The 55,513-nt window shown below is 75.0% G+C and carries 51 protein-coding genes and 1 pseudogene (1 of these 52 only partly in view); 20 read left to right on the top strand and 32 right to left on the bottom strand.

Annotated elements, in window-relative coordinates; genetic code table 11:
- Both phoU and MCM47_RS23170 read left to right on the top strand, forming a co-directional pair.
- Positions 1-604, top strand: partial view of a phosphate signaling complex protein PhoU gene (gene phoU, locus MCM47_RS23175; RefSeq protein ID WP_238863611.1) — the 3' portion only. 83 nt of this gene lie to the left of the window's left edge; the window shows 604 of its 687 coding nt (coding positions 84-687); its start codon lies beyond the left edge, outside the window; its stop codon occupies positions 602-604.
- A 304-nt stretch (positions 605-908) separates the two neighbouring features.
- Entirely contained in the window at positions 909-1,085 is a 177-nt protein-coding gene (locus tag MCM47_RS23170) for a hypothetical protein (RefSeq protein ID WP_238863610.1), read from the top strand.
- A 138-nt stretch (positions 1,086-1,223) separates the two neighbouring features.
- Here MCM47_RS23170 and MCM47_RS23165 read toward each other — a convergent pair whose 3' ends face one another.
- Together MCM47_RS23165 and MCM47_RS23160 are read right to left on the bottom strand one after the other, a co-directional pair.
- Positions 1,224-1,811 (bottom strand): lytic polysaccharide monooxygenase, encoded by a 588-nt coding sequence (locus MCM47_RS23165; RefSeq protein ID WP_238863609.1) that lies wholly within the window; start codon positions 1,809-1,811, stop codon positions 1,224-1,226.
- A gap of 261 nt (positions 1,812-2,072) precedes the next feature.
- Positions 2,073-2,831: a phosphoglyceromutase gene (locus tag MCM47_RS23160; protein WP_238863608.1), complete on the bottom strand. Its 759-nt coding sequence runs from the start codon at positions 2,829-2,831 to the stop codon at positions 2,073-2,075.
- A 146-nt stretch (positions 2,832-2,977) separates the two neighbouring features.
- Here MCM47_RS23160 and MCM47_RS23155 point away from each other — a divergent pair, with 146 nt between their 5' ends.
- Entirely contained in the window at positions 2,978-4,303 is a 1,326-nt protein-coding gene (locus MCM47_RS23155) for an MFS transporter (protein WP_238863607.1), read from the top strand.
- Between the two features lie 34 nt (positions 4,304-4,337).
- Here MCM47_RS23155 and MCM47_RS23150 read toward each other — a convergent pair whose 3' ends face one another.
- Both MCM47_RS23150 and mshA read right to left on the bottom strand, forming a co-directional pair.
- A complete protein-coding gene (locus MCM47_RS23150; RefSeq protein WP_238863606.1) occupies positions 4,338-4,892 on the bottom strand; it encodes a YbjN domain-containing protein in 555 nt (184 codons plus the stop codon).
- A 188-nt stretch (positions 4,893-5,080) separates the two neighbouring features.
- Positions 5,081-6,406, bottom strand: coding sequence for a D-inositol-3-phosphate glycosyltransferase (gene mshA / locus MCM47_RS23145; protein WP_238863800.1), 1,326 nt, complete (start codon positions 6,404-6,406; stop codon positions 5,081-5,083).
- A gap of 434 nt (positions 6,407-6,840) precedes the next feature.
- On the opposite strand from mshA, the gene MCM47_RS23140 reads away from it, so the two are divergent.
- A complete protein-coding gene (locus MCM47_RS23140) occupies positions 6,841-7,671 on the top strand; it encodes a class I SAM-dependent methyltransferase (RefSeq protein WP_238863605.1) in 831 nt (276 codons plus the stop codon).
- A 218-nt stretch (positions 7,672-7,889) separates the two neighbouring features.
- Here MCM47_RS23140 and MCM47_RS23135 read toward each other — a convergent pair whose 3' ends face one another.
- The gene (locus MCM47_RS23135; RefSeq protein ID WP_238863604.1) at positions 7,890-8,456 is read right to left on the bottom strand and encodes an O-acetyl-ADP-ribose deacetylase; all 567 of its coding nucleotides are present in this window, start codon (positions 8,454-8,456) and stop codon (positions 7,890-7,892) included.
- A 238-nt stretch (positions 8,457-8,694) separates the two neighbouring features.
- On the opposite strand from MCM47_RS23135, the gene MCM47_RS23130 reads away from it, so the two are divergent.
- On the top strand, positions 8,695-10,170 hold the full coding sequence (locus MCM47_RS23130; protein ID WP_238863603.1) for a PP2C family protein-serine/threonine phosphatase: 1,476 nt from the start codon (positions 8,695-8,697) through the stop codon (positions 10,168-10,170).
- 131 nt (positions 10,171-10,301) lie between these two features.
- Here the strand turns inward: MCM47_RS23130 and MCM47_RS23125 are convergent, their stop codons facing one another.
- From MCM47_RS23125 to MCM47_RS23115, 3 genes are all read right to left on the bottom strand, one after another.
- Positions 10,302-10,637 carry a DUF2516 family protein gene (locus MCM47_RS23125; RefSeq protein WP_238863602.1) on the bottom strand — a complete coding sequence of 112 codons (336 nt, stop codon included), beginning with the start codon at positions 10,635-10,637 and terminating at the stop codon, positions 10,302-10,304.
- Between the two features lie 168 nt (positions 10,638-10,805).
- Complete coding sequence (locus tag MCM47_RS23120; RefSeq protein ID WP_238863601.1) at positions 10,806-11,363, bottom strand: hypothetical protein; 558 nt, start codon at positions 11,361-11,363, stop codon at positions 10,806-10,808.
- A gap of 17 nt (positions 11,364-11,380) precedes the next feature.
- Positions 11,381-11,797: a helix-turn-helix domain-containing protein gene (locus MCM47_RS23115; protein ID WP_238863600.1), complete on the bottom strand. Its 417-nt coding sequence runs from the start codon at positions 11,795-11,797 to the stop codon at positions 11,381-11,383.
- 127 nt (positions 11,798-11,924) lie between these two features.
- Here MCM47_RS23115 and MCM47_RS23110 point away from each other — a divergent pair, with 127 nt between their 5' ends.
- Positions 11,925-12,278 (top strand): hypothetical protein, encoded by a 354-nt coding sequence (locus MCM47_RS23110; RefSeq protein WP_238863599.1) that lies wholly within the window; start codon positions 11,925-11,927, stop codon positions 12,276-12,278.
- A gap of 154 nt (positions 12,279-12,432) precedes the next feature.
- On the opposite strand, the gene MCM47_RS23105 is transcribed toward MCM47_RS23110, so the two are convergent.
- The gene (locus MCM47_RS23105; protein ID WP_238863598.1) at positions 12,433-13,542 is read right to left on the bottom strand and encodes a MerR family transcriptional regulator; all 1,110 of its coding nucleotides are present in this window, start codon (positions 13,540-13,542) and stop codon (positions 12,433-12,435) included.
- 199 nt (positions 13,543-13,741) lie between these two features.
- On the opposite strand from MCM47_RS23105, the gene MCM47_RS23100 reads away from it, so the two are divergent.
- Positions 13,742-14,353, top strand: a complete 612-nt coding sequence (locus MCM47_RS23100) for a YceI family protein (protein ID WP_238863597.1) — start codon at positions 13,742-13,744, stop codon at positions 14,351-14,353.
- 255 nt (positions 14,354-14,608) lie between these two features.
- On the opposite strand, the gene MCM47_RS23095 is transcribed toward MCM47_RS23100, so the two are convergent.
- Positions 14,609-15,574: a LysR family transcriptional regulator gene (locus MCM47_RS23095; RefSeq protein ID WP_238863596.1), complete on the bottom strand. Its 966-nt coding sequence runs from the start codon at positions 15,572-15,574 to the stop codon at positions 14,609-14,611.
- 113 nt (positions 15,575-15,687) lie between these two features.
- Between MCM47_RS23095 and MCM47_RS23090 the strand changes: the two genes are divergently transcribed.
- Both MCM47_RS23090 and MCM47_RS23085 read left to right on the top strand, forming a co-directional pair.
- Entirely contained in the window at positions 15,688-16,965 is a 1,278-nt protein-coding gene (locus tag MCM47_RS23090) for an MFS transporter (protein ID WP_238863595.1), read from the top strand.
- 10 nt (positions 16,966-16,975) lie between these two features.
- Positions 16,976-17,460, top strand: a pseudogene (locus MCM47_RS23085) (Appr-1-p processing protein).
- Here MCM47_RS23085 and MCM47_RS23080 read toward each other — a convergent pair.
- Positions 17,445-17,984 (bottom strand): GNAT family N-acetyltransferase, encoded by a 540-nt coding sequence (locus tag MCM47_RS23080; protein WP_238863594.1) that lies wholly within the window; start codon positions 17,982-17,984, stop codon positions 17,445-17,447. The pseudogene MCM47_RS23085 and the gene MCM47_RS23080 sit on opposite strands and share 16 nt — an antisense overlap.
- A 182-nt stretch (positions 17,985-18,166) precedes the next feature.
- On the opposite strand from MCM47_RS23080, the gene MCM47_RS23075 reads away from it, so the two are divergent.
- The gene (locus MCM47_RS23075; protein ID WP_238863593.1) at positions 18,167-19,078 is read left to right on the top strand and encodes a TetR/AcrR family transcriptional regulator; all 912 of its coding nucleotides are present in this window, start codon (positions 18,167-18,169) and stop codon (positions 19,076-19,078) included.
- A gap of 141 nt (positions 19,079-19,219) precedes the next feature.
- On the opposite strand, the gene MCM47_RS23070 is transcribed toward MCM47_RS23075, so the two are convergent.
- From MCM47_RS23070 to MCM47_RS23045, 6 genes are all read right to left on the bottom strand, one after another.
- A complete protein-coding gene (locus MCM47_RS23070) occupies positions 19,220-20,524 on the bottom strand; it encodes a GNAT family N-acetyltransferase (RefSeq protein ID WP_238863592.1) in 1,305 nt (434 codons plus the stop codon).
- A gap of 153 nt (positions 20,525-20,677) precedes the next feature.
- Positions 20,678-22,027 carry a C40 family peptidase gene (locus MCM47_RS23065; protein WP_238863591.1) on the bottom strand — a complete coding sequence of 450 codons (1,350 nt, stop codon included), beginning with the start codon at positions 22,025-22,027 and terminating at the stop codon, positions 20,678-20,680.
- Between the two features lie 425 nt (positions 22,028-22,452).
- On the bottom strand, positions 22,453-23,553 hold the full coding sequence (locus tag MCM47_RS23060) for a hypothetical protein (RefSeq protein WP_238863590.1): 1,101 nt from the start codon (positions 23,551-23,553) through the stop codon (positions 22,453-22,455).
- Positions 23,554-23,650: 97 nt separating this feature from the next.
- Positions 23,651-25,648, bottom strand: a complete 1,998-nt coding sequence (locus tag MCM47_RS23055; RefSeq protein WP_238863589.1) for a threonine/serine exporter ThrE family protein — start codon at positions 25,646-25,648, stop codon at positions 23,651-23,653.
- Between the two features lie 348 nt (positions 25,649-25,996).
- Positions 25,997-28,354, bottom strand: a complete 2,358-nt coding sequence (locus tag MCM47_RS23050) for a hypothetical protein (protein WP_238863588.1) — start codon at positions 28,352-28,354, stop codon at positions 25,997-25,999.
- 103 nt (positions 28,355-28,457) lie between these two features.
- Positions 28,458-30,431, bottom strand: a complete 1,974-nt coding sequence (locus MCM47_RS23045) for an ATP-binding protein (RefSeq protein ID WP_238863587.1) — start codon at positions 30,429-30,431, stop codon at positions 28,458-28,460.
- A 343-nt stretch (positions 30,432-30,774) separates the two neighbouring features.
- Here MCM47_RS23045 and MCM47_RS23040 point away from each other — a divergent pair, with 343 nt between their 5' ends.
- A complete protein-coding gene (locus MCM47_RS23040) occupies positions 30,775-31,089 on the top strand; it encodes a hypothetical protein (RefSeq protein WP_238863586.1) in 315 nt (104 codons plus the stop codon).
- Positions 31,090-31,239: 150 nt separating this feature from the next.
- Here the strand turns inward: MCM47_RS23040 and MCM47_RS23035 are convergent, their stop codons facing one another.
- Complete coding sequence (locus tag MCM47_RS23035) at positions 31,240-32,400, bottom strand: TetR/AcrR family transcriptional regulator (protein ID WP_238863585.1); 1,161 nt, start codon at positions 32,398-32,400, stop codon at positions 31,240-31,242.
- A gap of 294 nt (positions 32,401-32,694) precedes the next feature.
- Between MCM47_RS23035 and MCM47_RS23030 the strand changes: the two genes are divergently transcribed.
- On the top strand, positions 32,695-33,852 hold the full coding sequence (locus MCM47_RS23030) for an acyl-CoA dehydrogenase family protein (protein ID WP_238863584.1): 1,158 nt from the start codon (positions 32,695-32,697) through the stop codon (positions 33,850-33,852).
- Positions 33,853-34,015: 163 nt separating this feature from the next.
- Here the strand turns inward: MCM47_RS23030 and MCM47_RS23025 are convergent, their stop codons facing one another.
- The gene (locus MCM47_RS23025; protein WP_238863583.1) at positions 34,016-34,285 is read right to left on the bottom strand and encodes a hypothetical protein; all 270 of its coding nucleotides are present in this window, start codon (positions 34,283-34,285) and stop codon (positions 34,016-34,018) included.
- 126 nt (positions 34,286-34,411) lie between these two features.
- Here MCM47_RS23025 and MCM47_RS23020 point away from each other — a divergent pair, with 126 nt between their 5' ends.
- The gene (locus MCM47_RS23020) at positions 34,412-34,729 is read left to right on the top strand and encodes a cupin (protein WP_238863582.1); all 318 of its coding nucleotides are present in this window, start codon (positions 34,412-34,414) and stop codon (positions 34,727-34,729) included.
- Here the strand turns inward: MCM47_RS23020 and MCM47_RS23015 are convergent.
- Positions 34,719-35,309, bottom strand: a complete 591-nt coding sequence (locus tag MCM47_RS23015; protein WP_238863581.1) for a TetR/AcrR family transcriptional regulator — start codon at positions 35,307-35,309, stop codon at positions 34,719-34,721. The two genes, MCM47_RS23020 and MCM47_RS23015, sit on opposite strands and share 11 nt — an antisense overlap.
- A 109-nt stretch (positions 35,310-35,418) precedes the next feature.
- Between MCM47_RS23015 and MCM47_RS23010 the strand changes: the two genes are divergently transcribed.
- Positions 35,419-36,987 (top strand): MFS transporter, encoded by a 1,569-nt coding sequence (locus MCM47_RS23010; protein ID WP_238863580.1) that lies wholly within the window; start codon positions 35,419-35,421, stop codon positions 36,985-36,987.
- 145 nt (positions 36,988-37,132) lie between these two features.
- Positions 37,133-37,771, top strand: coding sequence for a class I SAM-dependent methyltransferase (locus MCM47_RS23005; protein WP_238863579.1), 639 nt, complete (start codon positions 37,133-37,135; stop codon positions 37,769-37,771).
- On the opposite strand, the gene MCM47_RS23000 is transcribed toward MCM47_RS23005, so the two are convergent.
- Entirely contained in the window at positions 37,772-38,626 is an 855-nt protein-coding gene (locus MCM47_RS23000; RefSeq protein ID WP_238863578.1) for a DUF3626 domain-containing protein, read from the bottom strand.
- A 272-nt stretch (positions 38,627-38,898) separates the two neighbouring features.
- Between MCM47_RS23000 and tatA the strand changes: the two genes are divergently transcribed.
- Positions 38,899-39,198 carry a Sec-independent protein translocase subunit TatA gene (tatA, locus tag MCM47_RS22995; protein ID WP_238863577.1) on the top strand — a complete coding sequence of 100 codons (300 nt, stop codon included), beginning with the start codon at positions 38,899-38,901 and terminating at the stop codon, positions 39,196-39,198.
- A 199-nt stretch (positions 39,199-39,397) separates the two neighbouring features.
- Positions 39,398-39,943, top strand: a complete 546-nt coding sequence (locus MCM47_RS22990; protein WP_238863576.1) for a potassium channel family protein — start codon at positions 39,398-39,400, stop codon at positions 39,941-39,943.
- Positions 39,944-40,029: 86 nt separating this feature from the next.
- On the opposite strand, the gene MCM47_RS22985 is transcribed toward MCM47_RS22990, so the two are convergent.
- From MCM47_RS22985 to MCM47_RS22965, 5 genes are all read right to left on the bottom strand, one after another.
- Positions 40,030-41,622: a protein kinase gene (locus tag MCM47_RS22985; protein WP_238863575.1), complete on the bottom strand. Its 1,593-nt coding sequence runs from the start codon at positions 41,620-41,622 to the stop codon at positions 40,030-40,032.
- A gap of 14 nt (positions 41,623-41,636) precedes the next feature.
- Positions 41,637-43,937, bottom strand: a complete 2,301-nt coding sequence (locus MCM47_RS22980) for a bifunctional polysaccharide deacetylase/glycosyltransferase family 2 protein (protein WP_238863574.1) — start codon at positions 43,935-43,937, stop codon at positions 41,637-41,639.
- A gap of 102 nt (positions 43,938-44,039) precedes the next feature.
- A complete protein-coding gene (locus tag MCM47_RS22975) occupies positions 44,040-44,636 on the bottom strand; it encodes a hypothetical protein (protein WP_238863573.1) in 597 nt (198 codons plus the stop codon).
- 309 nt (positions 44,637-44,945) lie between these two features.
- A complete protein-coding gene (locus tag MCM47_RS22970; protein WP_238863822.1) occupies positions 44,946-46,055 on the bottom strand; it encodes a hypothetical protein in 1,110 nt (369 codons plus the stop codon).
- Entirely contained in the window at positions 46,052-46,963 is a 912-nt protein-coding gene (locus MCM47_RS22965; RefSeq protein WP_238863572.1) for an RNA polymerase sigma factor, read from the bottom strand. The genes MCM47_RS22970 and MCM47_RS22965 overlap by 4 nt, the downstream gene beginning before the upstream one ends.
- Before the next feature lie 607 nt (positions 46,964-47,570).
- On the opposite strand from MCM47_RS22965, the gene MCM47_RS22960 reads away from it, so the two are divergent.
- From MCM47_RS22960 to MCM47_RS22950, 3 genes are all read left to right on the top strand, one after another.
- Positions 47,571-48,320: a VC0807 family protein gene (locus MCM47_RS22960; protein WP_238863571.1), complete on the top strand. Its 750-nt coding sequence runs from the start codon at positions 47,571-47,573 to the stop codon at positions 48,318-48,320.
- Between the two features lie 202 nt (positions 48,321-48,522).
- Positions 48,523-49,260: a tyrosine-protein phosphatase gene (locus MCM47_RS22955; RefSeq protein ID WP_238863570.1), complete on the top strand. Its 738-nt coding sequence runs from the start codon at positions 48,523-48,525 to the stop codon at positions 49,258-49,260.
- Positions 49,261-49,353: 93 nt separating this feature from the next.
- Entirely contained in the window at positions 49,354-50,118 is a 765-nt protein-coding gene (locus MCM47_RS22950; protein WP_238863569.1) for a Clp protease N-terminal domain-containing protein, read from the top strand.
- 106 nt (positions 50,119-50,224) lie between these two features.
- Here MCM47_RS22950 and MCM47_RS22945 read toward each other — a convergent pair whose 3' ends face one another.
- From MCM47_RS22945 to MCM47_RS22920, 6 genes are all read right to left on the bottom strand, one after another.
- Positions 50,225-50,716, bottom strand: a complete 492-nt coding sequence (locus MCM47_RS22945; RefSeq protein WP_238863568.1) for an NUDIX hydrolase — start codon at positions 50,714-50,716, stop codon at positions 50,225-50,227.
- Positions 50,717-50,943: 227 nt separating this feature from the next.
- Complete coding sequence (locus tag MCM47_RS22940) at positions 50,944-51,402, bottom strand: hypothetical protein (RefSeq protein WP_238863567.1); 459 nt, start codon at positions 51,400-51,402, stop codon at positions 50,944-50,946.
- An 88-nt stretch (positions 51,403-51,490) separates the two neighbouring features.
- Complete coding sequence (locus tag MCM47_RS22935; protein ID WP_238863566.1) at positions 51,491-52,000, bottom strand: MarR family winged helix-turn-helix transcriptional regulator; 510 nt, start codon at positions 51,998-52,000, stop codon at positions 51,491-51,493.
- 146 nt (positions 52,001-52,146) lie between these two features.
- Positions 52,147-52,584: an SRPBCC domain-containing protein gene (locus MCM47_RS22930; RefSeq protein WP_238863565.1), complete on the bottom strand. Its 438-nt coding sequence runs from the start codon at positions 52,582-52,584 to the stop codon at positions 52,147-52,149.
- Positions 52,585-53,154: 570 nt separating this feature from the next.
- On the bottom strand, positions 53,155-54,138 hold the full coding sequence (locus MCM47_RS22925) for a sigma-70 family RNA polymerase sigma factor (RefSeq protein WP_238863564.1): 984 nt from the start codon (positions 54,136-54,138) through the stop codon (positions 53,155-53,157).
- An 85-nt stretch (positions 54,139-54,223) separates the two neighbouring features.
- The gene (locus MCM47_RS22920) at positions 54,224-55,450 is read right to left on the bottom strand and encodes a serine hydrolase (RefSeq protein ID WP_238863563.1); all 1,227 of its coding nucleotides are present in this window, start codon (positions 55,448-55,450) and stop codon (positions 54,224-54,226) included.
- Positions 55,451-55,513: the final 63 nt, after the last annotated feature.

Raw genomic sequence — 55,513 nt, 5'->3', positions numbered from 1 at the left:
CCGGGCCACCACCGCGCTCCTCGACGCGGACCTGGCGCTGGCGGAGAGCGTCATCGCCTCCGACGAGAAGATCAACGACCTGCACCACGAGCTGGAGAACCGGGCGATCGACCTGCTCGCCCGCCAGCAGCCGGTCGCCACCGACCTGCGCATCGTCGTCACCTCGCTGCGGATGAGCGCCGACCTGGAGCGCTGCGGCGACCTCGCCCGGCACGTGGCGAAGGTCGCGCGGCTGCGCTACCCCGAGTCCGCGGTCCCGCGCGACCTGCACGCGACCCTCCTGGAGATGGGCCAGCTCGCCCAGCGCCTGGTGGCCAAGGCCGCCCTGGTGATCGCCACCAAGGACGTCGACAAGGCGCTGGAACTGGAGCAGGACGACGACGCGATCGACGCGCTGCACCGGGAGCTCTTCTCCCACCTGATCGACGAGCGGTGGCACCACGGCATCGAGACGGCCGTGGACGTCACCCTGGTCGGCCGCTACTACGAGCGCTTCGCCGACCACGCGGTCTCGGTGGCCAAGCGCGTGGTGTACCTGGTGACCGGCGAGCACGTCGCCGAGTTCGTGGCCGCCACCGAGGCGGCCGACTCCGTCCGCGACTGACCGCGTACGGCTGCGGGGCGGGCGCCGTGCACGGCGTCCGCCCCGCAGCCCCCTCTCGCAGTTCGCTCCCGCGGCTCGTGCCCGGGCTCGTGCTCAGCCCCGTGCAGGGCCTCGGTCCCGCGCCTGGCTCCTGCGGGTAGGCGCTCACCCCGAGGGGTGAGTAAACCTCGCGCCGGGGTGGTAGGGGCGCACGCCAGCCCCGAGACCCCACCACTGCGCGCCCGTTGACGCTCCCTCCGATCGGCGGCTTCACTCGATGGCGTGGGCGCCGACGTGTGCCCGTCACAAGGGAGGGTCCAGCGCGATGAAGGCAAACCCGACTCGACCGGCACCGGCCACCGACACCGTCGAGCCGACCGCCCCGAAGCTGCTGCCCGTCCTCGCCGCCGGCTGCGGCTGTGGTCCGGGCTGCGGCTGCGGCTGCCAGTCCGGCGCACCGTGCCAGTGCGGCGGCGCCGACGGCGGCTGCTGCGGGCACTGAGGCCCGGTACCCGACGGAGCTCCGTGGTGCGCGGCCGCCGTGGGAGACGGTCGTGCACCCCGGTATGCCCCGTCGGCCGGACCGGCACCGCTCGATGCGTGGGCCGGCCGGCCGGACACCTCCGGTGCAGGGGCCTGCTCAGAACCGGACGTCGGTGCAGGAGTAGAAGGCGTTTCCGGTGTCCGCGATCTCCCAGACCGCGACGACCACCTGGTGCCCGGTCCGGCCGCCGGGGACGGTCGCCGTGTGGCTGAGCGTGCTCGGCACCTGGGCGCCGTTGTAGGGGACGGTCAGGAACGGCGTGAGCTCCAGGCCGGCCCGGGTGACCTTCTGGGTGGCGTCGTAACCGGGCTTGGTCAGGTAGTACTTGAAGTTCGTGGTCGCGTGCCGGGCGGTGAACTTCCAGGTGAAGGTCAGCCGCTGGCCGGCCGACACCTTGGTGGTGGGCCAGCCGCCGCCGCGCGGGTCGTCCAGCTCGGCAAACCGGCCGTTGCCGCCGGCGCAGATGGTGCCGTCGGCCGGCCCTCTGCCCGGGAACCCCTTAGGCCCCTCGACGCTCTGCGGCTCCCAGCGGATCTCACCGCAGTCGGCGACCGTGCCGGCGGCGCAGAGCGCGGCCCGGCTGGGCGGGGTCGAGATGTAGCCGTGGGACTGCGCCGGCAGGGCGAGCGTGAGCGGGACGGCGACCGCCGCCACCACCGCTCCGACGATATGACGTGTGCGCATGGTGCTCCTCCGTGGGGGTGGATGGAGAGTGCGCCGGGCGCAGACGCGCGCGCGTGGGGGTGCGGCGGCCGGTTCGATCCGAGGTGAGACCGTTGGCGTGCCTGCGCCGGGTCGTGCTCACACGGTAGGAGCCGGCACCGCCGGCCGTCAATGGTCTGAACCACTCCTGCGAGCGCGAACCGCCTTGCCCCCTAACGGAGTTGAACGACGAAGGCCCCACTCCCCGCCCGTGCGGGGAGTGGGGCCGTCTCGCCTTCGGGCCTACTTCTTGCCCTGGTTCCTGACCGCCTCGATGGCGGCCGCGGCGGCCTCCGGGTCGAGGTAGCGGCCGCCCGCGGCGACCGGCTTGAAGTCGGCGTCCAGCTCGTAGAGCAGCGGGATGCCGGTCGGGATGTTGAGGCCGGCGATGGCCTCGTCGGAGATGCCGTCGAGGTGCTTGACCAGCGCGCGCAGGCTGTTGCCGTGGGCGGTGACCAGGACGGTCCGGCCGGCGGCGAGATCCGGGACGATGGCGTCGTACCAGTACGGGAGCATCCGCTCGACGACGTCCTTCAGGCACTCGGTGCGCGGGCGCAGCTCGCTCGGGATGTCCGCGTAGCGGGCGTCACCGGCCTGCGAGTACTCGGCGTCGTCGGCCAGCACCGGCGGCGGGGTGTCGTAGGAGCGGCGCCAGAGCTGGAACTGCTCCTCGCCGAACTCGGCCAGGGTCTGGGCCTTGTCCTTGCCCTGCAGAGCGCCGTAGTGCCGCTCGTTCAGACGCCAGCTGCGGCTGACCGGGATCCAGTGACGGTCGGCCTTGTCCAGGGCGATCTGCGAGGTGCGGATGGCGCGGCGCAGCAGCGACGTGTGCACGACGTCGGGGAACAGGCCCTCGGCGGCGAGGAGCTCACCGCCACGGGCGGCCTCCTTCTCGCCCTTCTCGTTGAGGTCGACGTCGACCCAACCGGTGAACAGGTTCTTCTGGTTCCACTGGCTCTCGCCGTGGCGGAGCAGGATGAGTCGGTACGTCGTGTCAGCCATGGCCCCCAGCTTAATGGAGCCCCGAAAACGGCTGGTGGGCCCCCACCTGGCTGTGTAATGTACGCATCGCCGCTTCACCACTTACCCCACCGCTGGCCGGACGCGGCCCGCCGTCCAGCGGACACCTGCTGCCCTGGGAGCCCCACATGCCCGTGCTGCCCGTCCCCGCCGGTGCCCGGAGAGCAGTGGTCGAGGCCGTGAGCGGGCTGCCGCGCCAGTTCTGGTGGCTCTGGACGTCGACGCTCATCAACCGCCTGGGCGGGTTCGTCGTCACCTTCCTCGCGCTCTACCTGACCGCCGACCGCGGGTACTCGGCCTCGTACGCGGGCCTGGTCGCCTCGCTGTTCGGCCTCGGCTCGGCGATCGCGGCGGTCGGCGCCGGGGTGCTGACCGACCGGATCGGGCGGCGGCCGACCCTGGTCACGGCCCAGCTGGGCACGGCGCTCTTCACCGCGGTGCTCGGCTTCGCCGACGGCCCGGTGGCGATCGCCGTGGTGGCCTTCCTGGTCGGCCTCTGCAACAACGCGACCCGGCCGGCCACCTCGGCGATCATCGCGGACATCGTGCCGGCGGCGGACCGGGTCCGCGCCTACTCGCTGAACTACTGGGCGATCAACATCGGGTTCGGGCTCTCGGCGGCCGTCGCCGGACTGATCGCCACCCGGGGCTACCTCACGCTCTTCCTGCTGGACGCGCTCTCCACGCTCGTCTGCGCGGTGGTGATCTTCGTCCGGATCCCCGAGACCAAGCCCGACGCCCCGGCCGCCCGGGCCGGGGAGCCGTCGACCGGCCTCGGCACGGTGTTCGCCGACGCCCGCTTCATGGCGGTGGTGGGGCTCAACCTGCTGCTCGCCCTGGTCGCCCAGCAGGGCAGCACGACGCTCGCCGTGGACATGGGCCGGGCGGGGATCGGCTCCACCGAGTACGGCCTGGTGATCGGCCTCAACGGCCTGCTGATCGTGGTGCTGCAGATCCCGCTCACCCGGTGGATGGAGGGCCGCAGCCGGACGGCGCTGTTGATCGCCAGCGCGCTGTTCATCGGCTGGGGATTCGGGCTGACCGCGCTGGCCGGTTCCTCGGCGTGGTTCTTCGCCTTCACCGTCGTGGTCTGGACGATCGGCGAGATCCTGAACGCGCCGACCATGATGGGCCTGGTCGCCGAGCTGTCGCCGACCCACGCCCGCGGCCGCTACCAGGGCGTCTACTCACTCTCGTGGTCGCTCGCCTCGTTCGTCGGCCCGGCCGTCGGCGGGGTCCTGCTGGAGCGGGCCGGCGGGGCGGTGACGTGGGGCGCGTGCGCGGTCTGCGGCAGCGTGGCGGCGGCCGGGTACGCGCTGCTCGGCCGGCGGGCCGGCTCGGCGACGGAGGCCGCGGGGGCGGTGCCGGTGGCGGTGGCGGAGGCGGTGCCGGAGGCGGTCGTCGGCGCGGAGCCGGCGGACGCCGGGCCGGAGCGGGCCCCGGCCCGGTCCTGACCGGGCACTGCCCCGGCCCCGCGGCGGCGCGCCGTTACTCGGCGGCCGGAGCCCCGGAGTCGGCGGCCGGAGCCCCGGCCGCGTCGCCCGGAGCGGCCAGGTGGGAGAAGACGGACAGGTTGCGGGTGGACTCGCCGCGCTTGGTCCGCCACTCCCACTCACGGCGGATGGCGGACGCGAAGCCCAGCTCCAGTAGGGTGTTGAACGGCTCGTCGGCGTTGTCCAGCACCGTCCCGAGCAGCCGGTCGACGGCGTCCGGGGTGAGCGCCTCCAGCGGCAGCCGGCCGGCCAGGTAGACGTCACCGAGCTTGTCGACGGCGTAGGCGACGCCGTACAGCCGGGTGTTGCGCTCCAGCAGCCAGCGGTAGACCGCCTCGTGGTTCTCGTCGGGGCGGCGGATCACGAAAGCGTTCACCGACAGCGTGTGGTCGCCGACCCGCAGGGCGCAGGTGGTGCTCAGCTTGCGGGTGCCCGGAAGGGTCGCCACCAGCGTGTGCGGGTCGGCGGTGGCCGGCTCCCAGGCCACCCCGGCGTCGTCCAGGGCGGTGCGCAGGAGGGCCAGGCCCTCGTCCTTGGTGCGGATTGCCATGGGGGTGACGTTACTCGGCGGTACCGGCGGCGCGCAGCAGCGGACCCGGACCGGGCGCGGGCGCGTCCGCCGGGCACCGGACGCAGGGGCACCGGACGCAGCGGCACCGGAAGCAGCGGCACCGGAAGCAGGAGGCACCGGACGCCGGACCCGGCGCGGTCCCGCGACCGGCCGGGCCCCGGTGCCGGTCAGACCAGGCGGCGGAGCGAACCGGTGCGCAGTCCGGCTGGGCGGGCGAGGCTGCCCGCGTACACTTCGGCGGTGGTCGCCGCGGCGGTGTCCCAGCCGAAGGCCGCCGCGTGCCGGGCCGCCGCCGCACCCCGCTCGGCGACCAGACCCGGATCCGTGACGTAGGGCTCCAGCGCGAGGGACCAGGCCACCGGGTCGTGGCCGTGCACCAGCGTGCCGGTCACGCCGTCCCGGACCGCGACCGGCAGCCCGCCGACCGCGGCCGCCACCACCGGGGTGCCGCAGGCCTGCGCCTCCAGCGCGACCAGTCCGAAGGACTCGCTGTACGAGGGCATCACCAGCGCCGTCGCCGCGCGGTACCAGTCGGCCAGCCGGGCCTGGCCCACCGGCGGGTGGAACCGGACCACGTCGCAGATGCCCAGCTGGGCGGCGAGCTTGTGCAGGCTCTCCGGCTTCGCCAGGCCGGTGCCGGACGGGCCGCCGACCACCGGCACCACCAGCCGTTCGCGCAGCTCGGGCCGGCGTTCGAGCAGCACCGCGACGGCGCGCAGCAGCACGTCCGGCGCCTTCAGCGGCTGGATCCGGCCGGCGAACAGCAGCACCGCGGCGTCCGCCGGCAGGTCGAGCGCCGCCCGGGCCGCGGCGCGTGCGGCGGGGGCGGCCGGGCGGAAGACGTCCAGGTTGACGCCGGGGTGGACGACGGCCAGCTGGTCCGGCCGGGCCGCGTAGTGGCGGGCCAGCTCGGCGGCCTCCTCGGTGGTGTTGGCGATCAACCGGTCGGCGGCCTCGACCACCTGCGTCTCGCCGATCACCCGGGCGGCCGGCTCGGGGGTGTCGCCCTCGGCCAGCGCGGCGTTCTTGACCTTCGCCATGGTGTGCATGGTGTGCACCAGCGGCACGCCCCAGCGCTGGGCGGCCAGCCAGCCGACCTGGCCGGACAGCCAGTAGTGCGAGTGCACCAGGTCGTAGTGGCCGGGCCGGTGGCCGGCCTCGGTGCGCAGCACGCCGTGGGTGAAGGCGCACAGCTGGGCCGGGAGGTCCTCCTTGACCAGCCCCTCGTAGGGGCCGGCCGTCACGTGGCGGACCAGGACGCCGGGGGCCAGCTCGACGGCGGGCGCGTCGTCCGAGCAGATCGCGCGGGTGAAGATCTCGACCTCGATGTCGAGCGCGGCCAGGCGCTTGGCCAGCTCGACGATGTAGACGTTCATGCCGCCCGCGTCACCGGTGCCGGGCTGGTGCAGGGGGGATGTGTGGACGCTGAGCATGGCTATCCGGCGCGGCCTGCGCTGGCGGCCCGCCACCAGCGACTGGAGCCGACCGCGCACGGGCGCGGCCGGCTGGGCACGGCGTACCGAACGGACGGGGTGCTGGATCACCTGGCTGAAGCCTCCTCTGTGCTGCCCGTCTCTGCAGCGCTGCCTGCTGCCCTGCTGCCTGCTGTCCTGCTGCGCTGCCTGCTGTCCGGTGTGTCGCTGCCCGCCCACGCCGCACCGCGGTGTCCGCACGCCCCGTCCGGGCGCACATCACCACCAGTGTGCCAACCACGCGGTCGTCGACCGGCATTCCCGTCCCGGGACATGAGATGGCCCACGGCGGTGGCCGGCCGCGCCCCGGCGTCGGTCGGGCGGCGCACCCCGGGGCCGGCCGGGCGGCGCAGGGCCGGGCGGCCCGACCGCGCGAGGCCGGGCGGCACAGGGTCGGGGCGGCCGAGCGGGAACGGCCACCGGGTGGGGCCGCGCGGCCGCGTACGCTTCTGGGCATGGCCGCCACCTTCGACTCCTCGACCGCGCCTGCCCGCGGGCGGGCGGGCCGACCGGTGGGCACCGTGACCCGCGGCACCACCAACACCAACCGGCTGCGCCGGATGGACCGCTGGATCGCCCACACGCTCGGCCCGGTGCTGCGCTCGGCCGACCGGCCGCCGGTGGCCGTCGACCTCGGCTACGGCGCCGCACCCTGGACGGCGGTCGAGCTGGCCGGGCGGCTGCGGTCGGTGCGACCGGACGTCCGGGTGGTGGGGATCGAGATCGAGCCCGAGCGGGTCGCCGCCGCCGTGCCGTACGCCGATCCGCCGCTGCTCTCGTTCCGGCGCGGCGGCTTCGAGGTACCGCTGGACGGCGGCGCGCCGGCCCAGTTGATCCGGGCCGCCAATGTGCTGCGGCAGTACGAGGAGAGCGCGGTGGCGGGGGTCTGGGAGCGGCTCTGCGACCGGCTCGCGCCGGACGGCCTGCTGGTCGAGGGGACCTGCGACGAGATCGGGCGCCGGCACGTCTGGGTCGCGCTCGGCCCCGAGGGCCCGCGGACGGTCACCTTCGCGGCCCGCCTCGGCGGTCTCGGGCAACCCTCCGACCTGGCCGAACGGCTGCCCAAGGCGCTGATCCACCACAACGTGCCGGGCCGGCCGGTGCACGCGTTCCTCGCCGACTTCGACCGGGCCTGGGCCGCGGCCGCCCCCTACGGGGCGTTCGGCGCCCGGCAGCGCTGGGTCGCGGCCTGCACCGCGCTGGCGGGCTCCTGGCCGCTGGTGGACGCGCGCGGCCGGTGGCGGCAGGGCGAGGTCACCGTTCCCTGGACGGCGCTCGCCCCGTAGGACCGCGCGAACGGGCGCGCCGCTCCGTCGGGCCGGGACGTCCGGCCCTCGCGGCCGTCCCGGCCGTCCCGGCCCGGCAAGCCGAGCGGCCCTCGCGCACGCCCCCGCCTTCGCAGGCCAGGTGAGCGATCCCAGGGATTCACTCGAACGAGTTATCGAATATCTCTGGCGTGTTGACGCCTCGTCACGCCACCATGGGGGCGTCCCGATCCGCGCCCTCACTCCTGCCCCTGCCGCTCCTCCCCTTCGACCCCCATCTCCCGCCACACCTGCTCGAACGTCCCGTACGCCGCCGTACCGAACAGCACGAACCGCACCTCCGTCAGGTCTCGGGCCGGCCCGGCGACCGTCGCCGCGACGGTGCCGAGCGCGATCCGGGCCGCGTCCTCGAGCGGCCACCCGTACACCCCGGCCGACACGGCCGGGAAGGCCACCGTGCGCGCGCCCAGCTCCGCCGCCACCCGGAGCGACTCGCGGTAGCACGAGGCCAACTGCCCCGCCCTGTCCTCGTACTCGTCCTCCCAGTAGACCGGCCCCACGGTGTGCACCACCCAGCGGGCCGGAAGCCGCCCGGCCGTGGTCGACACCGCCTGTCCGGTGGGCAGACCACTCCCCCAGTGCGAGGCCCGGAGCCTGCGGCACTCCTCCAGGATCTGCGGGCCGCCCTTGCGGTGGATCGCACCGTCCACACCACCGCCGCCCAGAAGGGAGGAGTTGGCGGCGTTCACCACCACGTCCACCTGCTGTTCCGTGATGTCACCCTCGACCAGGGTGATCCGAGTCACCACCGCGTCCGCCCTTCCCTCCGGTCCGGACCCCGCCCGTGCCGGGCTCCGACCGCCGTTCCCGTCCCGTCCGCCACACCACCCGCCGGCGTGGCAATAGCCACAACGCCGCCGGTCGGCCAGAGAAATCCCCGGAGATCACGTTATGGTCGCGAGAAGTTCCCCGACGCAGGGTGCCAGGCGGGCACTGCGGACGATCGCCGACCGTTACGCATGCGGGGAAAGGGAGGATCAGCCGATGCCCGCAACGGGAGACGGGCGGGCACCTGGTGCCGCAGACCTGCCGGGCGCCGTCGACGGTGCCCTCACCGAACGTGCCCGCACCTGGTCCACCACCGACCGGTCCGCCGCTCCGGCCACGGCGCCCGCCCCGATACCCCACCCCCGGACCGACGCCTCGGCCACCGCCGGCGCCTCCCGCACCACCCCCACCACCGCACCGCTCAAGCTGTTGGTGATCGAGGACGACGCCTCCGACGCCCAACTCCTCAAGGCGGCGGTGGCCGACAGCGGCGCACCCATCGAGATCCACTGGGCCCGCGGCCTGGAGCAGGCCTCCGAACTGCTCGCGCCCGCCTCCGCCGCGGCCCGACGCGGCCGGCCGCGCAGCACCGACTTCAGCTGCGTCCTGCTCGACCTCGCGGCCCCGGCCGACCTGCCGCACCCCTCCGACGCCTCCGACGGTCTCGAGGGCCTGCACGAACTGCTCCGCCGTGCGCCGCACACCGCCGTCGTGGTGCTCACCGACGCCGCCGGGGCCGAGCTGGGCGCCGCCGCGGTGGCCGCCGGAGCCCAGGACTTCCTGATCAAGCACGAGACGGACGGCCCGCTGCTGGCCCGCGCCCTGCGCTACGCGGTCGAGCGCAAGCGCGCCGACGAGTCCCAGCGCCGGCTGGTCGAGGCCGAGCTCCGCGGCCAGGAGAACGCCCGCCTGCAGCGCCACCTGCTGCCCACCCCGCTGCTGGACGGCGCCGGACTCTCCTTCACCCGGCGCTACCGCCCCGGCCGGCGGCGCGCCCTGCTCGGCGGCGACTTCTACGACGCCGTGCGCACCGACGACGGCACCGTCCACGTCGTGATCGGCGACGTCTGCGGCCACGGCCCGGACGAGGCCGCGCTCGGGGTGGCGCTCCGGATAGCGTGGCGCACCCTGGTCTTCGCCGGGCTCACCGGCGAGGCCCTGCTCACCACCCTCCAGCACGTCCTGGAGCACGAGCGGCGCAGCGACGAGATCTTCGCGACGCTCTGCATGCTGGTCATCGAGCCCCGCGAGACCACCGGTCGGCTGGACGAGCTGGGCGCCGTCGAGACCGCCCGGCTCTACCTCGCGGGCCATCCCGCACCCCTGCTGCTCGGCTCGGACCACAAGCCGGTCATGCTGCCGGCCGACCTGGCCGGCCCGGCGCTCGGGCTGCTCCCCTGCGACGACTGCGACGCCGTCTGGCCGGCGCACCGGCTCGAACTGCACCCCGGCTGGCGGCTGCTGCTCTACACCGACGGTCTGATCGAGGGCCGCGTCGGCGCCGGATCGCGCAGGCTCGGCCAGGACGGACTGGCGGACCTCATCGGCGACCACCTGGCCGCCGGGCTGACCAGGGGTCGGCTCGTGGACAGTGCGATCGCGGAGGTCGAGGAGCTGAACGGCGGCGCGCTGGCGGACGACGTCGCCGTGCTGCTGCTGGAGCGCAACCCGGTCCAGCTGATCCTGGGCTGACGCGGGCGGCGGAAGGGGTGAGCCCCGGTGCTCGCGGATCGGTCCCGCGAGCACCGGGGCTCACCCCTTCGATCATGTCCGGTGCGCATCGACCCCGCACCGATCGTCCGGCGCGGGTCGACCCGGCTGGTCTACCAGGGGCCGTACGGGCCCATGTTCCGGTCGTTCCGGCCGCCCCGGCTGGTCAGCGCCCGGATCGCCGGGCGCACGTCCACCATGTAGACGATGGCCGCGACCAGACCCGCCAGCGTCAGGAAGCCCAAGCCGAACAGCAGGTCCAGGCCGAACGCGATCCCGAGGAGGGCCAGCCAGAACCCCTTGGTCTTCTTGTCCGCCGCGCGGTAGGCGTCCTCGCGGCGGGTGGCCGCGTCGACCAGCGCGAACAGCTTGAACCCCAGCATGGCCACGGCCAGCCACCAGAACGGGTTCAAGTAGTCCAGGACCAGGACCTGGCCCACTCCGCCCATCGCGGCCTCCTCTGCGTCTCGGCTCGGCGCCCCGGCTGCCACCCATCGTGGCACGGCGATCCGCCCGCCACGGTGTCAACGTTCCGGGGTCACCAGATGTGCCCCGGTCGGCCGGGGTCCAACCCCGGCCGCGGCACGGCGGGCGGACCGCGGCGCGTCCGGCGGGTGCTACTCGGCGGCCTTCCGGCTCCTGGCGGACTTCTTCGCGGCCGGCTGCTCGGCCTCCGCCGCGCCGACGCCGGCCGCCTCGGCCCCGGCCGGGTCCTCCACGAGCTCTGCCTCGACGGGCTCGTCCTCGACCAGCTCGACGTCGACCCGCTCGGTCTCGGCGGACTCCACCGCGCTGCCGGGACGACCCCGGTCGACGACGCCCCGGCCGCGCTCGGCGAGCTCGTCGTAGGCCTCCTTGGCCTTCACCGCCAGGTCGACCGCACGGCCGACCTGCTGGAGGGCGAAGGACTGCGCCCTGTCCTGCAGCTCCTTGAGGTCGCCGGGCAGGGTGGTCACGGTGCCGGCGACCTTGGCCTGCGCCTCGACCAGCCGGGACTGCGCCTCCTGGAGCCGGGCCGCGGCCTTCTCCTGCGCGCCCTTGCGGTCCGCGGCCAGCGCCTCGACCTTGCCGGGCACCTCGCGCAGCTTCTCGTAGGCGAGGTCGCCCGCGCCGGCGAGGGCGTAGAGCGGGGTCGGGTCGCTGAGGGTCTTCTTGATCTCGTCCGCCATCGGCATGGCCGGTCTCCCGTGGTCTAGGTTGCCGGGCCGGCGGCCTCCGGGCCGCCGTCGGCGTGGTCGTCGGACGCCGCATCCGAGTCCTTGCGGGCGGCGTTCTCCTTGAGGAAGGCGTCGTAGACCGCGAGCAGCGCCTGCTTCTGCTGCTCGTTGATCAGCGGATCGGCCAGGATCGAGGCCCGCAGTTCCAGGCCCTCGCCCCGCCGCTCCTCCAGGATCCCGGCCTGGACGTACAGCGTCTCCGCCGAGATCCGCAGCGCCTTGGCGATCTGCTGGAGGATCTCCGCGCTCGGCTTGCGCAACCCCCGCTCGATCTGGCTGAGGTAGGGGTTGGACACGCCGGCGGCCTCCGCCAGCTGCCGCAACGAGTACTGCGCGTTGCGTCGCTGCTCGCGGATGTACTCGCCCAGCGAGCCGACGTTCAGTGAGGCCATGCGACCACCCTGCACCACCGTGCTTGCAAAAGCAAGCACGGTGCTAGCAGCAGCAAACGTGCGTGTCGGCCGGTCGGCCGAGCCGCGACCGCCCGGGGTAACGGGACGGCCGGGTACCGTCCGGGGGATGGGGAGCAAGCGGCGGTTGCGGCGGATGGTGATGGACGGGGACGTCCGGCTCTGGTCGGTGCACCACCGGCACCCCGACTGCCGGGAGGTGCTCACGGTGCACCGGGAGGGCGGAGGGACGTTGCGGATCGTGTTCCGACCCGGGCCCGGGCGCTTCGTCCCCGACGGGTTCCTGCACTCCGGACAGGTGGCCGACGACCGGGACGGGGTGCTCAACCTTCACCTTCCCGGCGCGGTCCGGCAGCTGCTCGACGAGGCGCGGGCACAGGGGCTGGAGGTGCCGGACCGCGGTACAGCCGAGGCCGACGGCTGGCCGCTGTTCGACGCCGTGACGGCGGAAGGCCGGGCCTGACCCTCCGGCGGTTCGGGCGGCGCGGGGCCGGAACCCGGCAGGCAGGACGGCAGTCCGGGCTCTGCTGCGGACGCGCACCCGGCGGGGGCGTGCGTTCACCGGCCCCCGGGACGCCGGGGCCGGTGAGGACCGGCCCCGGACGGCTGCCGTGCGGTCACACGGCCTCCGGGACGCGGATCGGCATCAGGATCGAGAAGGTGCCGGACCGCCCCTCGGTCCGCACGGCCAGCGGGGCGATCGGGCCGCCCACCTCCAGGACGAGCTGCTCGGGGCCGCCGGCCCGGACGGCGTCCAGGAGGAAATCGCGGTTGACCGCGACCCGGACGCCACCCGGGGCCGGCTCGGCGCCCTCGCCGGCGACGGTGAGCCGGCCGTCCGGGTCGAAGGCGAGCACGGTGGCCTCGCAGGCGGTGCCGTGCGGGCCCGAGGGCAGGGTGCGGGTGGCGCCGCTTTCGACGGCCTCGCGCAGGTCGGCGGCGGGTACACCGACCCGGTGGACCGGGTCGAGCCGGACCAACGAGCGGTAGTCCGGGTAGTCGTGGTCGAGCGCCGCGCCTTCGATCCGGTGGCCGCCCGTCTCGGCCCGGACCAGGCCGTCACCCAGGGCCAGCCGGACCTGGTCGCCGCCCGAGCCGAGCAGCGCGCGGAGCGCGTCGACGAGGGCGGTCGGCACGATCGCGGCGACCGAAGCCCCCGCGGACCGCCCGCCGGGCACCGGCAGTTCGGCCAGCGCCATCCGGTACCGGTCGGTGGCGACCAGCCGCAGCAGTCCGCCGTCGAGGTCGAACAGCACCCCCGCGAGCATGGGCAGTTCGGGCTCGCCGGAGACCGCGAAGCGGACGGCGTCCAGGGCCTCGGCCAGCTCGCGAGCCGGGACGGTGAGGTCGTGCGCGGTGGTGGGGGCGGCGGTCATGGGGTTCTCCCTCTGGTCGATCAGGTCGCGGATCAGGGAGAGCTCCCGGCGGGCGTCGGCGAGGCCGTCCTCCAGCCGGCGCAGGTGCGCGTCGACCACCCGGTGGGCGACCCCGGAGCCCGGATCCGCGCCCAGCACGGCCCGGATGCCGGCCAGCGGCAGGCCCACCCGCCGCAGCCGGCAGAGCAGCCGGGCGTCGGCGAGCTGACCGGGCCCGTACCAGCGGTAGCCGGTGCGCGGATCGACCCTGGCGGGGCTGAGGACGCCGGCGCCGTCGTAGAACCGCAGCGCACTGACGCCGAGGCCGCTGTCGCGGGCCAGTTCACCGATGCTGCGCAGGTCGCTCTCCATACCGGGACCTTGGGGCCTCGACCAGGTCGAGGGTCAAGCCGGGCGGCCGGACCGGGCTCGACGGTACCGGGGGCGTCCGCCGTGCGGGTGACGTTTCGGTGCCGCCCGACCATCATGGTTGAACTTTGAACGAAACCGTCCTACAGTGGAGCCAACAAGTTGAAGCCTAAACAAATGGCTTCGAACCCGAGGAGGAGCCATGGGCCTGTTCAACCGCACCAAGACCGCCACCGCCGCCACCACCGTCGCCGAGGCACCCGCCGGGCCGGACCTGTCCCACCTCTCCGGCGACTGGGTCATCGACACCACCCACAGCGAGGTCGGTTTCTCGGTGCGCCACGCGATGGTCACCAACGTCAAGGGACGCTTCACCGAGTACGACGGCAAGTTGAGCCTGGACGGCGCGGAGCCCGGCAACTCCAGCGCCGAGCTGGTGATCAAGGTGGCGAGCATCGACACGAACCAGGCCCAGCGCGACGAGCACCTGCGCACCGGCGACTTCTTCGCCGCCGAGACCTACCCGGAGATCCGCTTCCGCAGCACCTCCGCCGAGCGCCTGCGCGGGGACACCTACCGGATGACCGGCGAGCTGACCATCAAGGACACCACCCGTCCGATCGTCCTCGACCTCGACTACACCGGCAGTGCCACCGACGCCTACGGCGCCGAGCGCGTCGGCTTCGAGGGCTCGGCCGTCCTGGACCGCACCGACTGGGGCCTCACCTACAACGCCGCCCTGGAGACCGGCGGCGTGCTGATCGGCGAGAAGGTCAAGCTCAGCTTCGACATCTCCGCCGTCCGGGCGGCCTGAACCGGCCGACCACGGCTGCCCCCGGCACACCGGGCACCGGTCCACCCGGAGCCCCGGCGGTCCGCGCCGCGACCGCCCCGCACACGCCCCGCCCCTGCCGACCCCCGAGCGGCAGGGGCGGGGTCGCTTCCGGCCACAACAACCCAGGGGCGCCCGGTCATTCCGTTCCGGTGGCGCCGAAAGCCCGCCCGCGGGCCGGCGGAGCCCACGGCGCACCCATGGGCCGGTCCGAGGTCCCGATCGACCGCGAGGGCGCTAGCCTGCCAGGAGCGCGGCGTCGGCCGCGGGCAGCCAGCTGCCCGCCGGACGCCGCAACCACCGCTCCTCCGCACCGAGTTCGGCGGCGGCCGTCACCAGCGCGGCCAGTCCGGGGTGGCGCAGGTCCGGCCGGTGGACCAGGCTGAGCAGGGTCAGCGGCACCGGCTCCACCAGCGGCAGGTTCACCACGCCGGGCATCACCAGCCCGCCCACGGTGGTCAGCATCGGATCGCGGTGGCGGGCCATGTAGCGGACGGTCTCGTCCACTCCGACCGGCGGCACGTGCGGTGCGGCCGGAACCAGGCCGTGCTCGCGCAGCAGCCGGGCGCCGAGGTCCGCCCACTCGGTGGTGGCCGGGTTGCCGGCGCAGATGTCGACCGGGTGGCCGACCAGGTCCGCGAGCCGCAGCACCGCGCGGCCGGCCAACGGGTGGTCGGCCGTCATCATCACCGACACCCGCTCCAACCGGACGGGGACCTGCACCAGTTGGGCCTGCAGCCCGGCCGCGAGGCCGGCGAAGCGGCCGAACGAGACGTCCAGCCGGTGGTCCACCAGGGCGGCGGCCGCCGCTGCGAGCCCACCGTGGAAGCGAGCCAGCAGCTCCCCCTCCGGCCAGGCGGCCCGGGCCCGTTCGAGCACGCGGTCGCCCGTCAGGTCCGGCCCGCTGACGTCGCTGTTGAGGTCCATCAACAGCGGCCGCGCCGCCTCGCCGGCCACGATCTCGTCGTGCAGCGCCAGCAGTTGCCGGACCTTCGGCAGCAACCGCTGCCCGGCCGGGGTGAGTTCGACGTTGCGGGTGGTCCGGGTGAAGAGCGCGTCGCCGAGCAGCCGCTCGAGCGTCCGGACGTCCCGGCTGAGCGCCTGCTGGGCGACGTGCAGGCGCTCGGCGGCCCGGCCGAAGTGGAGGGTCTCGGCCGTCATGGCGAACCCGCGGAGCAGGCGGGGGTGCAGGTCGGCGGGCATGCCGGCAGATTAACAACACCGCGTTGTCGATGCGACGGAACAGGTGTTGGACCGCCGCCGGGCGACGGTCCGAAGCTGGGACCACACCCCATCGGTCCCTTCCTCGGAGTTCCATGCTGTCCTCGTACCGTCGGCTCTTCGCCCTGCCCGGCACCGCCGCGTTCACCCTGGCCGGGCTGCTCGGCCGGCTCGCCATGTCGATGACCGGCGTCTCGCTGGTGGTGCTGCTCGCCGAGCGGCGCGGCTCCTACGCGCTCGCGGGCACCGTCTCGGCCGTCGGACTGGCCACCGGGGCGATCGGCCTGCCGCTGATCGGCCGGCTGGTCGACCGCCACGGCCAGGCGCGCGTCACCGTCCCGGCCGCGCTGTACAACGCCCTGCCGATCACCGGGCTGCTGCTCTGCGTCCGGGCCGGCGCGCCCGACTGGACGCTGTACGCCTGCTGGGCGGCGGCCGCCGCGGCACCGAACCTCGGCGGGATGGCGCGGGCCCGCTGGGCGCACCTGCACCGGGCCGACCCGGAGCTGCGCCACCTGGCCAACTCCTTCGAGCAGGCGCTGGACGAGCTCTGCTTCACGACCGGGCCGGTGCTCGCGATGCTGCTCTGCACCACGGTGGCCCCGGAGGCCGGGCTGGTCACCGCGGGAACGCTCGGCACCACCGGCGCCCTGCTGTTCGCGAGCCGGCGCCGGACCGAGCCGCCGGTCGCGGCACCCGCCCGTACGGCCGCCCGGCCCGGCTCGCCGCTGCGCGTGCCCGGACTGCGGGTGCTGCTGCTGACCTTCCTCGCCACCGGCCTCGTCTTCGGCGCGATGGAGGTGACCACGGTGGCCTACACCGACACGCTCGGCCGGAAGCCGCTGGCGGGCCTCCTCCTGGGGCTGGTGGCGGCCGGATCGTGCGCGGCCGGGCTGGCCTTCGGGCTGCGCCGCCCGCGCCGCGCGCCGGGGGTGCGGTTCCTGCTGGGCGTCGCGACCATGGCCGTGGTCCTGCTGCTGCCCCTCGCCGCCGCCACGGGCGGCGCCGGGCTGGGCGACCCGGGGCTCGCGCTGCTCGGGGTGGCCCTGTTCGCGGCCGGCACGGGCACCGCGCCGACCATGGTCACCGGTATGACGCTGGTCCAGGACCTCCTGCCGCCGGGGCAGTTGAACGAGGGCATGGCGGTGACGGTCTCCGGCATCGTGGTGGGCGTCTCGGGCGGCGCGGCGCTGGGCGGCGCGGTGGCCGAGCACGCCGCGCCGGGCACCGGCTACCTCCTGCCCGCCGGCGCCGCCGCACTCGCGCTGCTGATCGCCCTCGCCGGCCGCCGCCACCTCCGCCCGCCGGCCTCCGCCCCGCGCACGGTGGCCGCGAACCGGGAATCCGAGCGGTTTGTCGGTACCGCGCCGTAGCCTGCCGGGCATGGAGACCGCGACCCTGCAGTACCTGCGCGGAGACGCCACCGCGCCCCGGGGCAAGGCGTGAAGGTGATCGCGCACGTCTGCAACGACATGGGTGGTTGGGGTAAGGGATTCGTTCTGGCGTTGTCGCGGCGCTGGGCCGAGCCCGAGGCGGCGTACCGGCGGTGGCACCGGGAGCGCGCACGGAACGGCTTCGGCCTCGGCGCGGTCCAGCTGGTGCAGGTCGAGCGCTACGTGTGGGTGGCCAACCTGGTCGGCCAGCGCGGCGTCCGGACCGGCCGCTCGACCGGCGTGCCGGTGCGCTACGAGGCGATCGACACCGCGCTGGCCGCCCTCGCCGAGGAGGCGCTCCGGCTCGGGGCCTCGGTCCACATGCCGCGGATCGGCTGCGGTCTGGCCGGCGGGCGGTGGGAGCGGGTCGAGCCGCTGGTGACGAGCCGTCTGGTGGACCGGGGCGTGCCGGTGACGGTCTACGACTTCGACTGATCCCGGCCGGCCGCCGTCCAGGTGTACTCGTACTCGGGGAGCACGAACCCGCCGGGGAAGACGCCTTCCTGCTCGGCCGTGCGCAGGCCGCCCTCGCGCTCGTAGAACGCGACCGCCCGGGTGTTGTCGCGCAGCACCTCCAGGTAGAGGTCCGCGCCGGGGTGCTGCCGCGCGACGTGCGAGCGGGCCGCGCCCAGCAGCGCGCGGCCGATCCCACCGCCGGTGCGGCCGGGCTCGACGTGCAGGTTGTCCAGCAGGATCCGCCCGTCCGCCTGCGGCACCAGGTAGGCGAAGCCGACGGCGCGGCCCGCCTGTTCGGCGATCAGCAGCTCGGGGGTGTTGGCCGGTTCGCCGTACTCGGCCGCCAGCCGCAGCTCCCAGAGCACGCGGCGTTCCTCCCAGAGCCCGTCACCGAGCGCCTGCCGCGGGACGATGCCGGCGTAAGCGGTGCGCCAGCTGAGCGCGTGGAGGCCGGCGACGGCCTCGGCGTCGCGCGCATCACCGCGTCGAATGGTGGCGTTCATGTGACGAGCCTCCCACAAGGCTGGCTTGAACATGTTCAACCGTCCCCCTAGAGTTCACGACATGCTTTTGAACGCGTTCGAAAGGCGCGGGGGCGGTGCTGCGGTACCGGATGCGGAGGGGGCATCCGGTGCCGCACGCACCGACACCGGCTGGAGCTGAGCGGTCCGACTAGGCTCGGGGCGTGGACGAGCTGGCAGCGACGAGCGGAACGAACGGTACGAGCGGGGCCACCGGCCCGGGCGGCACGCCGGAGGCGCCCCGGGCCCGTCCGGCGGCGGGCGGCGGGCGGAAGCCCCGGCGGAGCCCGGCGCGGTCCGGCGGCGTGCCCGCGCCGAGCGGCGACGACGGCCCCGCGGCCGGCGCCCCCGCGGCGTCCGAGCTTCCCGGCGGGCGGGCCCAGCCGAAGACGGACAAGAGCGAGCAGACCCGGGCCCTGATCCTGGAGACGGCCATGCGCCTGTTCCAGGAACGCGGCTACGAGAAGACCACCATGCGGGCCATCGCCGCCGAGGCGGGCGTGTCCGTCGGCAACGCCTACTACTACTTCTCCGCGAAGGAATTCCTGATCCAGGGGTTCTACGACCGCATGACGTACGAGCACGCGGCGGACGCCAGGGCCCGCATGGCGCACACCCGGGACTTCGCGGAGCGGTTGGAGATCGCCCTCGCCTCCTGGCTCGACACCGCCGCCCCGTACCACGAGTTCGCCGCGCAGTTCTTCCGCACCGCCGCCGATCCGAGCAGCTCGCTGAGCCCGTTCTCCAACGAATCCCACCCGGCGCGGGCCACCGCCGTGCAGCTCTTCCGCGACGTGCTGGAGGGCTCCGAGCTGGCGCCGAAGCTGGACACCGAGCTGGTGGAGCTGCTGCCCGACGTGCTCTGGCTGCACCTCATGATCGTGGTGCTCTACTGGGTCTTCGACCGGACCCCGGACACCGAGCGGACGCGGGAGTTCGTCCGGCGGTCGACGCCCATGGCCGCACGGGTCATCAACCTCTCGCGCTACCGGGTGTTCCGGCCGGTCGTCCGGGACGCCAAGGGCCTCATCCAGGACTTCATCCTGCCCACCATCGGCAAGACGGCCGTCAGGTAGCGCCCGGGACGGCCCGGAGACGGGGCGGCCCCGGCCGAGCAGGCCGGCCCGGCCACGGGCGGCGCGGACCGCGGGCGGCGCTCGCCGGCGCCGCACCCGTCGGCGGTGCGGCGCCGCAGCGCCGGCCCGGACGAGGCGGGCTCAGAAACCGTCCGGGTTCCAGCCCGCCAGCGGCGTGCGCAGCAGCAGGTCGGCGGCGACCACGGCGCCCGGGCGCAGCTCGGTCACCAGGCCTGCGGCGGCGAGCCGCGGGACGGTCTCCCCGCCCAGGTACAGCGCGCCGAGCTGGGAGGCGCTCAGCGCGAGGTCGGCCTCGTCGGCGGTCCGGGTGCAGCGGCCGGTGCCGTCGGGCGCCACCTCGAGGGCCCAGCGGCCGGCAGCCCAGCCCTCGCGGTCCTCCACCTCCAGGACGACCCGGCCGGGCGCGCCGTACGTCCGCGCGTCGAACGCGGCCTCGACGTCCAGTACCCGCAACCACGTGAAGTCGGCGTTCTCGACGTACGGGGTGGCGGCACGCGGGTCTTCCAGCAGCAAGGGCAGCGGGTCGTCCGGGCCGATGTTCTCGACCACGACCTTGCGCACCCAGTCGACGGAGAACACGAACTGCCACAGCGCGCAGGCGGTGGCCCGGTCGAGGGCGAGGAAGTCGAGGACGGTGAGCGTGCAGTTCGGGTAGCTGCCGTCCCAGTTGTCGTCGACCTTGTAGACCACCGCGCCGGTCACGGTGCCCGCGGCGTCCCGGTGGAGGGCGGCGAACGGTTCCTTCCAGTCGAAGCCCGGCACCTTGATCTCGCCGGTCTGCCGCTTCCACCAGAGCTCGTCGCGGGCGAGCGCGCCGGGCTGGGTGAGCCGCCACCGGTCGTGCAGCTCCGGGCCGAGCTTGCGCATCTCGGCCATGCTGGCGAAGTCGATCCGCCCGCCGGGCACGGTGGGCAGGCCGGCCCGCAGGCCGCGGGTGCGGTGCAGGTCGACGTTCCACCCGTGGCCGCGGGTAGCCGGGCCGAAGCCGTACCGGCCGTAGATGTTGTACTCGGCGGCGATCAGGATCGCCACGGCCGCGCCGCGTGCTCGGGCGCCGGCGAGGTCGGCCGACATCATCCGGCGGAGCAGGCCGCGCCGGCGGTGGGTGGCGCTCACGGTGACGGAGGTGATGGCGTTCGCGGGGACGACGGCCCCGCCGGGGACGGTCAGCTCGACGTCGAAGCTCCGGAAGGTGGCGACGAAGCGCCCGTCGTCGACGGCCGCGAGCAGCCGGCCGGGCTCCCACTGCAGGCGCCGGTAGTCGGCGGCGCTCTCCACGTGCGGGCGCAGGAACCCCAGGGCCAGCGCCCTGTCCCACGGCTCGATCTCGTCCTCGGCGATCGCCCGGATCTCGACCGCCCCGGCGCCTTCGTCCAGTCGGCCGCTCCCCGGATCACGGGGCCCGCCGTTCGCATCGTTGCCCATTCGCCCACGGTACGGCGGGTCCCAGGGGACGGGCATCCCATTTATCCGGCACCGGTCGGTGCCGTGCCAGCCCGCGCAGCGGGTCCTGACGACCCGGTGCGCGGGCGGACGCCCCGGGGCCGGCGGCCCCACGACACCTCTCCCCGGGGCTTGCTACGGGCGGGCGTAGAAGTCCGGCGTGCCCATGATCCAGAGGCTGGCCTGCTTGATCGGCATGCCGGGGCGCGGGGCCTCGATCATCTGGTCGTCGCCGATGAAGAGCCCGACGTGGTGGATGTCGGCGGCCCGGCCGGTGTCCGTCCAGAAGACCAGGTCGCCGGGGCGCAGGTCGCGGTAGCCGATCGGGGTGCTCTGCGCGTACTGGTCGGCGGCGAAGTGGTTGAGCTGCCGGCCGCCCTGGCGCCAGGCCATCATGGTCAGCCCCGAGCAGTCGTAGCCGCCCGGCCCCTCGCCGCCCCAGACGTAGGGCAGGCCGATCGCGGCCCGGGCGAAGGCGACCGCGGCGGCCGCGCCCTCCGCGGACCACGGGCGGACCGGCGGCGGACCGGTGATGGCCCCGGCGGCCACGGCGGAGCCGGCGGCCGCGGCGCGGCCCGACTCCTCGGCAGCGGCCTGGGCCGCCGCCTGCTCCGCGGCGGCCTGTTCCGCGGCGGCCTGTTCCGCGGCGGCCTTCTCGGCAGCGGCCCGGGCGGCGGCCTCGGCCTCGCGGGCGGCGATCGCCTCCAGCGCCTCCCGCCGCTGCCGCTCCAGCGCGACGGTGGTGTGGCGGGCGGCCGCGAGCTCGGTCAGCAACTGTTCGCGCCGCCGGCCGAGGGCCACCGCCCGGTTCTGCTGGCCGGCGAGCCGTGCCCGGGCCCGCTCCCGGGCCACGCCGACCTCGGCCTCGGCCCGGGCGGCGGCCTCGGTGGCCGCCCGGGCCTCGGCCGCGGCGCGGGCCGCGGCGGCCGCCGTCGAGGTGGCCGTGTCCAGGATCTGCCGGGTGCGTTCGCCGGCCACTCCGACCACCGCCGCCTGGTCACCGGCCTCGCGCGGGCCGTGGGCGCCGAACAGGGCGTTGATCGCCGAGAGCTCCGCCGAGGTGCCCTGACGATACGTTTCGGCGGCGAGCTGGGCGGCCTCCTCGGCGGCCTCGGCCCGCTCGGTCTCGGCGGCGGCGGCCCGGCCGGTCGCCGCGACCTCCTCCGCGCGGGCCCGGGCCAGGGCGAGCCGGGCGCCGTTGTGGGCCTCGACCGCCTGCTCGGCAGCCCGGCCGACCCGGTCGAGTTCGGCCCTGGCGGCGGTGAGCCCGGCCTCGATGGCGGCGACCGAGGCGGCTCGGCGGTCGGCCTCGGCGCGGGCACGGGCGACCTCCTCGGCCGAGGGGAACGGCTGCGCCGTGGGGGCATCGGCCCCAGCGGTGCCCGCGGCCGCGCCGGGACCGGCCGGGGCGGCCGCGGCTGCGGGGAGCAGCCCGAACAGTGCGGTGAGGGAGAACAGCAGGGTCGGCAGGAGCCTGCGCGCCACGGGACATCCCCTTCTCAGGTCTCGAACCTTCTCCGGCGCGGACCGGTCCGCCCGAGGACGAGAAGCATCCGGGCGAACCGGTCCGTCACGTGACAATTCGGTTACGCATCGCCATGTTCTCAAGCCGGGCGGCCTTCCCGCCCGAAGCCCGCGCGGGCCGGGCGGGTGAGCCGTCGGATGATCCGACCGGCACCCGGCTCCGGCCGACACCCGGCTCCGATCGGCACCCGGCTCCGGCCGGCGGGCGATCCGGCCCTCGGCCCAGCCGACCGCGACGGACCCGGCCGGCCCTCGGCCCGGCCGACCACCACGGCTGGCCGGCCCTCGGCCGCCACCGGCGATCCGACCGGGCATCAACTCCGTTCGCCCGCCCGGGCCTGCGGACTACCGCGCATCAACTCCGTTGCCCGCGCCGAGCCTGCGGACTACCGCCGGATCCTGCGGGTGTGCGTCCGGAGGTGGGGGTGGCGGTCGGGCCGGGGTTCCAGGCCGGTCGGGCGGGCGGCGTAGCCGCGGCTGCGGCCGGCCCGGACGGTCCGCCGCCGTTGCTGGGCCTGCCCCTTGGGACCGTGCTCGCGTCCGGCCGCGGCCGGCCCGGCCGGTCCCGACGGGTACCCGTGGCCGCCGGCCGCCGGCGCGGAGCCCGCCCCGGCGGCGGCCGCCGAGCGGCGGTCGGCCAGCCGGGCGGAGCGCCGGGCCAGGGCGCGGGCCGCGTGCGCGTCGAGGTGGGCGGTGGCCCGCGCGGCCATCCGCTCGGCGACCCGGTGGGCGGCCGGGTGGTTCGCCGGGACCTTGTCCGGGGCGCCGGCGATCAGGTCGAAGAGCCAGGTGCGGGCGACGTCCGCACGCCGGTGCAGCCGGCGCTCGCGCCGGAGCGCCCGGGCCCTGCGGCGCGGGCGGGTGGCGTACCGCCAGCGCGCCCAGGGGCTGCTCGGGCGGGCCAGCCGGATCGCGCCGATCCAGGAGATGCCGGGCACCATGATGCCGAGCAGGCCGGTCCACATCTTGCCCTTGAGCAGGGTGATCACCATGGCCACGGCGTTCACCGAGATCACCGTGACCAGGCCCCACCTGGTCTCCCCGCTGGGCTCCGCACCGAGCGGCACGTAGCCGATGAGCAGCAGGCCGGTGAAGAGGATGCCGAAGATCACCGCGTCCACCGACTTGCGGCCCTGCTCGCTCCAGTAGACGTCGTCGAGGTGCAGGATCAGCGCGAACTCGTCCAGCACCAGGCCGCAGCCGATCCCGAACAGCAGCCCGAAGACGTCGATCCAGGGTCGGCCGCCGTACGTGGCGAACACGCCGATGCCACCGGCCAGCAGGAAGCCGAGGCCGAACACCATGTGGTGGATGTGCAGCCCGCCCGGGGTGACGTTGCCCGGCCACCAGCGCACCTTGGCCCTGATCATCCGCACGCTGAACCGGATGAAGACGAAGGAGGTGATGAACCCGACCAGCAGCAGGAACAGCGGTTGCTTGTGCGTGGCGACGATGTGTTCGCGATAGCCGTCCAGCAGTGTGGTCATGGGTCTTACCTTCGTTCCTGGTCCTGCGTCCTGCCTGACGCGACATGGCCCGGAGGCCAACACCGGTCCAACGACTCCCGGCCGGGCCGGCGGCGGTTCAGAAGCCGCGGGTCCGCTTGGCCGCGCGCCGCGGCACGGCGGGGGCCGGCGAGGGCAGCTCGGCGCCGGCCGGCAGCTTCATGAACAGCCGGGCGATCTCTCCCCCGAGGTTCACGCCGATCGCCAGCGCCATGGCGATCGCGGCGGCCCGGGTGATCTGGACCAGCCCGCCGCCGGAGTGGCCCTGGGCGAACGCGAGCATGCCGAGGTACAGCGCCGAACCGGGCATCAGCGGACCGATCGCCGCGGTGACGTACGGCAGCGCGGAGCCGTTGCGGTAGCGGGCCATCAGCTGGCCGAAGAGGCCGACCAGTCCGGCCGCCACGCCGGTGGCGACGATCGGCGAGATGCCGGCGTTGTAGACCAGCACGCCGTAGCTGGACCAGCCGATGCCGCTGTTGAGGGTGACCAGCGCGAGCGTGCGGCGGTCGGTCTGCAGCAGCATCGCGAAGGCCAGCGTCAGTACCAGCGCGGCGATCATCTGGACCGGTGGGTAGTTCACCCCGGTCAGGCTCTCGTCCGGTTTGAGCTTCGCGTTGTAGCCGACCCCGAGGTAGAGGATCAGCATCACGCCGATGACGATGCCCGCCACCAGGTAGATCACTTCCAGCAGGCGGGCTGCGGCAGTGATGTAGAAGCCGGTCAGGCCGTCCTGGACGGCGGCGACCAGGGCTCGCCCGGGGAGCAGCGCGAACAGTCCACCGGTGATCACCACCGAGCCGCGCAGCCCCCAGTCGTTGAAGGAGAGGATGATGCCGGACGCCGCCGCGGGCATCGCGGCCGCCACGAACTGGTAGAACTCCGGCAGACCGCGCCGGGCGATCAGCGAGGCCAGCCGGTCGCCGAGGACGGCCGCGATGAAGGCGCTGGCGAAGACCAGCCAGCCCTTGTCGTCGATCCGCCCGCCGACCAGGAAGGTCGCCGCGCCGGCCAGCAGGCCGGTGTTCAGCGCGAGCAGCCAGGCCGGGTACGGGTGCCGGTTGCGGCGGATCACGGCGAGCCGGCGGTACGCGTCGTTGACGCTGACCTTCTCCGCCGTGATGTCGGCGACCAGCTCGTACACCGCGTTGAGCCGGGTGTAGTCGGAGGTCCGGCGACGCACCACGCGGTCCGCGGTGACCGGCGGCTCGACCAGCGAGGGCTGGTGCGAGATGCCGATCAGGGTGAAGGTGACCTGCGGCTCGCAGCGGTCCAGCCGGTAGGCGTGGGCGATGCCGAGCATGGCGGCCTCGACGTCCTCGGCGGCCTCGCCGCTGGCCAGCAGCAGCTCGCCGATCCGGAGCGTCAGGTCGAGGATGCGCGGGACGTTGCGGGCGGCGGAGGGGTGGAGGTCGCGGGCGGTGCGCTCGAAGGCGGGGCGCTCGGACATCGGGGTGCGCAGCAGGGTGCGCATCCGGTCCGGCCAGGGTGCCTCGCCGGGGGCGCCGGGCTTGAGGGCGGGGACGGCGGTGCCGAGCGGCGGGGTGTAGCCGGCGGCCTGCCACTCCTCGGGGGTCAGCGTGTCCTCGGCGACCGACCGCCGGCGCCGCTCGGGGGCGGCGGTCACGGCTGCCCCGACGGCCCCCGCGGCCGCTGCCACGGCGTCCTCCGGCCCGGCGGGCACGCCGTCGACGGGCGCGGCACCGTCGGAGCCGATGATCCCGGCGGTCGCGGCGGTTTCAGCGGTCCCGGCGGTCTCAGAGGCCCCGTCGGTCTCAGAGGCCCCAGCGGTCCCGGCGGTTGCGGCGGTCTCAGCGGTCCCGGCGCTCGCGGACGGCTCCGGGGCGGCGCCCTCCTCGTGTTCCGGCGCCAGCAGCCCCCTGGTCTCCGGGACGGGCGGCGCGAACGGGATCACCGTGGCAGGCTCCGCGGCCGGCGCGGGGTGGCCGAGCAGGCCCTCGGTGGGCGGCGCGTCGGAGGGGTGGACCGGCCGTGCCTGCGGCGCCGGCCCGTTCCGCCGGGCCCCCCGGCCGCCCCTGGCCCGCTTGCCTCCGCCCGGTCGGCCCCGCTTCGGCACTTCCGCTCCTTGCCGCCCCTGATGGCGCCGGGCTCCCGGCCACCGTTCGATTCCGGTTACACCTTGCCTGATCGAACAGCCGGACGCACATGTACGGCGCGGCGGGCGGCGCCGCCGGCGGGCGCCTACCCGGCGCGGTGGCGGCCGGCGGCGGGGGCGCCGGACCGGCGGGCCCGCACCAGCCCGACCGCCACCGGGACCACCGGGATGCCGACCAGGACGCCTCGATGTCGTCCCGGTCACCCGGATCGTTCCGGGCCGGCGTCGGAGCCGCCCCGGGTCGCTCGGGGCCGCCCCGGGCCGCTAGGGCCGCAGTCGCCACGCCGTCGCCACGCCGTCGGAGCGCCGCTACAGCCCGTACCGCTCGGCGATCTCCTTGTGCCGGGCGGTGTCCGCGCCCGCCGCCTCGGCCAGGTCGGTCCAGGCCAGCGGGTGCGTCCAGGCGCCGGTCAGCCGGTGCAGCAGCGCGTCGGCCTCGGCCGCCGAGGCGGTGGGCGGCACCCCGAGGGCGGCGTAGACGCCGGGCAGGAAGCCGTCCTCCTCGGCCGGGTCGGTGATGCTGTACTGCTCCCCGCTGTACGCCCACACCCCGTAGCCGGCCCGGCCCAGCTCCTCGCGGAACCCGGCCCAGGCGTCGTCGCCCGGCCAGGCGCCGTCGATCCAGTAGGTGGTGTAGCCGGCCGGGTCGAGCAGGGTCAGCAGTCCGAACACCGGGCGCCAGCGCCGACGCTCCTCCTCGGGCGCGTCGTCGGCCGGCGGCTCCTCCAGCAGTGCCGGGGCGAAGACCACCACGTCGCCGTGGTTGAGCGTCAGGTCGTCGCCGAGCACCGGCAGGATGCGGGCGGTGGCCGGGCCGGTCCGGACCGCCGGGAGGTCCGCGGTGGCGCCGTTGGTGCGGGTGGCCCGGACGGTGACCAGCTGCCACTCCTCGTCCACCGGCCCCTCGGGCTCGTCGAACTCGATGCCGAGCCGGGCACCGGTGGAGCGCACCACGGCCCAGTCCCGGTTGGCGGTGGCGGCGGTGATCAGGTGCCAGAGGTCGGACTCCCGGACCGTTCGGTGCTCCTCGCCCTCCGAGGCCTCCCCGGGCGGCAGCGCGTGCACCAGGATCTCCTGGTGGAACCGCTGCGCGGCGGCGTGGTCGCCCAGTTCGGTGGCGGCGCCGGCGGCCAGCCGGCGGGTGTTGATCCGGTCCGGCTGCTCGGCCAGGATCGCCTCGCAGTGCTCGACCACCTCGGCCCACCGGGCCCGGGCGGCCGCCCAGCGGGCCCGGACCCAGTGGGCGTCGGAGGGGCTGCTCGCGGCGAGCCGGTCGGCCAGCCGGCCGACGCCCTCGGCGTCCCCGGCCTCGATCAGCGCCCCGCCCAGCATGCCGACCAGTTCCTCGCTGCCCGGGTCGGCGTCCAGCCGCGCCCAGAGCACCTCGGCGGCGGCCCGGGCGTGGCCGAGGCCGCCCAGCACCCCGGCCAGGTTCAGCGCCAGCACGGTGGCGCCGGCCTGCTCACCCCGGTACCGGTCCAGGGCGACGGAGAGCAGGTCGGCGCCGGCCTCGAACGGAACGCCCGTCTCGGCGAGGTACGCCGGCAGCTCGGCCGGCGGGACGGGCAGCTCGGGGACCGGCAGCGCCTCGGCGGCCGCGCGCAGCGCCGCCACCTGCTCGGCGACGCCCTCGGTGCGGCGCAGGTCCGCCAGCTTGCGCTCGCCGGTGGCGGCCAGGGTCAGCGCGATCGTCCGGGCCCCGCGGGCCAGCGCCAGCCGCCCGGCGGCCAGCAGCAGGTCGACGCAGGGGCGGTGCGAGCCGGTGCCGTCCAGGTAGCCGACCCAGCCGGCCAGCGCCGCGCCCAGCTCGGCGTCGTTCTCCCGGGCGCCGGCCGCGACCAGCAGCTCGACCGTCGTGGTCCAGGCCGCCCGCAGGTCGGCGTGCCGCTCGGCCTCGGCCAGGTCCGGCAGCAGGGCGAGCGCCTCCTCGGTGCGGCCCAGCGAGGCGAGCGCGCGGGCCCGCAGCAGGGCGCCCCAGCGCCGGTCGCTCTCGTCGATCTCCCGGCCCCGGGCCCGCTCGGCCTGCTCGGCGGTGTCCAGCAGGGTCAGCACCTCCTCGTGCCGGCCGAGCAGGTGCAGCGTGCCGGCCCGGGAGTGGTGGAAGTGGAGCGAGAGCCGCTCGCCGGCGGCCCGGATCCGGGCGGCCGCGGTGTCCAGGTGGGCGAGCGCCTCGGCCGGGCGTCCGTCGTCCTCCAGGGCGTCCGAGTACTCCCGGGAGAGGCAGTCGAAGCAGGCCCGGGCGGGCTCGATCCGCTCCAGCGTCTCGCTCAGCACCGCGAGCCGCTCCGGGACGTAGCCGGGGCCGTCGACCCGGGCGTGGCAGATCGCGAAGTCCTGCACCACGCAGACCGACTGCGGACAGCCGGCGGTCTCCTCGCGGTGCGCGAACTCCAGCAGGTCGACCGCCTCGGGCAGCGCCTGCTCGCCCTGGTGGCGCCGGTTCAGCAGGTTCTGCATCCGCCAGTGCCGCAGGTAGACCTCGACCCACGGCAGGCCGAGCGCCCGGGCGGCGGCGACCGCCTCCGGGTAGACGGCGTCGAGTTGCTCGTTTCGCCCCTCGTTGGCGTGGCCGGGGATCTCGTAGATGGCGTCGGCCAGTCGCCGGTGGCCGGCCTCGGCCAGCTGCTGGTGGGCGTCGTGCACCCAGGCCCAGATGTCGGTGCTCATACCGCTTCCGTCTCCCCCTGCGGGTCGTGCGCTGTGCTGGTGGTCGGTGTCGCGCGGGCCGCTGACGGCCCGTTCGGTCCGGTGGCCGTCGGCGGGGTCATGGTCAGGCCCCCGCACCGCGGCCGTCGGGTCCGTCCGGTCCGTCGGGTCCCCTGAACCCGTCGAGCCCTTCGAGGCCGTCCGGGCTGTCCGGGACCGCGTCCAGACCGGTCGGGACGGCCGCGGTCAGCGCGGAGACCGCGGTGCCGATGCCGGCCAGGGCGGCGGTGAGGTCGCCGCCGGAGGCGCCCGCCGAGGCCGCCGCCATGACGACCTTGATCGAGCGGAGCAGCCCGGCGGCGGTGGCGCTGCCGGTGTGTCCCGCCCGGTAGGCGGTCAGCAGGTCCTGGACGGCCGGACAGGACAGGTTCAGGTAGAGCCGTGCCTTCACCTCGCCGTCGGTGCGGGCGGTGAACGACCGGGCCAGCCGCAGCGCGGCGGAGGGGATCCGGGCGTCCGCCTGGTCGTCCTCGATCCGGGCCTTCAGCTCGGCCTCGCGGTCGGGGACCAGCACCAGCGGCAGGCCGGGCGGATCGAACCGGGCCGGGACGAGCTGCTCGCCCGGGTCGGCCAGCGCGCCGGTCAGCCAGGCGGACTCCTCCGCGGGCAGCGGGCGCTCCGGGTCGCGGAACAGCTCGCGGTTGCCGCTCTCGCTGCCCAGCTCCACGATCCGGCAGCCGCGCAGCTGCGCGTAGCGGCGCAGGAACGGCAGGACCGCGTAGCGGTCGCCGCGGGCGATCGGCACCTGCATCGCCCGGTAGAGCATCTCCTCGAACCCGCCGCCGCTGCCGAGCGCGACGTGCACGGCGCCCCCGCCGGCGGCCCGCAGCGCGCCCGCGGTCAGGTCACCCTGCGAGGTGGGCACCGGGACGTCGTCGGCGAGCAGGGTGAACAGGCGGTCGTCGCAGAGCGCGGCGCCGAGCAGGTCCTGGCCGTGCCGGGCCAGGATGCGCCGCCAGACGGCGGGCCGCAGCCGGGCGGTCTCGTAGAGCCCCTCGACCACGGCGTCGGTGAGCTGCCGCTGAAGGGCGCGGTAGTGCTCGTCGCGCTGGAGGTCCTCGCGGCTGGCGGTGGGGGTCAGCCGGTTGGACTCGACCACGCCGCCGATGAACCCGGCCCAACTGGGCAGCAGGTCACGGGCGTCCTCGGCGAGCAGCATGCCGCGCAGGTAGACGGCCAGGTCGCGGTTGTCGCTGCTGCCGTAGGTCGCGCCGTCCTGGACCCAGAGCAGGCCGACCGCGTCGCTGCCACCGCCCCGGGCGCCGCCCTCGACCGGCGCCACGGGGAAGGCGGTGAGCGGCTCGAAGCGGCGGCCGAAGGCGGCGGCGAAGCGCATCCGGGCGCCGTACGGGTCGCCGCCGACCGCCTGCCGCCACGGCACCGGGACGTCGTTGACCGGCTGCTCGTCGTCGCCGACGAAGACCGGGATCGGCAGCAGCACGCAGTACCGCCCGAGCACCTCGCGCAGCGCCTCCTCGTCGGCGAGGTGGGCGTGCTCGGTCTTCAGGGCCAGCTCGACCACGGTCCCGCCGCCGGGTCGGGCAGCGGCCGGCTCGACGCTGTACTGCTCGCCCCCGCGGCTGCGGTAGCGGTGGCCGGCGCCCGGCTCGCGGTGCGAGGTGGTGGTGACGGTGACCTCGTCGGCGACCGAGAAGGCGGAGAGGAAGCCGAGTCCGAAGGCGCCGATCAGCTCCTGACTGCCGGTGAGTTCGCGCAGCATGCGGGTGTAGCCGGTGCCCACGGTGGCGAGGTAGGCGTGGATCTCCGGCTCGGTCAGCCCCGCGCCGGTGTCCTCGATGGCGACGGTGCGCCGGGCGCCGTCGGCCCGGACCCGGATCAGCGGGCGGTGGTCGCCGTCCGGGTCCTCCAGCAGGCGTCGGGTGTGCGAGTCGTGGGCGTTCTGGACCAGCTCCCGCAGGGCGACCAGCGGGGTGGAGTAGAGGTGGGTGGCGAGGACGTTCACCAGTCCGCCGAGATCGACCTCGGTCGTACGCAGATCCTCGGCGGGCACGGACTCGGGTGGGAGACCTTCAGACATGAGTCCTCAGTGTGCCAGTGCGACTATCCGGCGACCATTTCTTTCTGACCAGGGAGGTTCGGTCAACCCTGCATTGACAGCGGCGGTCCTTCGAACCGCCCCGGGCAGTTCACCAACCATTGTCATTCCAGAATGACTTGACGCTGAACCTAGGCCCGGGACGACCGCGTCCGGTAGATCGGACATGCCGTATTCATGACCCCATCGGAGGAATTGCCACCCATTCGGTGGAGTTCGTCCACGGCGCTGGTGAATGCTGGGCGGGCGACGTCAGGCAACGGCGCTCCGGAGCGGCCACTCCGGACCGCGCCACCATTCGCAGTCCACCTTCAGGGAGACCAGCGTGTCCCGTATCCGCGCAGCCGCCGCCGTCACCGCCCTCGGAGCCCTCCTCCTCGTCGGCGCCGCCACCGCCCACGCCGACAACGGTGCCGGCGCCGACCACCTCTCGAACAGCGGCGTGGTGAGCAACACCGGCTCCAACAACGTGATCGGCGGAGTCGTCGGAAACGTGGTCAACACCCAGCAGACCGCCACCGGCTCCGGCGCGAGCAACCAGAACAACGGCCTGGCCGTGACCGGCAACGCCGGCAACATCGGGGCGCTGCAGGGCAACGGCAACCTCGCGGCCGACGTGTTCTACCCGGTCGTGAGCTAGCCGGTTCCGGCGGCCTTCTCCGCCGGGAGCCGTCCGGGCCGGGTGCCCGCCCCACCAGCGCGGGGCGGGCACCCGGCCCGCGCCGTTCACCGGCGGGCACCCGGCCCGCGCCGTTCACCGGCGGGCGCCGCACCGCTGCCGGACAGGGGCCTACCCGGCCACCCCGAGGACGGCCCGGCCGATCCTTCGCAGACAGTCGCCGAGGTCCGGACGGTCGCTGTACGGCCGGTTCCGCACACCGTCGTTGACCAGCGCGAACAGCGCGTGCACCCGGATCCGGGCCTCCACCGCGTCGCACTCCGGGCGGACCAGGCGGAGCAGCTCGACCCACGTCCGCAGGAAGTCGCGCCGGAAGTCCACCGCGGCACGGCGGTCCGGGGCGGCCAGCCGCTCCGTCTCGCTCAGCATCGCGCCCAGGTAGTCGCCGTTGCGCCGGGCGAAGCCCACGTAGGCCGCCAGGCCGGCCTCCAGCGCGGCCGACGGCCCGGCCGCGGCGGCGATCGCCCCCTCCACCTGGTGCCAGAGCCGCTCCCGGCTGCGCACCAGGGACGCGGCCAGCAGTTGCTGCTTGCTCTCGAAGTGCCGGTACACGCTGGGGCCGGAAATGCCCACGGCGGCGCCGAGTTGGTCGGTGCTGACGTTGTCGAACCCGCGCCGGTGGAAGAGCCGCACCGCCGCCGCGAGCAGCTCCTCCCGGCGCGGCTGCGGAGCCACCCCCGCGGTCGCGGCGGCCGGTTCGGAATCGGCCCGGGTGCCGTCCAGCGACACCGCGAGGACCGCCGCGACCAGTTCGCCGAGCAGTCGCTCGGCCCGGCGCGGCTGCGGGGCCGCCGACTGGTAGGACAGGCCGGCGCAGGCGGAGAGCGCCGACCAGCAGAGCAACCCGGCGTCCGGACCGGCCAGTTCGGGCCGCTCGGCGCGGAGCACGCCGACCATCAGCGCCGTGTCCGCGCGCAGCTCGCGGCGGAGCGCGGCCCGCCGGGCCGGCGGCAGCAGCCGGGCGTCTCGCTGCACCAGCGTGCCGAGCGGCCGGTGCCCGACCGCGACGGCGGCCAGCACCGCCCCCACGGCGGCCGTGGAGTCGGCGGCGCGCAGCCCGGCGGCCAGCTCGTCCAGGCCCAACCGGACGGCGCGGTCGAGGAGTTCCGGCTTGCCGCGGAAGTGGCGGTAGAGGGCGGGGGCGGTGATGCCGACCCCGGCGGCGACGTCCGTCATCGAGACCTGGTGGTACCCGCTCCGGTGGAACCGGTCGGCGGCCACGGCGAGGATCTGCGCCTGCCGGGACCGCGCGGGCGGCCGCCGTACCACCATGCGCCGCTCCCTCGCTCCCGTCCCGTCCGATCTGCCGACCGTAGGCTAGCAACGATTCACTTCCGGCCGGGCACGGGCCGGCGCGGAGGGCGGGCACCGGCCGGGCACAGGCCGGGCACAGACGGGAACAGAGGGCGGAGGGGGCGGCTTTCGGGCCGGAGCGCAGGCCCGGACGCACCCCCCCGACCCTGGACAGTGGAAGCTACCCGGGATTAACTTGTGGGGCGATCACCTGGCCGAACCCACGCTTCAGCCCGGGCCGGCCCGCCCGGCCCCACCGAAGGGAGCGCCGACGTGCGCCGCACCGTCTTCACCGAGGACCACGAGGCGTTCCGGGAGACCATCCGGGACTTCATCGCCCGCGAGGTCGTCCCGGTCTACGAGAGCTGGGAGGCCGACGGCCACCCGCCGCGCGACTTCTACCGCAAGCTCGGCGAGCTCGGCGTCTACGGCATCGAGGTGCCGGAGGAGTACGGCGGCGCGGGCGAGAGCGGCTTCAAGTACCAGGCGGTCATCGCCGAGGAGACCGCCCGCGCTGGCGTCTCCTTCGGTTCGTCCGGCGTGCACACCGGCCTGGTGCTGCCGTACCTGTTGGAGTACGCGACCGAGGAGCAGAAGCGCCGCTGGCTGCCCGGCTTCGTCTCCGGCGACATCATGACCGCCATCGCGATGACCGAGCCGGGCGCCGGCTCCGACCTCGCGGGCATCTCCACCACGGCGCGGCTCTCCGAGGACGGCACCCACTACGTCCTCAACGGCGCCAAGACCTTCATCACCGGCGGCGTGCTCGCCGACCTGGTCCTGGTGGTCTGCCGGACCTCCCCGTACGACCCGCAGAACCGCCGGGCCGGCCTCTCCATCCTCTGCGTGGACACCGCGTCGGAGGGCTACAGCGTCGGCCGCAAGCTGCAGAAGATCGGTCTGCGCACCTCGGACACCGCCGAACTCGCGTTCAGCGACGTCAAGGTGCCGGTGGAGAACCTGCTCGGCGAGGAGGGCATGGCCTTCACCTACCTGACCCACAACCTGGTGCAGGAGCGGCTCGCGATCGCGGTCGGCGCCTACGCCGCCTCGGCGGCGGCGGTCCGGTTCGCCGTCCGGTACGTCAAGGAGCGCAAGGTCTTCGGCCAGGCGGTGGCCGAGTTCCAGAACACCAAGTTCACGCTGGCCGACTGCGAGGCCCAGGTGGTCGCCCAGCAGTCGATGGTGGACCGTGCGCTGGAGCTGTACCAGCACGGCGGGCTGACCGTCGCGGACGCCGCGGCGGTGAAGCTGTTCTGCACCGAGTCGGCGTCCGGCGTGATCGACAAGTGCCTCCAGCTGCACGGTGGTTACGGCTACATCCTGGAGTACCCGATCGCCCGCCTCTACACCGACAACCGGGTGTTCCGGATCTACGGCGGCACCAGCGAGGTGATGCGCAGCATCGTCGCCAAGTCGCTAGGGCTGTAGGGCCGGGAACGGGACCGCGGAGCCCGACGGGACCGCGGAGCCGGACGGGACCGCGGGCCGGACGGGGCCGCAGCAGCCGGGGTGCGCACCGGGGCTCCGGTGCGCACCTCCGTGACTCCCGGTGCGGCGGGCCGCACCCCCACGGCGGCCCGTCGCGGCCCGGTCAGTTCGGCGAGGCGTGCTCGGCCCGCCAGGCCTCCCAGCCGGCGGCCGAGGCCACCTTCGCGTCGTGCAGTGCCCGCTGGGCCATGGCCTTCGTCGGAGGCATGTCCAGGCTCCGCACCCAACTGCGGCCGGCCGTGGCCAGCGCCGCGCACACCATCGCCGCACCGGCCATCCCGAGCATCGCGCCGATCCCCGTGAGGACCGCGCCACCGGCCAGCAGCGATCGATTGACCTGGAACCCGCTGAAGAAATTCTGGTTGGTCGCCATGCATCCACCATCGGGGCAGTCGGCGGACACCGCACGCCGAACGACTCCGGGTGCGCGAGCCGGGTGCGTCCGGGACGCTGGCCGTGGGGCCGCGGCGGCGGCCCCGGAGGCCGAGGAGGGCACCCGATGGTCGATCTCGAACAGCTCGCCGTGGAGCACGCGGCCCTGGCCGCCGAGAGCCCGCACGGGCGCAGCGCCCACCTGGTGCTGCACGACGGCGTCCTGCGGCAGACCGTGATCGCGCTGACCGCGGGCACCTCGCTGGACGAGCACAACGCCCCGGCCGCCGCCTCCCTCCAGGTGCTGCGCGGCCGGGTGGCGCTCACCGTCACGGGGCACCTCCAGGAGCTCTCGGCCGGTCAGCTGCACCCCGTCCCCCAGGAGCGGCACGGGCTGCTGGCCCACGTCGACTCGGTGGTGCTGCTGACCGCGGTCACCGCGTAGCGGGCCTGAGCACTCCGTCGCTGACCAGCCGCAACCCGCGCAGGAACTCCTGCCCGCTGGGCGCGAGTTCGGGCGCCGCCAGCCACTGCGCGGCGAAGCCGGCCATCAGCGCCTGGTAGAACATGCCGCGGGCGACCTCCTCCTCGGTGTCCGGCACCTCGGGCAGCCCCTGGAACAGCGCGGCGAGGCCGAGCCGCCCCTCCTTCTGCGCCTCCGCGAAGGCCTGGGCCAGCTCCGGCGCGTGCGCGACCTGCGTGATCGCCTCGAACTGGGCCGCCCAGAGGCCCCGGTGCTCGACGAAGACGTCCTTGAGGCCGTCCCACACGGCGACGAACCGCTCCTCCGGTTCCCCGGACGCCCGGTTCGCGGCGTCGACCACCCGGGCGAGGGACTCCCCCATCTCCCCGATGGCCTCGATCATCGCCGCGTTGAGCAGCGCCTCCTTGGAGCCGAAGTGGTAGCCGATCGCGGCCAGGCTGACGCCCGACGCGGTGGCGATGTCACGAGCCGTGGTGCGCCCGTAGCCCTTCTCGTAGAGGCAGCGCTTGGCGCCGGACATCAGGTCTTCGCGATTTCCCATGGCGTGATCCTACGGAAGAACTGCACAGATGTCTTGCACGAACGTCTCATGCGAGCGAGTTAGACACACGTACTAGACAAACGTCTGACACGCCCGTACCGTCTTCCCCATGACCGCAACCACCGGCCGCGCAGGCCGTCGCGAATGGACCGGCCTGGCCGTGCTCCTGCTCCCGACCCTCGTCCTCTCCATGGACATGGGCGTGCTCTTCTTCGCCGTCCCGTTCATCTCCACCACGCTGGCGCCCACCGGCACCCAGCAGCTGTGGATCATGGACGTGTACTCGTTCCTGCTGGCCGGCCTGCTCCTCACGATGGGCGCGCTGGGCGACCGGATCGGCCGCCGCAAGCTGCTGATGACCGGTGCCGCCGGCTTCATCGGCGCCTCCCTGCTCGCCGCCTACGCGGACGGCCCCGGGCAGCTGATCGCCGCCCGCGCGGTGCTGGGCGCCGCAGGGGCCACCGTGATGCCCTCGACCCTCGCGCTGATCCGCAACATGTTCCACGAGCCCAAGCAGCGCCAGGCCGCCCTCGGCGCGTGGGGCGGCGCCCTCACCGCCGGGGCCAGCCTCGGCCCGGTCGCCGGCGGTCTGCTGCTGGACCACTTCTGGTGGGGCTCGGTCTTCCTGCTCGCCGTCCCGGTGATGGTGCTGGTCCTGCTCGCGGCACCGGTGCTGCTCCCCGAGTACCGCTCCCCGCAGCGCGGCGGCTTCGACCTGCTCGGCGCGGGCCTCTCACTGGCCGCGATCCTGCCGCTGGTCTACGGCATCAAGACGCTCTCGGTGGACGGCTGGAGCCTGCCCCCCGCGCTCGCGCTCCCGGTAGGCCTGCTCTTCGCCGGCGCCTTCGTCCTGCGCCAGCGCACCGCCGCCGTCCCGCTGCTGGACCTCTCGCTGTTCCGGATCCGCGCCTTCAGCGGGGCGATCAGCGTCAACACGGTGGCGATGTTCGCGATGATGGGCTTCACCCTCTTCACCTCGCAGTACCTGCAGCTGGTCAAGGGCATGAGCCCGCTGACCGCCTCGCTCTGGGCGCTCGTGCCGAGCGTCGGCGTGTTCGCGGCGGTCGGCACCGGCTCGGCGCTCGCCGGGAAGGTCCGCCCGGCGGTGATGATGGCCGGCGGCTTCCTGGTCGGCGCGATCGGCTTCGCGATGATGACCCAGGTCGGAGCGCACTCCCCGCTCGCCCTCGTGCTCACCGCGGCGGGCGTGCTGGCCGCCGGCACGGTCGGCACCATGACGCTGACCGCGGACCTGGTGGTCTCCTCCGCCCCGGCCGAGCGGGCCGGCGCCGCCTCCGCCACCTCCGAGACCGCGGTCGAACTCGGCAGCTCGCTCGGCATCGCCCTGCTGGGGGCGGCCGGCGCGGCCGTCTACCGCTCGCAGCTGGACGGCGGCCTCCCGCAGGGCGTGGACGGCGAGCTGGCCCGGACCGCGCAGGACACCCTCGGCGGCGCGGTCGCCGTCGCCGCCCAGCTGCCCGGCCGGCTCGGCACCGAGCTGCTGGAGACCGCCCGCGCCGCCTTCACCGACGGCCTGCACGTCGCCGCGGTGGTCGGGCTGGTCTTCGCCCTCGGCGCCGCCGTCCTCGCCTACCGCCTGATGTCCCACCTCCCGGCCCGCACGGTCGAGCCGGCCGCCGGCACCGAGCCGGCCGCCGCCGAACCGGTCGCCGTCTGAACCCGGTTCCGAGCCCGCCCACCTGCGCGTCATCACGAGCCCCCACCCGGTCGCCGGGTGGGGCTCTCGCCCTTCCCGCCGGCGCGGTCGGCCACGGAGGAAAACGGCGAGGCGGCGGACGGCTGCCGCATGACACCCTGCCACCATGGACGACAACATCAACCACGTGCGGGCGAAGGCGAGTTACGACACCGTCGCGGAGGACTACCTGGAGCGGATCGGGGGCGAGCTGGCGGACAAGCCGGTGGACCGGGCGCTGCTCGGGGCGGTGCTGGAGGAGGCCGCGGGCGGTCCGGTGGCGGACCTCGGCTGCGGTCCCGGTCACGTGGCGGCGTGGCTGGCGGAGCACGGGGCGGAGGTGGTCGGGATCGACCTGTCGCCGGGCATGGTGGCGGTCGCCCGGCGGGAGCACCCGGCGGTCGAGTTCCGGGAGGGGGACCTGCTGCGCCTGCCGGCCGCGGACGGCGAGTTCGCCGCCGCGGTGGCGCTCTACTCGGTGATCCACCTCGAACCGCACGAGCTCAAGCCCGCGTTCGCGCAGATGCGGCGGGTGCTGCGGCCCGGCGGCGTCCTGCTGGTCTCCTTCCACCTCGGCGCCGAGGTCCGCCGGCTGGAGGAGTGGTGGGGCCACACGGTGGACGTCGACTTCCACTTCCTGGACCAGGACGCCGTCGCCGAGCAGCTGGCCGAGGCCGGATTCGCGGTGGAGGCCCGCCTGCAGCGGGCGCCCCGCCCGCACGAGGCGCAGACCACACGCTGCTACCTGCTGGCCCGGCGGCCCTAGCTAGGCGATGCCCTCCGCCGGCGACCCGAAGCGGGCGAGGCAGTGCCAGACCCGCTTCAGGTCCTGGGGGTCGTGGCGCCCGCTGCGGACGGCGTCGCCGAGGATGCGCGGGTCCAGCCACCCGGCCTCGGCGACCGCCTCGCCCAGGGCGACGTACTCGGGCCCGCGGTAGTCCGGGTGACGGCGCAACTCCTCGACGGAGAGCCGCACGCCGGAGTGCCACTCGACCGGGCAGGGCAGCCGGCGGGCCTGCTCCTCGACCGGGGTGCCGCGGTGGCTCGGGTCGAGCACCAGCGCCTCGACGTCCCGGTCCAGCCGGACCGGGCCGTGCACCTGGGCCTCGATGTAGTCGTCGAGGGCGTCCGCCGCCACGTCGGCCTCGGCGAGCTCGATCAGCGCCATCCGCGCGGCCACCCCGAAGTCCGCGGGCTCCAGGAAGCTGTCCGGGTAGCAGAACGTGGTCCGGTCGAGGACGGGAGCGGCCAGCCGGAAGAACGCCGACCCGAAGCGCGGGGCGCCGCCGAGCGGCCTCCGGCGGTAGTCGAGTGCGCCGTACACCGGCCGTTCATCCGCCGGCGCCTCGTCGTACGCGCCGCCGAAGATGCGGCTCTCCCAGCGCCAGCGGTCGCCGCCGGGGTGGGCGGTGAGGCCGCCGTTGCTGGTACCGGTGACGAACTGGGAGCGGTAGACACCGTCGGCGGCGAGCGACTCCAGGATCGACCGGCCGCCGGACTCCCGGTCGGGGTGGAAGTTGAGGGTGACCTGCAGGCCGGGGGCCAGCGGCGGACCGGAGGACAGCGCGGCGACGTGCTGCAGGGCGTGCTCCTGCGGGGCCCGGGATATGTCGATGCTCATCGGCGCAGTGTCGCCGAGCGGCACCCCGCTCCGCACCCGGTTTCCACCGGCCCCGTCCCGGGCCGGACGCACTCCGCTCCCGGCGGGTCGGACCGGAGGCCCCCCCGCCAAAGTGGTCTAGACCAATAGCGGCCGTCCGCCCCGGCGACATCCGGTTTTTGACCAGCGTTTCCCGGCCGGTGTATACGTTCGCCGCCGGGGCCAGGCATACTGGCCAGGTCGGGCGCTTTGCCCTCCTGTGACTCTAGACAAGAAGGGACCGGTGGCCAGGGATGCTGCGGAACGGTCTTGAGCCCTGGCACCTCCTGGTGGTGCTGGCTGTCGTTGTCCTGCTGTTCGGATCGAAGAAGCTGCCGGAGATGGCCCGCGGCCTCGGCAAGTCCATGCGCATCCTCAAGGCCGAGACGAAGGCGCTGCGCGAGGACGAGGCCCCCGCCGCCGACGCCGCCCAGGGCACGGCGCAGGCCGCCGCCGCCCCCCAGCAGCCCGCCGCCGACCAGGCGCGCCCGGCCGTGACGCCGACCACTGTGACCAAGGCCACGGAGACCCCCCGGTCCACCACCACGGCCTGAGCCCTCGACGGAGCCCCCCGCTGACTGCAGCGGGGGGCTCCGTCGTGCTTGGGGCCGTACGGTCGTGCCGGCCGCACCCCGGGCCGTCTGAGGGGCGGTCAGCCCGACCGGCCCGTCCGCGAGCCCCGGCGGGAGGCGGCTCCGCCGGACGGAGCAGCCCGGGGGGCGGCCGCCGCCTCCCGGCCCGAACCTGGGCGGGATGTCCACCAACCAGTCGCCGCCGTCCCGGACCCGGATCGACAAGCGGGCCTGGCTCCTGCTCCTGGGCTCGTTCACGCTGCTGATGGTCGCGTACTTCACCGTCCCGCTGCGCCGCCTCGGCGCGGACCGACCGCTCCTCAGCTGGGTGGTCTTCGCGGCCGCGCTGGTCGTGCTGAGCGCACTGCTGATAGCACGCATGAGCGACGTGGTGCGCGGCACCGGGCGTCACCCGGGGGTCTGGCTGGTCTTCCTGATCTGCCTCGCGATGACCATCTTCGCCGCCACCTACTACGTGCTCAGCGCGAGGCCGGACGAGTTCGTGGGTCTGGAGAGCAGGCTCGACGCGCTCTACTTCACCATCGTGACCATGTCCACGGTCGGGTACGGCGACATCACCCCGGCGGGGCAGGCGCCACGGCTGGTGGTGATGCTGCAGATCGCGTACAACTTCGTCTTCCTCGCGGCGGCCGCCGGGGTGCTGAGCCGCCAGATCCGCACCGGGGTGGAGAGCCGCGCCCGGCGGCGGCACCCCGGGGACGGCTAGGCCCTCTCTCTGGGATCTTGCCGGATCAGCGGTCGGCTCCCCGGCCTCCCGGTCGCCGCGGGGCGCTCACTCGTTGTCGTTGGCGGTCACTCGTTGTCGTTGCGGTCGGCGGCGGCGTTGAGCGAGGTGATCAGGGCGCTGAGGCGGGAGTTCCAGTTCTGGGAGGTCTGGCCGTCGACGGCGTGCTTCTTCGCCATGTCCCGGACGATCCGCTGGGCGCCCTTCAGCTCCTGGGCGGCGTCGTCCGGCTGCCCCTGGTTGAGGCGGGCCGCCGCGTCGTCGAGGGTGTGCAACAGGTCGATCTGGCGGTCCCGCTCCTTGCCGACCTGGGTCTGCGCCACGGACTGCCGAAGGGCGTTGAGCTGGACGGCCGGGCTCTGGTTACGCGGCGGCGTCGTCGAAGGGGCCGTGGTGGGCGTCGCGGCCGGGGTGGTGGGCGCGGCGGTCGACGGCGTGGCGGTCGGGCTCGGCGGGGCCGCGGCGGTCTGCGACGGCTTGGCGGCCGCGGCGGTCGGGGTGCCCGGGTCGTCGAAGGCGGTGAGCGCGAGCATCGCGGCGCCCGCGACTCCGGCCAGGCCGAGCGCACCGAGGACCAGCGGCTTGCGGCGGCTCTCCCGGGCCGGCGGCTCGAAGCCCGAGGAGGCGTGGCCGGCTGAGTCGAAGCCGGCCGGACCGCCCCCGGGCCCGGTGTGCCCGGGCGGCGCGACCGGCACCGGCGCCATCACCGAGGTGGCCGCGGCCGGCTGCGGGGGGAGCAGCGTGGTGTGCTGCTGGGCGGCGAGCCCGGGCGCGACCGGCGGCAGCGCACGGGTGGGCTGCCCCGTGGTCGCGAGCAGCTCGGAGGTCGGGTCCACGACCGCCAGCCCGGGCACGCAGGCGAGCAGCTCGGCCCGGGCGGCCGCCGCATCGGCCGGCCGGTCGGCGGGGTTCTTGGCGAGCAGCCGCAGCACGGCCGCGTCCAGGGCGGCCGACACGCCGGCCCGTCGGGCGGACGGCGGCAGCGGCTGCTCGCTGACGTGCTTGAACGCGATCGCCACCGGGGTCTCGGCGGTGAACGGGGTGACGCCGGTGAGCATCTCGGTGAGCACGCAGCCGACGGCGTACAGGTCGGTGCGCCCGTCCAGCTCGGAGGCGGTGGCCTGCTCGGGCGAGAGGTAGGCCGCGGTGCCGAGGACGGACGCGGCCTGGGTGAGGTTGCTGGAGGACCCGGCCCGGGCGATGCCGAAGTCGACGACCTTCACCCCGCCGTCGTCCGTGATCATGATGTTGCCGGGCTTGATGTCACGGTGCACCAGGCCCGCGCCGTGTGCGACGGCCAGCGCCTCGCAGACCGCCGCCGCGATCCCGACCGCCCGCTCCACCGGCAGGCCCGGCTGCTGCGCCAGCGCCGCGGCCAGCGAGCGGCCCTGCACCAGCTCCATGACGATGTAGGGCGAGCCCTGGTCCACGCCCGAGTCGAAGACCATGACGATCCTCGGGTGGACCAGCATCGCCGCGTGCTGCGCCTCCCGGCCGAACCGCTCGGCGAAACGCGGGTCGTCGGCGAGACCCCCGTTCAGGACCTTGACGGCCACCTGGCGGCCCAGCACGTGGTCCACCCCGCGGTAGACGGTGGCCATGCCGCCGACGCCGAGTATCTCGACGAGTTCGTAACGCCCGTTGAGCGCCCGTCCGATCACGCCAACCGCCTCCCTCACGTGCCCTGTCCGGGGCCCCGGACCGCCTCGTGCACCTGTGCACGATAGCCTCCGGGCGCCCCGGGGCCGCCGCCGATGCCGACCGGCTCCGGGGGCGCACCGGCCGCTTGCTGGCCTTCGGGCACCCGCAGGCTGCCGTAGCGCTGCATCCGCTGCCACCGCAGCCGGGAGCCGGCCAGCGCGGTGAACACCGACTGGATCACCACCAGGTACATCAGCTGCCGGTAGACGAACTGCTGCAGCGGGAGACTCCAGAGCGGGCCGAGCCGCTCGCGGTCGAGGCGGAAGGCATAGACCGCCATCAGCAGCTGTACCAGCAGGAACGCGAGCCAGAGGCCGACGATCCGGACCGGGTCGAGGAAGGCCAGCCCGTACAGCGCGAAGACGTCCACCACCGGGGCGAGCAACGGCAGCAGCACCTGGAACGTCAGCAGGTAGCCGAGGCCGCGCCGGCCCAGCTTGCCCGCCTGCCCGCCCTGGCGCAGCGCGCCGCGGTGCTTCCACATCGCCTGCAGGGTGCCGTAGCACCAGCGGTACCGCTGGCGCCACAGCGCACTCAGGGACGCCGGCGCCTCCGTCCAGGCCCTGGCCCGCTCTTCGTACACGACCCGCCAGCCGGCCCGGCAGAGCGCCATGGTGAGGTCGGTGTCCTCGGCCAGCGTCTCGTCGCCGACGCCGCCGACGGCCAGCACCGCCGACCGGCGGAAGGCACCGACCGCGCCGGGGACGGTGGGCATGCACTCGGCGAGGTCGAAGAGCCGGCGGTCGAGGTTGAAGCCGACCACGTACTCGATGTGCTGCCAGCGGCCCAGCAGGCCGCCCCGGTTGGCCACCTTGGCGTTTCCGGAGACGGCGCCGACCGCCGGATCGGCGAAGGGCTGGACCAGCATCCGGACGGCGTCCGGCTCGAAGACGGTGTCGCCGTCGACCATCACCAGCAGCTCGGCCCGGGCGGCGGCGATGCCGGTGTTGAGCGCGGCCGGCTTGCCCGCGTTGGCCTGCCGGATCACCCGGACGTACGGCAGGCCCAACGACTCGACCAGGTCGGCGGTGCCGTCGGTGGAACCGTCGTCGACCACGATGACCTCGACCGGGTGGTCGGACGCGAGCAGCGAGCGGACGGCGGCCTCGATGCCGGCCGACTCGTTGTAGGCCGGCACGATCACGCTGACCGGCTCGGTGACCGGCGGTCCCCAGGCGTTGCGCCGGCGGCGCAGCCGCTTGTGCCGCCGGGCGGCGACCAGAACGGTCACCGCGCGCAGGACGCTGACCGCGCCCGCCGCGTACAGCAGCCAGCCCAGTACGGCGAGGGTCCAGTCCCCGGCCTGTAGCACCCGGATCAGGGCGAGGCCCTGCCAGTGCTCGGCCCACGTCGCCCGCCGGACGGGGTCGGGCAGGCCCACCGACTCACTGACCGTGGTGAAGCGGAATCCCCGCGCCTTGAGCCGCGGCAGCAGGGCGTCCAGCGCGGCGACGGTCTGCCAGCGGTTGCCGCCGCCGTCGTGCATCAGGACGATCCGGCCCTCGTCGCCCCGCCCTGCGGTGGCCGCGTCGGTGATCTCGTCCACGCCGGGGCGGCGCCAGTCCTCGCTGTCATGGGTGGTGAGCACGGTCAGATAGCCCTCGCGGCCGGCCTGCTGGACGGCGGCCCAGCCGGGGTCGTCCAGCACGTCGGCGGTGGAGGAGTACGGCGGGCGCAGCAGCGAGCTGGTCACCCCGGCCGCGCCGGCCAGGGTGAGCTGGGTCTCGCGCAGCTCCAGCGAGCGGCGCCAGGGCGGCTGGGCTCCGAGGTCGGCGTGGGTGAAGGTGTGCACGCCGAGCTGGTGGCCCTCGGCGACGATCCGGCGGACCAGGTCGGGGTGGGCGGCCGCCTGGGTGCCGACCACGAAGAAGGTGGCGTGCACGCCGTTGCGGCTCAGCGTGTCCAGGACCTCGGCGGTCCAGCGCGGGTCGGGGCCGTCGTCGAAGGTGAGCGCGACGGTGCCGGGGCGCGGCGCGGCGGTTCGCGGCTCGGCGCCGGCCGCGTCGATCACGGGTCCGCCGCTGCGGACCTGCTCGGGGACGGCGGCCGAGCCCGCCGGCTGGGCGGCCGGGTCGGGGCGGTGGTCGTAGAGGTGCTGGGTGTAGCCCTGCAGCAGCAGGGCGGCCGCCAGGGTGAACAGCAGGGCGGTCAGCAGCAGCCAGTGGGTGCGCAGCGGACCCTGGCGGACGACGCCCCTTCTGCCGCGCCGGGCGGCGGGCGGGACGGCGGCGGGGCCGGGGCGGCCGGTTCTGCGGCGACGGCGGGAGGGGCTCACGGCGGGGCGCTTTCGGGAGGGCGGGGCGGGGCCCGGAGAGGCGAGGGGCCGGGGGTGGGTCCGCAGAACGGCGGTGGCGGCTTCGGCAGGGCGGGCGCCGGGTCACGGAGCCGGGGACGGCTTGGCGGTCTTGCCGCCCCCGTTGCCCGAGTGGCCCGGCGCGTCGGTGGGCCGTCCGTGGCCGGGGGTCACGGTGGGGTTCCCGCCGTTGCCGTTGCCGTTGCCGTTGCCGCCGGGCGTGGCGGACCCGGACGGCCCGGCGGAGGGCGGAGCGGACGGCTCCGGGGTGGCCGACCGGCCGGCCGCCGTCGGGGCGCCCCGGCGGCCGGCCACCGCCGACTGGGCCGGGCCGGGCTGCACGCTGTCCGGCCCCGGCGCGCCGGGGATCGTCGGCACCTCGGACGGGGTCTCGGCGGCCGGCGCGGTCGGGGCGGCGCTGGGGGCGGGCGGCAGCGGCAGGAACGGCGCGCTCACGCTCGGCCCGCCCAGCACCGTGCTGGCCACCAGCACCAGGTAGCCGGCGGCCGGCACGGCGAGCAGCAGGCCGAGGCGGCGGACCCGCCGCTGGCGGCGGCCGGAGGAGTCCACGAACACGGGGGCGGCGGTGGTCTCGGCGGCCTGCCGGGAAGGGGTGGCGGCCGGGGAACCGGGCAGCGGATCCCCGGCCGCCGGCTCGTGGTCGTACCAGGTGACGGTCACGGTCGGGTCCAGGTGTGGTCTGGTCGCGCGGGCCGTCGGCCCGCCCGACTGCGGGGCGGACGGGCCGACGGTTCCGGTCCCGGCCGGACCGCGGCGCGTCCGGGGGGTGCGCCTGCGGTCCGGCCGGGGCCGGCCGGGTGGACGGTGGGCACGGGGGAGCCGACCGGCCACCCGGGGTCTTGGGGTGGTGGAGCTACTGCGGGTCCTGCGGGTCGTACGGTCTGCGGGTGGAGCGGGCACTGCGGTGGTGCTTCCCGGATGGGCGGCGGGCCCGGGGGGATTCGCTCGCCGCCCATCCGGAGTCTCGGGTCACCTCTTGGGCGAGGCTTCGGCGGGTTTGTCGGTGCGGTCGGGCTTCGGCCGCGGATCGGTGAGCGTCGGCAGCGGAGGCAGCACGGGGGTGCCGGTGGCCTTGCCGCCGTTCTCGCCCGAACCACCCGAGCCGCCGGAGCCGGAGGCCTTGCCGCCGTCACCGTTCTGGTTGCCGTTCTGGTTACCGTTCTGCTTGCCGTCCTGGCTGCCGCCCGCTCCGTTGCCGCCGTTGCCGGAGGTGGTGCCGCCGGACTGCTGGGAGGAGTTCCGGCGGTCGTCCTCACCGGCGCGCCGGAGGACGTTCGCGCAGTACCCCTCCACCTTGTCCGCGCCGCCGGCCTCCGCGACCAACGCGGCGAACTGCGGGTCCGCGGTCAGCAGGCGCGGGCGCTCGCCCTTGCCCGTCCGGTCGGTGAAGCCGCGGCAGAGCGAGACCAGGCCATTCGGACCGCCCTTGGTCTCCCCGTCGGCCGGGGTCGAGGACGGCGCACCCGGCGCGGACTGCCCGCCCGCCCCGGCGGACGGCCCGCCGGTGGCCGCGCCACCGGTGGTCGAGGGACCGCCGAAGGGCTGCCGCGCGGCCGAGGAGCCGCTCGACGCGCCGGACTTCGTCCCCGGTGCGGACGTCCCGGTGGCCGCGGGGACGACCGGCATCCGGCTCCGGTCCTCGGAACCGCCACCGAGCGCCGACGGCAGGTTGCCCGTGCCGGCCGCGACCGCCACCCCGCCGAGCGCGGTGGCGCCGAGCACGACGGCGACGGCCTTCGTGCTGAAGGCCCTGGCCAGCGCGGCGGTTGCCATCGATCGTCTCCGGACGGGTGCGGGTACGGCGGGTGGAGCAGGGACGGGCGCGAGACGGGCCTCCCGGAACGCGGCCAGCGCCGCCTCCTCGCCGGAGAGCTCCTCCGCCACCGCCGGGGCGGAGGCAGCGGCCAGGACCCGGGCCACCCGGTCCACCGGCCCGCCCTCGGGCAGTCCGGTCGACCCGGCCCCGACGTCCGGTCCGGTGAGTGAGGCGTCCTGCCCGGCCGACGGGCCGCCCACGGCACCGCCAAGCAGTTGCTCGGCCGTGTCGCGGTCGATCCGACGGGATCGGTTGGTGCTCATCTCATGTCCTTCAGCGTCGCGGCCCTGCGTTCTGTCACACCCTGCGGAGAGATTTCTTCGCCGGATTTTCCGGAGCCCCGCCGGGCACCCCGTCCGGCCCGGCCCGACTGGTGCGGCACCGGCTGCCCGGTCGGCTGCTGCACCGTGGTCGAGGCCGCCCGCCGGACTGCCTGTCGGGCCATCGGCTGCGCCGGGATCCCGACGCCGGACGCGAAGGACTGCTCCAGCAGCTTGGCCAGCCGCCGCAGCCCCCGGTGCGCGGCCATCCGCACCGTCCCCGCCCGCTTGCCGAGCACCCGCGCGGCGCTCTCCGCGTCGAGCTCCATCACCACCCGCAGCAGCACGGCCTCGGCCTGGTCGTGCGGCAGCCGGGAGATCAGCGCCAGCGCGTCCGCCGTGCCGACGGCGGCCATCGCCGCGCCCGCCGTGTCGTCCCCCGCGGCCAGCTCGCCCAGGTACTCGAACGGGAGATCGGCGACCGGTCTGCGGCGTCTGGCCCGCAGGTGGTCGAGGGCACGGTTGCGGCCGATGGTGGCGGCCCAGCCGCGGAAGCCGTCCCCGTCGCCGGTGAAGGACGGCAGGTCGCGGGCGATCTGGAGCCAGGCCTCGGAGGCGATGTCCTCGGCGTCCTGGGCGTCCTCGGGCCGGCCGCCGATCAGCACCCGGAGGTAGCGGATCAGACCCGGCTGCACGCTGCGGAACAGCAGCCGGAACGCCTCCTCGTCGCCGTCCTGCGCCGCTCGGACGGCGGCGGTCAGGTCGTCCGGGGCTGCCCCCGGGGGCCGGGCGGACGGTGGACCGGGCGGTGGACCGGGCGGTGGGTCGGGCGTCGGTACCGGTCCGGACCGGCCGACGGGCCTGTCGGTGCCCGCTCCGGGGCGCTCTGCACTCTGCACCCGCCACATCATGCGCCATCCGGGTGATCGGTCCGACCCGCCGGGGCGATCCGGGGCTTCCGGCGCCCGTCCGTCGCTCCGGCCCCGGGTACGGTACCGGGCTCCTCGACGGGTCGAGCCGGACGGCCCGACGTCGGGCCGTCCGGACCATGGACCGCAGGCCGGGGCCCTTGGTCCGGGGGCCGAGCTGGTCGGCGGGCACCTCGTCCCGACCGGCGCCCGGACCGGGGCGGACACGGTCGGGCGGACCGTGCTGCACGGCGCCGCCCGCGGCTTCCGCTCGGCCGGGGACGACCGCTTCGACGCGGTGCGCTGCTCGGACACCCTCGGCCGCGCGCCCTGGTCGTTCCCGTCCTGAACCACGGCTGCGTGCGTCCCGTCCGCACGCGCGCCGGCGCGTCCCGGCCGCACGCCGCGGGCCGCCCGCGCTGACCGGAGGAACCGGAGGAACCGGAGGAACCGCAGGTCGGAGGCGCTGTCATGACGCGGACCGTGACAACTGTCATGCCGATCCCGCAACGGACGGCACTGCTCTGACGGAGGGTCGCGCCGGAAGACTGGAGGCACGACGCGGGCACCGGGCCCGCGGGCCGAGCACCCAGTCCGGGGAGGACCCACCGTGAGCCAGACCCTCAGCGCCCCCGCCGTCACCACCGCCGCCGTCAGCAACACCGCCGTCACCACCGTCGCTCCGGCCACCGCCGAGAAGGCGGCCAATCCCCTGGCCTCCGCCCTCCGTCCGCTCGTCCTCGACGTCGCCGCTCCGCTGGCCGGCTACTACCTGCTGCACTCCGCCTTCGGCATGAGCGAGTTCGCCGCCCTCGCGTGGAGCGGTGCCGTCCCGGCCGTCCGGACCACCCTCGGCCTGCTCCGCGAGCGGAAGCTCAACCTGTGGGCCTCGATGATGCTGGGCGTCAACGTGGTCGGGCTGGCGCTCACCACCGTCACCGGCGACGCCCGGCTGATGCTGGCCAAGGACGGTGCGGTGAGCGCCACCATCGCGCTGGCGATCCTCGCCTCCGTGCTGCTCGGCCGCCCGCTGATGTCCTCGGCGCTGATGCCCTTCCTCACCAGGGGCGACCGGGCGCGCTCCGACGCCTGGCACCGGCTGGCCGCCGGCCGGGCGGCCGGCTCGCGCAGCTTCCGCCGCCACGAGCGGCTCTTCTCCACCATCTGGGGCACCGCCCTGCTGACCGAGTGCGTGGCCCGGGTGGTCGGCGCGTTCACCCTGCCGGTCTCCACCATGGCCTGGCTCTCCACCGTGTTCCTGGTCGGCGCGATCGCCGCCGGTTCCGTGCTCGGCCAGATCGCCGCCGACCCGATGGAGAAGCTGGTCCGCGCCGAGGCCGCCCGCCCCACCGACTGCTGAGAAGCGACTGGTGAGAGGGCGACCGCTGAGCGGCGACTGCCGACAGACGTGCAGGCCGGAACGCCCGCTACGGTCCATCCGCCCACGAACATCCGCTGACGCCCCGTCGAACGGACGGCGAAGCCGAGGAACCATCGGGACGGCCCGGGAGTCCTCTCTATAACGAGGGGGTAACGGACCCCCGACGAGAACGGGGAGCCCGATGAGCCGGACGGACGCGCTGACCACCACCGAGGACCGCACGCTGGTGTGGGACGGCTGCCTGAACGTCCGCGACCTCGGCGGCCTCCCGACCACCGACGGCGCCCGCACCGCCCACCGCGCCGTCGTCCGGGCCGACAACCTGGACCGCCTCACCGCCGAGGGCTGGGACTCCCTCCTCGACCACGGCATACGCACCGTCGTCGACCTGCGCGACACCGCCGAGTACAAGCCGCTCCTCCCGCTGCCCGAGGGCATCGAGCTGGTCCGCGTCCCGCTGGACGAACTGGCCGGCTCCGCCTGGTGGGAGACCTACGGAAAGCTGGACGGCACCCCGCTCGCGTTCCGCCCCTACCTGGACCACTGCCCGCACGCCGCCGCCGAACTGGTCGGCGCCGTCGCCGGCGCCCGGCCCGGCGGGCTGGTCGTGCACTGCGGCGCCGGCCGTGACCGCACCGGCCTGGCCGCCCTGCTGCTGCTCGCCCTCGCGGGCGTGGAGCCCGCCGAGATCGTCGCCGACTACCTGCTCAGCGCCCCCAACGTCCGGCCGCTGTACGGCATGCTCGGCCTGCCGGACCAGTACCGCCGGATCGACGCGGTGCTCGCCGAGGCCGGGACCACCGCCGAGGCCGCCCTGTTCGCCACCCTCGACGGCTTCGAGCCGGCCGGGTACCTGCGCGCCGCCGGCGTCGACCCGGCGGACCTCGCCGCCGTCCGCGCCCGGCTGCTCGGCGACTGACCCCCGCCCGCGCCCCGGGGTGACGCAGGGTCGACTCACACCATCGTCAACCACGGGTTGACGCTTCTCCTGGCGACAACCTACGGTTGACGCATGGAGAATTCAGCCGTTCCCCGGACCACTCCGCTGCGCCTCGACGACCTGATCGAGGCGATCAAGAACGTCCACAGCGACGCTCTCGACCAACTCTCCGGCGCGGTCATCGCCGCCGACCACCTCGGCGAGCTCGCCGACCACCTGATCGGCCACTTCGTCGACCAGGCCCGCCGCTCCGGCGCGTCCTGGACCGAGATCGGCCGCAGCATGGGTGTCAGCAAGCAGGCCGCCCAGAAGCGGTTCGTCCCCAAGGACCCGGCCACCCCGGCCGACCTCGACCCCTCCCAGGGGTTCAGCCGGTTCACCGACCGGGCCCGGAGCGTGGTGATGGCCTCGCAGGAGGAGGCGCGCGCGGCCGGGAACGCCGAGATCGGCACCGGGCACCTGCTGCTCGGCCTGCTGGCGGAGCCGGAGGGGCTGGCCGTCAAGGCACTGGCCGCCCAGGGCGTCACGCCGGAGGCCGTCCGGGCCGCGGTGGCCGCGGCGCTGCCGGCGCCCGCGGGCGAGGTGCCCGGCCTGATCCCGTACGACGCGCAGGGCAAGAAGGCACTGGAGCTGACCTTCCGCGAGGCGCTCAAGCTGGGGCACAACTACGTCGGCACCGAGCACATCCTGCTCGCCCTGCTGGAACTGGAGCACGGCGAGGGCCCGTTGGCCGACCTGAACGTCGACAAGCCGGAGGCGGAGGCCTTCGCCTCCGAGGCGGTGGCCGCCTTCATCGCGGCCCGCGCGGCCGACGTGGACGACACGGGCCGGGCCTGAGACGGATCCGGGCCGCCTGCCGGCCCGGGCCGCACCCGGGCGCAGCCCGGATCCGGCCTGGGCCGGATCCGGGCGCGGGCCCCGGAGCCGGGACCCGCACCGGCGCTCAGAAGCCGGACACGTGGGTGGTGACGATCCGCACCCGCCCGTCGGCGGCGGCCTCCATCGCCGCCCGAAGCCGCAACGACCGGGCCGGGCCGAGGAGTTCGAGCGCCTCCTGATCGGTGGCCCAGCGGTGGTCGTCGAGTTCGCCGGCCGGGACGGTCACGGGGGTGCCGTCCGGGACGGTGCCGAAGTCGAAGAGGAAGTGCTCGGCGGGGTGGTCGAGTTCACCGGACGCATGGGTCCACGAGATGGCGAGCAGGTCGCCGGCCGCCCGGACGATGCCAGTCTCCTCCTCCAGCTCGCGCGCCGCGCACTCGGCAGGCCCCTCGCCGAGGTCGATCGTCCCGCCGGGGAACTGCCAGTGCTCGCGGTAGCCGGCCTTCACGATCAGGATCCGCCCCGACTCGTCGCGCAGCACGCAGCCGGCCGCCGCGTAGATCCGCGGCAGGGACGCCAGCCACTCCTCCCGGGACTTCAACGGCTCAGCCGACACGGTGGTCCTCCTCCGACGCAGAACGGGGTCTCCGCGCCCACTCTGCCATCCGGCCCCCGCCGCCCGTCGGCCGGACGGCAGCACGCGCGCACCCCGCGCAGGGGCCCGGCGCAGCTCGGCCGGCTCGCGTACGGGGGCAGGGGGACAGGCGCAGGGGCCGGACCCACGCGGGGCAGGACCCACGCGGGGCAGGACCCCGGGCCCGGGGCGGGCGCCCGCCTCGGGCGTCAGGCCTCGGCCAGGATGGCGTTGGCGCGCTCGGTGACGACGGTCAGGACGCGGGCGGCGACGGCCAGGTCCTCGGCCGGAAGGTCCCCGTAGATCCGGGCCACGATCCGCTTCACCCCGTCCTGGATCCGGCCGTGCAGCTCGCGCCCGGTGTCGGTGAGGGCGAGGACGGCCGGGTCGCCGCCGTCGCCGCCCGAGGCGGTCGCCAGGCCGGCGTCGAGCAGCTGCTCGATCACCGCGGCGGCGGCCGCGTCGTCGATCTTCAGCCCGGTGGTGAGCCGGGTGATCAGGTCGTCGCGGGTGGCGCCGCCCCCCGGCCGGTCACCGAGGCCGTTGATCGCGACCTCCTGGTGGAAGGTCAGACCGAGGCTTTCGAACACGGTCTCCGCCACGGCGCGGGTGGCGTAGTGGGCGAGTCCGATGGTCCGGCCGTTGAGGACGGTGACAGAGGTGGACACGAGGTCGCTCCTTCAGCAGATCAGATCCAGCAGGTCATCGAGCAGGCGTGCAGGGCGGTTCGGGTGGCGCGACGGCCCGCGAGCCGGGTCAGCCGAGCCGGACGTCGAGCGGGACGTCGAGCGGGACGTCGAGCGCGACGTCCAGCGGGACGTCGAGCAGTGCGGTCAGCTCGGCCGTGAACGCCGCGGTCCGCTCCCCGTCCAGACCGCCGAGCGGCGCGAGCAGCCGGTCGAGCAGCAGCTTGACGGTGGCGACCGCGCGGCGGGCGGCCTGCTCCCCTTCGACGGTGAGCGAGAGCCGCACCGCCCGGGTGTCGGCCGGGTCCGGCGTCCGCTCGATCAGACCGGAAGCCTCCAGCGACCGGGCGATCTTGGAGACGTAGAGCGCTTCCAGACCGGTGTGGTCGGCCAGTTGGCGCTGGCTCGGCCGCTGCCCGGACCGGTGCATCCCGTGCAGGGATCCGAGCAGCGTGTACTGCGCGTGGGTCAGCCCCAGCGGGGCCAGTGCCCGGTCCACGGCGGTGCGCCACCGCGTCGACAGCCGCCAGACCAGGAAGCCCGGCGTCGGGCCGTTCTGCGGGATCGCGTTCTCGCTCATGGCAGATACAGTACATGGACATTGTTGCCATGGCTACTATTTCCCGGGCGGACTTTCGCCGCCTCCGCGCCGCTCCTCCGCTCCTCCGCGGCCCCGGCGGGTGCGCCCGGCCCGGACCGGCCGGAGCGCACCCCGAACGCCGCGGATCAGCCCCGGCCGGCCAGGTGCTCGACCAGGCGGTCGAAGCTGGAGTTGAGGCCGGCCACGGCGTCCGGGCCGTTGTACCGGTCCGGCACGTCGGTCTGGTGCAGGACCACCTCGGTGCGGTCGTCGTCGAGGTCCCGGAAGGTCAGTGTGGAGCGCATCCCGGCGCTCGCCTCGACGACCGCCAGCAGCTCGCCCTCGCGGAGCTCGACGATCTCGGCCTTCATCGGGTACCGCTCGCCGGTGGCGTCGACGACCATCGTGCTGTCGTAGCGCCCGCCGACCCGCGGCTCGATCGTCACGGTCTCCAGCGGGACGTGGACGCCGGCCGGGCCCCAGAAGCGGACGAACTGCTCCGGGTCGAGGTAGGCCCGGAAGGCGGCGGCCGCGCTGCCGGGCAGCTCGCGGGTGATGGTCAGCTCGCCAAGGTTCTCGGTCATGGGTGTTCCTCGTGCTCGCGGTTCGGTGTGTCGCTCTCACAGGGTTGGACCGGGGGCGCGGCCGGAACTCATCGCTCCCCGGGCGAATTCTTCAGCGGATCTCCCGGCGGGCCGATGAGCCGCGCCCACCGCGCCGGTCTGACCTCCGTGGACACCTACCGAGAGACACCCCCCGCCCCGGAGCCGACACCCGCCCGGACACCGCCGACGCCCGCCCCGGAGCCACCCCGCGCCCCGCAACCGAGCCGCGAACCGCACCCGACCTGCGGACCGCACCCGTGTCGTCAACCGCGCCCGACCCGTGAACCGCGCCTGGCCTGCGACCTCGGCGCCCTGCCCACCGCCGGCCCGGGCGCCGCCGACCTGGCCGTCGTCGACGCGCTCGCCCGGCTCCGGCTCGCCGCCGCCCGGCACGGCGTCCGGGTGGTCCTGAGGGGCGCGAGCGGCCCGCTGCGGGAACTGCTCGCGTTCGCCGGCCTCGCCGGAGTGCTGCCGGTGGAACCGGACGACGATCCGGCCGGCCCGACGAACGCCCCACCCCTGCGTGACCCGCTCGGCGCCGATCCCGCCCTACTCGGCGTCCAGCCGGGGAGGGAGCCCGAAGAGCGGGAAGACCGTGTCGGTGTCGAGGAAGTTGGTGAGCCCGGTGATCCGGCCCGCTGACACCTCCAGCACGATGAGCGCCCACGGCTCGTGGCCGCCGTCCGGGCTCGGGCGGTACTGCCCGAAGGCCGGGCTGCCGTTGGCCTCCACCGGCACCAGCCGCGAACCCCGGCAGCCGCAGCCGGGACCGAGCATCCACTCGCGGATCTCGCCCCGCCCCTGCAGCCACATCTCGTACGGCGGCATGTTGAGCGTGACGTCCTCGTGCAGCAGGGCCGCGAGACCGTCCATGTCGTACGCCTCGAAGGCGGTGACGTAGCGGGCCAGCAGTGCCCGGTGGTCGTCGTCCAGGGCGGGCGCGGGGCGGGAGGCCGCGGTGTCCGCGGCGAGCACCGCGCGGGCGCGCTGCAGCGCACTGTTGACCGAGGCCACCGTGGTGCCCAGCAGCTCGGCGACCTCGGCGGCCTTCCAGCCGAGCACCTCGCGCAGGATCAACACCGCCCGCTGCCTGGGTGCCAGCCGTTGCAGCACGGAGACGAAGGCCAACCGCACCGACTCCCGCTGGGCGGCCACCTCGGCCGGGTCCCCCGTCTCGGGCAGGACCCGGCCGTCCGGCGCGGGTCCGATCCAGAACACCTCGGAGCGCTGGGCCTCGCTCGCGGTGGCCACGGTGGACGGGCCGGCCAGGTCCATCGGACGGGCCCGGTTGTTGCGGCCGTTCAACGCGTCCAGGCAGACGTTGGTCGCGATCCGGTAGAGCCAGGAGCGCAGCGCGGCCCGCCCCTCGAAGCCCTGGTGGCCGCGCCACGCGCGGACCATCGTCTCCTGGACGGCGTCCTCCGCCTCGAAGACCGATCCGAGCATCCGGTAGCAGTAGCCGGTCAGTTCCGTCCGGTACCGCTCCAGCCGGAGCTCCAGGGGCTCCTCCGTCCCGGTCATCACATCGGCCATCGCACGCCCCCGTGTCCGCCCACCACCAACGATCGGACCGACCGTACCGCAGGGGACCGACGGCCGGTCCGCCGCCGGAGCGGAGTCAGGACCCGTCCGCCCCGTACACCCGGCCGGAGCCGAAGGAGGCGGTCACGATCTCCCAGACCTTCGGGAACTCGGCACCGTTCAGGCCGGTCGGGTTGAGCGTCAGGACCACCTTGCGACTGAGGTCCTTGGTGGCGAAGACGCCGCTGTAGTAGCCGGGGCGGGAGCCGGTCTTGCCCCAGACCACGGTGCCGTTGGGCAGGGTGGCGCTCATCAGGCCCCTGCTGAAGCAGGCGTGGCCGGCCGTCGGGCCGATCTCGCAGTTCTTGTTCCGGTTGTTGGGCACGTCCGGGACGCGGAAGAGCTCCGCCTGCTGGGCCGGCGGCAGCAGCCGGCCGCGCAGCAACGCGGTCATGAACCGGTCCAGGTCGGCGGTGGAGGAGATCATGCCGCCCTCCGCCCAGGGCCAGGGGCTCTGCTCGGTGACGTCCACCCGGCCGCCGTCCGGGCCGGGCACGTCGAGGACGGCGGTGGCGTGCGGGCCGGGGACGGCGAGGTCGTCGCGCGCGGGCACGAAGGTGTCCCGCAGGCCGAGCGGGCGGGCGATCCTGGTCCGGACCTCCTGCGCGAAGGAGCGGCCGGTCGCCTTCTCGACCAGCATCCCGGCGACGAGGGTGTTGATGCCGTTGTACTGCTGCGCGCTGCCCGGCGCGAAGCCCATCGGCTGCCGGACGGCGTCCGCCACCACCTGTTCCGGGGTCCAGGAGTCGGCCCTGTGCTCGGCGAACCACCGCTCGCCGCCGTCCCCGGAGGTCAGCCCGCCGCCACCGGGCAGGCCGCTGGTGTGGTCGAGCAACTGGCCGACGGTGACCGGCGGGTACGCCGCCGGGAGCAGACCGGGCAGGTACTGCTGGACGGTGCCGTCCAGATCGAGCCGGCGCTCGGCGGCGAGCTGGAGCACCACGGTGGCGGTGAACACCTTGGAGATGCTGCCGATCCGGAACCGCGCGTCCACCGGGACACCGCCCGCCGCGCCGGACCACCGGCTGCCGGGACCGTCGACCCGGACCAGCGCGCCGGTGATGCCGGCCGGCAGGTCGGCGAGGGCCCGCGACAGGGCCGCCCGGTCCACCGGCGCGGCGGGGCGGGCGGCGGCGACGGCCGCCGTGTCAGCGGGCCGGTCGGCCGCCAGGGCGGGGGTCGCGGCACCGGCCGCGACGGCGGCGACGAGCGCTCCGGAGATCGCAAGAGTGGTCCAACGGCCGTCACGCTGCGGGGTGTTCATCGTCTGGGCTCCAACTCGGGCTCGTCCGGCGGGCGGTGATCGCTTCCGGGAACGAGTCTGTGG

It is taken from the genome of Kitasatospora sp. A2-31, from assembly GCF_022288725.1.
GTDB lineage: Bacteria > Actinomycetota > Actinomycetes > Streptomycetales > Streptomycetaceae > Kitasatospora.
This window is presented reverse-complemented; position numbering and strand designations above follow the sequence as displayed.

Bases quoted from the DNA above. Each gene is read 5' to 3' on its own strand.
- MCM47_RS23170 (WP_238863610.1), top strand. From the start codon at position 909: ATGAAGGCAAACCCGACTCGACCGGCACCGGCCACCGACACCGTCGAG.
- MCM47_RS23165 (WP_238863609.1), bottom strand. From the start codon at position 1,811: ATGCGCACACGTCATATCGTCGGAGCGGTGGTGGCGGCGGTCGCCGTC.
- MCM47_RS23160 (WP_238863608.1), bottom strand. From the start codon at position 2,831: ATGGCTGACACGACGTACCGACTCATCCTGCTCCGCCACGGCGAGAGC.
- MCM47_RS23155 (WP_238863607.1), top strand. From the start codon at position 2,978: ATGCCCGTGCTGCCCGTCCCCGCCGGTGCCCGGAGAGCAGTGGTCGAG.
- MCM47_RS23150 (WP_238863606.1), bottom strand. From the start codon at position 4,892: ATGGCAATCCGCACCAAGGACGAGGGCCTGGCCCTCCTGCGCACCGCC.
- MCM47_RS23140 (WP_238863605.1), top strand. From the start codon at position 6,841: ATGGCCGCCACCTTCGACTCCTCGACCGCGCCTGCCCGCGGGCGGGCG.
- MCM47_RS23130 (WP_238863603.1), top strand. From the start codon at position 8,695: ATGCCCGCAACGGGAGACGGGCGGGCACCTGGTGCCGCAGACCTGCCG.
- MCM47_RS23125 (WP_238863602.1), bottom strand. From the start codon at position 10,637: ATGGGCGGAGTGGGCCAGGTCCTGGTCCTGGACTACTTGAACCCGTTC.
- MCM47_RS23120 (WP_238863601.1), bottom strand. From the start codon at position 11,363: ATGCCGATGGCGGACGAGATCAAGAAGACCCTCAGCGACCCGACCCCG.
- MCM47_RS23115 (WP_238863600.1), bottom strand. From the start codon at position 11,797: ATGGCCTCACTGAACGTCGGCTCGCTGGGCGAGTACATCCGCGAGCAG.
- MCM47_RS23110 (WP_238863599.1), top strand. From the start codon at position 11,925: ATGGGGAGCAAGCGGCGGTTGCGGCGGATGGTGATGGACGGGGACGTC.
- MCM47_RS23105 (WP_238863598.1), bottom strand. From the start codon at position 13,542: ATGGAGAGCGACCTGCGCAGCATCGGTGAACTGGCCCGCGACAGCGGC.
- MCM47_RS23100 (WP_238863597.1), top strand. From the start codon at position 13,742: ATGGGCCTGTTCAACCGCACCAAGACCGCCACCGCCGCCACCACCGTC.
- MCM47_RS23095 (WP_238863596.1), bottom strand. From the start codon at position 15,574: ATGCCCGCCGACCTGCACCCCCGCCTGCTCCGCGGGTTCGCCATGACG.
- MCM47_RS23090 (WP_238863595.1), top strand. From the start codon at position 15,688: ATGCTGTCCTCGTACCGTCGGCTCTTCGCCCTGCCCGGCACCGCCGCG.
- MCM47_RS23080 (WP_238863594.1), bottom strand. From the start codon at position 17,984: ATGAACGCCACCATTCGACGCGGTGATGCGCGCGACGCCGAGGCCGTC.
- MCM47_RS23070 (WP_238863592.1), bottom strand. From the start codon at position 20,524: ATGGGCAACGATGCGAACGGCGGGCCCCGTGATCCGGGGAGCGGCCGA.
- MCM47_RS23060 (WP_238863590.1), bottom strand. From the start codon at position 23,553: ATGACCACACTGCTGGACGGCTATCGCGAACACATCGTCGCCACGCAC.
- MCM47_RS23050 (WP_238863588.1), bottom strand. From the start codon at position 28,354: ATGAGCACCGACATCTGGGCCTGGGTGCACGACGCCCACCAGCAGCTG.
- MCM47_RS23045 (WP_238863587.1), bottom strand. From the start codon at position 30,431: ATGTCTGAAGGTCTCCCACCCGAGTCCGTGCCCGCCGAGGATCTGCGT.
- MCM47_RS23035 (WP_238863585.1), bottom strand. From the start codon at position 32,400: ATGGTGGTACGGCGGCCGCCCGCGCGGTCCCGGCAGGCGCAGATCCTC.
- MCM47_RS23025 (WP_238863583.1), bottom strand. From the start codon at position 34,285: ATGGCGACCAACCAGAATTTCTTCAGCGGGTTCCAGGTCAATCGATCG.
- MCM47_RS23020 (WP_238863582.1), top strand. From the start codon at position 34,412: ATGGTCGATCTCGAACAGCTCGCCGTGGAGCACGCGGCCCTGGCCGCC.
- MCM47_RS23015 (WP_238863581.1), bottom strand. From the start codon at position 35,309: ATGGGAAATCGCGAAGACCTGATGTCCGGCGCCAAGCGCTGCCTCTAC.
- MCM47_RS23010 (WP_238863580.1), top strand. From the start codon at position 35,419: ATGACCGCAACCACCGGCCGCGCAGGCCGTCGCGAATGGACCGGCCTG.
- MCM47_RS23005 (WP_238863579.1), top strand. From the start codon at position 37,133: ATGGACGACAACATCAACCACGTGCGGGCGAAGGCGAGTTACGACACC.
- MCM47_RS23000 (WP_238863578.1), bottom strand. From the start codon at position 38,626: ATGAGCATCGACATATCCCGGGCCCCGCAGGAGCACGCCCTGCAGCAC.
- tatA (WP_238863577.1), top strand. From the start codon at position 38,899: ATGCTGCGGAACGGTCTTGAGCCCTGGCACCTCCTGGTGGTGCTGGCT.
- MCM47_RS22990 (WP_238863576.1), top strand. From the start codon at position 39,398: ATGTCCACCAACCAGTCGCCGCCGTCCCGGACCCGGATCGACAAGCGG.
- MCM47_RS22970 (WP_238863822.1), bottom strand. From the start codon at position 46,055: ATGAGCACCAACCGATCCCGTCGGATCGACCGCGACACGGCCGAGCAA.
- MCM47_RS22965 (WP_238863572.1), bottom strand. From the start codon at position 46,963: ATGATGTGGCGGGTGCAGAGTGCAGAGCGCCCCGGAGCGGGCACCGAC.
- MCM47_RS22955 (WP_238863570.1), top strand. From the start codon at position 48,523: ATGAGCCGGACGGACGCGCTGACCACCACCGAGGACCGCACGCTGGTG.
- MCM47_RS22950 (WP_238863569.1), top strand. From the start codon at position 49,354: ATGGAGAATTCAGCCGTTCCCCGGACCACTCCGCTGCGCCTCGACGAC.
- MCM47_RS22935 (WP_238863566.1), bottom strand. From the start codon at position 52,000: ATGAGCGAGAACGCGATCCCGCAGAACGGCCCGACGCCGGGCTTCCTG.
- MCM47_RS22930 (WP_238863565.1), bottom strand. From the start codon at position 52,584: ATGACCGAGAACCTTGGCGAGCTGACCATCACCCGCGAGCTGCCCGGC.
- MCM47_RS22925 (WP_238863564.1), bottom strand. From the start codon at position 54,138: ATGGCCGATGTGATGACCGGGACGGAGGAGCCCCTGGAGCTCCGGCTG.
- MCM47_RS22920 (WP_238863563.1), bottom strand. From the start codon at position 55,450: ATGAACACCCCGCAGCGTGACGGCCGTTGGACCACTCTTGCGATCTCC.